This is a genomic window from Paenibacillus albiflavus, from assembly GCF_004344915.1.
Classification (GTDB): domain Bacteria; phylum Bacillota; class Bacilli; order Paenibacillales; family NBRC-103111; genus Paenibacillus_AM; species Paenibacillus_AM albiflavus.
Map to the genome: position 1 here is coordinate 345,173 of NZ_SKFG01000002.1, position 51,751 is coordinate 396,923.

The following is a 51,751-nucleotide window of genomic DNA, read 5'->3' on the forward strand; positions in this document are numbered from 1 at the left end:
TCTGGATCACCAATTTCTGAAGTTGAACAGGTTCGATTACCTTAACTTCTGGGCCATACTTGAATAAGAGTCGTGCTACATAGGGTAATTCATCTATCGGGACGGAACCAGACCATTCATTTGAGATGAGAGAGCCAAATAGCTTATCTGAGCCAGCTAGTCTCATGCCAAATTCTGTGAAGTGAAGCACGACGTTTACACTTTCACGCTCATCTTTAGCATTCAGCCATTCTTTGAGAGTTGGAATAGAAGGATCGCTTTGTTCTGTTATTAAGACTTCTTTCATCCGATCAACTCGGAATAAAGTTACTCGATCGCGATACAACGCGGGCATGTACCACTTACCATTTTCATAATAAATACCGAACGGAAATACTTGAAATGGCTTATCGCCCCCAGAGGAATGATAGATGAAGCTGATCTCTCGTTTATCCATAGCTGCTTCAAGAACAGTAGTTGTGAAAGGTGAAGCTACTTGGTTTGTATGCTGATAGAAGGCAATATGATCCCTCATACGATCAATTGATTCTTTAATATCTGTGGGAAGCTCTGCATAATATTGCTCAGCTAAGTGAGAGCGAATTTGATCGTAGGGGAAATCATGGACTTGTTCTAACCATTTGATCATGAGAAATAAGCCGAACGCCTCCGTTTGTGTTAGTTGCAATGGGGGCAATAATCGATTAGGCAGCACACGATAACCGCCATGTGGTCCAAGCTCGGTATATAGCGGGAATCCGATTTGCTGCAAGTAATCGAGATCGCGTTGGATTGTGCGTATTGAGACATCAAATCTTTCAGCAAGTTCGCGAGCCGTGAATTTCTTGCGCGCATCCAAGACCTGTATAATTGCTAATCTTCGTTCATTTATATGCATCACCTAATTACGTCATAATATGTCATAAATATATTGTATCATCAAATTAGAAGGGAGTGTAAGCAGATGAAAAATAAAGTAGTATTGTACATTGCTATGAGTTTAGACGGTTACATTGCAAGACCTGATGGTTCAGTCGATTGGTTATTCGATGTTGAGGGTGATGGCGGTGACAATGGGTACAGTAAGTTTTATGACACCATAGGTACGGTAGTTATGGGGAGGTTAACATATGATGAGATATTAACCTTATCTGATGAATTTCTATACGCGGGAAAGCCTTGTTATGTGCTGAGTCGTTCTAAGCAAGCAGATCGTCCCCATGTTACATATACAGATGAATCTTTGGATACTTTAATTCCCAAGCTCCAAGAAGCATCATCTGGTGATGTATGGATTGTGGGTGGAGGTCAAGTTGTTCAAGAATGTCTTGCGAAAGGCTTGCTTGAGGACATTATTATTACGATTATCCCAAAAGTGTTAGGTAGTGGAATACCGCTGTTTCCAGAGGGAACAGTTCCAAGTACCTTTAAGCTTCTCCATACTGAAGTTATGGGGCAGATGGTTACGCTGTATTATCAGGGACATGATTGAAATCTAAATTGATATTGTGATATTAGACAAAATTGTAATTATATGCAACATTATCCTACTTATTGCTGTCTATAGAATAGGCAATATAAAAGAGAGGATGAATGTTGATGTTAAAATTTAGACAATCAGTTAATTTGGTGATTATTATGATCCTAATGCTAGCAATTATGCCAGCTGCCGCATTAGGAGCAACTGACGAGGATACAAGCACGGAAGCTCTAACAGCTCCACCTCCAGTTGAATTTAGTGTATTAAGTTTTGATAATTCGAATGTTTATCTTGATTCAGGTACATCGGATATCAAAGATAACAAGAATCAAACAGTTAGTATCACGATTAATACAACAGCCAAATCGTCAGTTGCTTCTATTGGCGCGATCGTGTTTTTGCAGAAGTATACAGGCACTGAATGGATCGATATTGGAGCTGGATCGAGTGTAAGCGGTGAGAATAAAATGTACTTTTCTTCAGATGTATCGAAGAGTGTTACTAAAGGGTATTACTATCGTGCTCGCACAGTGCATTGGGTGAATAACAAAGGAACTTATGAGCAAGGTGAATCTTACTCAAAGAATATTTTAGTTAATTGATGAGAAGAGGGAAATCCAATAGGATCTCCCTCTTATTTGATATTATTGGCGACTTGGATAATTTCTTCTTTGCTTACATTACCTGAAATCGAGATATACAGGTTCATCGTCATGTATTGCAAAGATACATCACCGTTGTTCGATACGTACAAGTAGGCATCAGTGTTATTGATCTGGATTGTTTCTAATGTACCGTCATTTTTGTTGGCTGTCGCCGTAAGAACCTGATTTTCTTCCAGCAGGTCAAACTTAATTAAGAGTCTTTTTGTATCTGACGTATATATGAGCACAGCTTGATTCGCTTGAACCTTGTTAGGATGAAAGAACAAAAGAATTTCTTTAACGTTGAGATCTTTAGGTATATAGTTGACGTTGACTTGTGAGAACAACACTAATGGTCTAGCTTCCTCCCATGACTTGAATGACCGTTCCGTGTTCAGTCCAACGCTGATATCCGTACCGTCTGGAATGCCTTTACTATTCACATTGGGTCCATACATGGGTTCATTCATGGGTTCATTCATGGGTTCATCTGTGGGTGCACTCGTAAGTGCTTTCTTAATTTCCCCATCCGTTGTCCCAAATACGAAGCTGTACATATCCTTTTGAATCGATTCAATTCCATGAAAAAAGGGTGGGAAGGCATTCGTCGCAACATTAGATCCGAAAAGTACAGCGCCTAGAACAAATGAAGCTGCGATATAAGGCAACATTTTTAGCAAATGTGATTTTTTCTTTTGCCGGCGCAGCATGCCCTCAACTCGTTTCCAAGATGCTGTAGGATCAGGCGTTGTTTGATGCTGTATCGTCGCTTGCTCTAAGGCTTGATCGAATAGCTTATCAAAATCTGCATCATTCACTTCGAATCACCCCACACCTTTAGGAATTTTTTCTTAATGGCTTCTCTTGCGCGATGCAGCTTATATTTAACCGTTTGTTCCGTAGTTTCTAAATGGACGGCAATCTCTTTATAAGACAGCTTCTGTTTCCAACGCAATTCCATTAAAGCCCGATACTCAGGCTTAAGCTCGAACAAGCATTTATCGATGACCTCAGTCATCGCTTTTAATTCCACTTCTTTCTCAACTGTAATGGTGTCTGTGGTATAATCAGTGCTTTCATTAATAAAAACACTATCAACATCCACTTCGTTGCGGATTTTTTTATATTTGCGTAAATAATTATATGTGGTGTTCTTCACAACAACTCGAATCCAGGATAGAAACTGATTTTCTGTATCCGCTTTCGGAATATTCCGAATTACTTTAAGAAAAGAATCTTGAATAATGTCCTCAGTTGCAGCATGATCTTTAACCATATAAATGATAGCACCGTATACCATTTTATAAAATTCAGCATATATTTCTCGTTGAAGCTCTGAATGGAGTGCGGTGAAATTACAATCGAGTAATAAGAGTAATTTACTCTGCATTAGTTGTTGAATCTCCTTGAACATAGGTATTGATGGACTAGCTGAAGTAAAATTTTCCATCAGTACGATTATATGCTATTAGATCCCATTTGTCTTACTATTTTCCTAAGTTGTGCGCTTGGTTGTAATAATGACGGATTCAGACAATAATTTTCATGAATCGCATTGAGTTATGCACCCGTTAACGTATATAATGAATCGAGTATAAAGTTTAATAGAAAAGGTGTCATAAATGAGCATATTAAATGTAGAACGATTAAGCCACGGATTTGGTGATCGGGCGATCTTCAAAGACGTTTCCTTCCGCCTGCTGAAAGGCGAACACATTGGACTGATCGGCGCCAACGGCGAAGGTAAGTCTACTTTTATGAATATTATTACAGGTAAGCTGCAGCCGGATGATGGCAAAGTTGAATGGTCCAAGCGGATGCGCGTCGGCTATTTGGATCAGCATGCCGTTCTAAGCAAGGGTATGACAATACGTGATGTTTTGCGCGGAGCATTCCAATACTTGTTCGATATGGAGCAAGAAATGAATGATATGTATGGAAAAATGGGGGATGTAACGCCTGAAGAATTGGAGCAGCTTCTTGAGGATGTTGGGACGATTCAAGATACGCTGACGAATCAGGATTTCTACCTTATTGATGCGAAGATCGAAGAAACCGCTCGCGGTCTTGGTCTTAACGATATCGGTCTAGATAAAGACGTGAATGATCTGAGCGGCGGACAGCGTACCAAGGTCCTGTTAGCGAAGCTTCTGCTTGAGAAGCCAGACATTCTCTTGCTGGATGAGCCGACAAACTATCTGGATGAGCAGCACATTGAGTGGTTGAAGCGTTACTTGCAGGAATATGAGAATGCCTTCATTCTAATTTCTCACGATATTCCGTTCTTGAATAGCGTAATTAACCTGATTTACCATATGGAAAATCAAGAATTAAACCGCTATGTTGGGGACTATGATAAGTTCCAACAAGTTTATGATATGAAGAAGCAGCAGCTTGAATCTGCTTATAAGCGTCAGCAGCAAGAAATTGCTGATTTGAAAGATTTCGTTGCACGTAACAAGGCAAGTGTTGCGACGCGTAACATGGCGATGTCCAGACAGAAGAAGCTCGATAAGATGGATGTTATTGAGCTTGCGAAGGAGAAACCGAAACCACAGTTCAACTTCAAAGATGCGAGAACGTCTGGCAAGCTGATTTTTGAAACGAAGGATCTTGTCATCGGTTATGATGAGCCATTGTCTCGTGCGCTTAACTTACGTATGGAACGCGGGCAAAAAATCGCTTTGGTCGGTGCGAACGGTATAGGTAAAACTACCTTACTTCGTAGTATTCTAGGAGAAATTAAAGCTGTTTCTGGCTCTGTTCAACTAGGTGAGAACTTGGATATCGGTTACTTCGAGCAAGAGATGAAGGATGCTAACTACAATACTTGTATTGAAGAGATCTGGAATGAGTTCCCATCCTTTACGCAATTCGAAGTTCGTGCTGCTCTGGCAAAATGCGGACTAACGACCAAACACATCGAAAGTAAAATTACAGTTCTAAGCGGCGGCGAAAAGGCGAAGGTTCGTCTATGTAAACTCATTAATAATGAGACTAACTTGCTCGTACTCGATGAGCCGACTAACCACTTGGACGTGGATGCGAAGGATGAGTTGAAGCGTGCGCTTAAAGCGTATAAAGGAAGCATTTTGCTCATTTCCCATGAACCTGAATTCTACCGCGATGTTGTAACTGAAACGTGGAACTGCGAATCCTGGACAACTAAAGTGTTTTAAAAGATTTCATAAGCTGCCCTTAATTTATTATATAGGGGCAGCTTTTTTTGTATTATAGAATTTATAACATTCGTGTGATAAATTCTAAGTAATATCTTAAGAAACGCATCCGTCCAAAAAAGACGGCAAAACCGTTTCTTCTTGTGGTAATATTACGGGAATATCATCTATAGAAAGTGAGTGTGACTAATCATGACAGAAATCTCGAATCCACAGATTAAATACCTATCCATTGGGTTACCCCGAGCGGTGGCGTATGATACGGATAAAGAAATGGTTACAGGTATCTGTAAAGATGCAGTGGAAGAAGTACTATTAACCAAAAATGGCTTTGTAGGAGATGGCGTCGCTGATCTCAAGCATCATGGTGGCTTGGATCGTGCCGTATGTATTTATCCTTATGAGCATTATGCCCAGTGGGAACAGGAGTTTGGTGGGCCGTTAGCAGCTGCTACATTTGGTGAGAATGTGACGACAATCAACATGCTTGAACGTGATGTATGTATTGGAGACATCTATCAATTAGGTGACGCTGTTATCCAAGTGACCCAGAGTAGAGTTCCTTGTAGCACGATTAATAAAAGAACGAATCTACCACTAATTATGAAAAGAATGGTAGAGACAGGCTACACAGGTTATTTATGCCGAGTGTTGGAAGAAGGCAAGGTACGCAGTGATTCAAGCATCAAGCTGCTTCAAGCACATCCGAAGCAAGTCTCGATTTTGTTTAGCAATCAGATTTATTTTCACAGTGCAGCCCATGATCTTGAAGGAGCTAACCGTGTTCTTGCTGTTGATGAATTAGCTGACATTTGGCGTGAAGATTTAATGAAACGGTTGAAGCGTATTGTAAGTGAATGAATATGACAAGAGAAGCTCTATTGCGAAATATACATATATTAAGACAAATGCATGTAGAGGGACAGCTTGGTGGAGAGGTTATGCCTGAAGATGTGTTAGTTGGCGTAGTGGCAGAAGAAGAATTGCCAGATGTGCTAACACTTGGGATGGCGCTTAATTATCAAAGAAACTCCTACACCTTATGGGAATCGATTAAACATGCGTATCTAGATACGAATTCCAGATGGGTGTTTAATCCTTCAGCTGTATCAAAAAGTACTTTAGAAGAGTTAAAAGAAGTGTTGCTTAAGTATCGCGTCGCTTTACAGCCGAATCGACATCCGGAGATTTGGCAGAGAGTAGCAGTGGGTATTGCCCAATCCTCATCAAGCGGCTCCGTAATGGGATTCTTATCATCGGAAGCGGTACAATATGACATCGCTGCACTCAAGGAAATCATGCAATTTACTCGAAAAACGGAGTTTCCTTACTTGTCAGGACCTAAAATTTTCAATTACTGGCTGTATGTGATGGAGTCTTATTCAGGTGTAAAATGGAAGTCTCGCGAACTTATCACAATAGCTCCTGATACGCATATTTTGAAAGCTTCTGTAAAGCTAGGACTATGTTCACCAGAGGTACTAGAAGGAACGGCAGATGATCGGCAGATTGTAGCAGAGGCTTGGGAAACCGCCTTAAAGGGCACTGGTTTAGCACCAATTGATATTCATACCCCATTGTGGTTATGGAGTCGTGCAGGTTTTCCTGCATTAGAAGTCCCAACAAAATAATCATAAGTAACAAGCTGAAATGTAAGAAAGAGTGGGCGACTTCAAGCATGAAGACCCTCACTCTATTTAGTATTATAGAATTTATAACATTTGTGTCATAATTCTAAGTAATACCTTAAGAAACGCATCCGTCCTTTAAGACGGTGTAACCGTTTCTTCTTGTGATCAATTACTTCTTATCTTTAATCATATTTATGCTTCCCAAATACGTTGCGAAGAAGTAGCCCGCGTAGATCACGAGGATCGATAGAGCTGTTATGATGGTATCGGTCGAAATATCCATAGATCCGAATTGGAAGATAACCTGATTCGCTGCATTAATCGCTACAATGGAATGTACGATAGCGAGTGCCAATGGCATCAAGAAATAAATTTCGATTTGTGTAAACACGGAACGATGTATCATTTGCTGTTCGACACCGATTTTCTTAAGCAGATGATAGCGCTCAAGATTATCGGTTGATTCAGATAACTGTTGGAGAGCGAGTATGGCTACACTTGTAATCAAGAAAACAATGCCGATATAGATGGCAAGATAAGCGATAACTGTTTTTACGCCTAGGCTCTTATCGAATGCTTCCGCCTTACTCATACTAAAGAAGCTAGGACCAACGAACATCTTGGACATTTCTTGCTGATACATTTGCTCATAGAAATCACTTGATTCTGGATAATTGAGTGATAGCTGCATTTTAACTGGCTCCAGAGTTTGAGCAATGTGATCGGGTACGACAATAGTACCATAATCAGTTCTAAGCGTCGTAGTTTCCAGCGTGTGATCCATAACTTCAGCAGTTACAGCTTTAAGCTCAACTTGCCCGATTGTTAATGTCCCCTTACTGTGCAGAAAGAAGTTCAAAACGGTCTGCATATCTTCAAAGTTTGCATTAATCGCAAATTGATGTTCACTAAGCGTAACGGGTTGCAATCCTTGCATAACCAATAGTTTATTGTAGTCCGATAGACTGATCAATTCAGGTGAACTATTCTCGATTTTTTCAAGTTGATAAGGATTGTTAAACTTCTCCGTTCCGCCAATGATCAGACTGCGATAGGAGATATCGTGCACATGATAGTAATTAACGCTTAAAGATTCCTTCGTAATAGTACTTAAATCAACATTTGCTTTACTTAAAGTTTCTTCCACATTTAACTGCTTCACCTTGTCCGACTTGGTGAAAGTAAGCGTGGCATCAAAAGGGGTTACTGCTTCAACATCCTTCGTCATTACGCTCGACATTCCCATTCCAACTGATAACGTAGTGATCGCCACAAACAGCATTAAGCAGATGATCGTAATCGATATATAGGTCGTGCGGATCTTGCTATTGATTTGTCGAAGAATGAACATGTTTAATTCACGTAGATACAGCTTCTTGTTGCTTTGCGCGATTTTCAGCAGGAAACCGGAGAGTGAGAAGAAGAACAGGAATGTTCCCACTCCGCCTAACAGAACGGATAACTTGAATTCATTGTTGAACGTCATCATGCCGTTATTCAGGATCAGATAATAAGCAGCGCCGAGGCAAGCAACGGAAACTATGAAAATAAAGACAGAAACCCATAGTTTTAGAGATGAAGATGTTTCATTCTTCCTTCTAGCATGAAGGAGATCAATCAATTTGTATTTGGATATGGATACGGAGTTAAAGACTATGACAAATAAGAACATAACGCCAAAATACAAGATTGATTTCAGGAGCGCCTGTAACGAGAATACAAAATGGAACGACTTCATGTTAACGGCGAACATTTTGGCTGTAACAACAGCTAATCCTTGCGAAAGCAGCACACCTAACGATAATCCGACTGCTAACGAAATGATACCGATGGTCAACGTTTCAACGATGAGAATTTTGGATATGCTCTTTTTTTCCATTCCAAGGATCATGTAGATCGCTAATTCTTTCTTCCTTCTCTTAATGAGAAAGTTATTGGCATAAATAATGAGAAATCCCAAGATGATCGATACGAAGAAGGAGAAGTAACCCATTACCATCGTTAACGTATCAAAGATGGAGGCTTGTCCAGCCGTGACATCAAGCATAACCTGTTGGGATTCAATGGAATTGAACACATAGAAGATGCACACCGCAAAAGTTAAGGTTACAAAATATATCGTATAATCCTTCAGGCTACGTTTGACATTGCGCAGAGATAGTTTAGATAACATCGCTATTGTCTCCTCCTAGAAGGGCAACAATTTCAATGATCTGATTAAAGAACTGCTTGCGTGTGTCATTGCCACGGATTAGCTCAGTGAAGATTTTGCCATCTTTGATAAACAAGATCTTCTTACAATAGCTTGCCGTAAAAGCATCATGCGTCACCATCAGAATCGTAGCTTGCATCTCTTGATTCAGCGTCTCCATGCTTTCTAGCAGCATTTTGGCTGATTTGGAATCCAGCGCTCCTGTTGGCTCATCCGCCAGAATTAGCGAAGGATTCGTCACAATGGCCCTAGCACTTGCTACACGTTGTTTTTGACCGCCTGAAATCTGGTAAGGAAACTTGTTCAATACGCTTGTAATCATCAGCTTGTCCGCAACTTCATGTACGCGTTGATGGATTTCACCAGCAGGTATATTCATTATCGTAAGCGCTAGAGCAATGTTCTCATACGCCGTTAACGTATCTAATAAGTTGAAATCTTGGAAAATGAAGCCGAGCTGCTCACGTCTGAATTTGGATAACTTCTTGCTTTTAAGCGAAGTAATGTCTTGGTCGTTAATAAAGATATGACCTGAAGTCACTGTGTCAATCGTGGAGATGCAATTAAGTAAGGTAGTCTTACCGCTTCCTGATGCACCCATAATGCCGATATATTCACCACGCTCAACTTCAAAACTTATGTTATCGATCGCCTTCATCACATTGCCTTTGTTGCCGTAGTATTTCTCAATATTTTGCACTTTTAAGATCGTGTCCATGTATTGTTATCCTCCAGTAATAAGTTCTTGATGTCATCTTAACAAGAGCTAACATACCGAACCATAAGCTATACTTACGTTAACCTTACATTAATGTAAGGTATATAAAATAGAGAAGAGCCGTATGACTACGACTCGAAAAGCATCATTCGATTGACGGGGAAGACGATCGCTACGATTACGCCCTTATTTCCTTTGGATGTAAGCGATAGCTGCAAGCCTAACTTATCGCATAAAGTTCGACATAAATAAAGCCCGATTCCTGTTGATTGTGCATATTTACGACCATTCTGACCTGTAAAGCCTTTATCAAACACCTTCGGAATGTCCTTATCGTCAATGCCAACTCCAAAATCTTCGATGTAAAGCGTAATGGAATTTGCATTTTCCTGTGCATAGAAGCTGATTTTGGCAGGATCCCGCTTGTATTTTATCGAATTAGCAATAATCTGACCGAGGATAAAATCGATCCATTTCGTATCGGTATAGACGTTATAGGATAGTTGCTTTAGCTCCATCGTAAACTTACTTTCGATTAGTGCTTTGGCATTCTTGCGAATGATGCCTTTGACAAGCGTTTCTAAGGAAACTTCCTTGATAATGTAATCCTTCTCAACACTGCTGCTCTTGGAATAGAAGAGAGCTTGTTCGACAAAGTCCTCGATCTTACTCAGTTCCTCACCGATGCTCCGGGTTACGGGACTTGCATTATTCTCGATGATCAGCTTGCTGGACGCAATCGGTGTCTTTACTTCATGCACCCAGGTCTCAATGTATTCCTTATATTCTTCGGAAGAAATTTTATATCGAGCAATTTGATCATTCATTCCTTTATTCGATGTGACTAGCACTTCCTGTAGAATTTCCCCTTCCAGAAAGTTTGGTTCTGGCATGATTGAGGATAGGAGATATTTCTGATCCAATGTATCCAGCTGAGTCATGAGTTTATTGTAGAAGCCACGTTTAGTAACATATTCGATGGTTAGCATAACGATGCTTGCGACAATATAGAGTCCAGCGATGAAAATAACAGCATATCGATCTACTAAAAGTACGGTAAGCAAAAGAGTAGTGAATGCAACGACTGATAGTTGGATAAAGATAGACAAGAGCTTGCTTTTCAAGTAGCTTCTGAGATTCATACCAGATACCCTTGTCCACGTCTTGTGACGAGGTAATCCATAACTCCAATGGACTCGAGCTTGCGTCTGAGACGATTAATATTAACGGTTAAAGTATTATCATCGACAAATTCATCCGATTGCCAAAGATCGTTCATTATCTCGTCGCGAGTAACAATAGAGCCTGTATGTGCCATAAGTAGATGGAGGATTCGCAATTCGTTCTTTGTTAACTCGGCAGTTTGGCTATCATAGCTGACAATGCTCTTGGATAAATCTAGGGTAACCCCTTTGTGGGTTAACGTATTTGTATGGTCATTACTATAAGTTCGTTTTAGAAGCGAATTAATTCTAGCTAGCAGTATTTGCGTATTATAGGGCTTGGTCACAAAATCATCAGCACCTAGATGCATGCTCATAAGCTCATCCATATCACTGTTACGACTTGTCACCATGATAATAGGTACATTCGAGGACAGCCTGATTTCACGACATATATGATAACCATCAAACATCGGCAAGTTAATGTCTAGCAGCACGAGGTCTGGATTTTGAGTTAGAACAATGGAAACTACCTGCTCAAATTCATCAGAGAATGAACAAGTATGACCATATTTGGTCAATAACGTATGCAATTCTGTTCTTATTTTCGAATCGTCTTCAATGATAAATATATTCGCCATTTCATATCACCTAGTTTAATTAACTTTAGCTACATCGATTATCATAAACAACGGATGATAATTATTCAACAAACGATCTAGGAATCCATTTAATCCATAGAGCATAATAAATACCGTTGACATATAATATGTCAATGTTATAATGACATAAAATACGTCAAAGGATGATAAAACATGGAAACAACCATAGGCATACAAACTATGACTATCCTGCAATATTTGGCTCTTATTCATCAAGTGTCATATACCAGCGTATGTAAGGTTGTTGGGCTTAGCCCTCAACAATTTAATGATTGGGTTAAGAAGAGACGTCCTGTTCCGCTGGAGAGGCTACAGGTATTAGCAGATTATTTTAAAGTAGAGGCCAATCTACTGATTGATCACAACTATTATTTACGTGATTTAACACCTGAATCAAAAGTAGATGTACAAATCCTCTATTTGACGCAAAAGCTCAATAGCGGTGAAGAGAGCGATGAGACTGAAGCATATCAAAACAAGTTAGCCAAGCTTCAGGTAGAGAAGTATAAACAAGCGCTTATTACACGATTCACAGCTATTTTGCATATGCCTAACGACGATATTCCGAAGTTATGTGAAGCGTTCCTTCATCAAATTGAGAATGGAAATGAAAATGAACTATGCAGGTTGCTACAAGAAAAGGAGGGGTAAGGATGAGCACTGTCTTTCACCTGAAACGGAATAAAGTCAATTGGATATGCAAGAATCAAGATGTCATCTATGAGGGGGTGCATCTATTTACGAACCATCGCGATCTGCATAAAACAGCACTGGTGATGCCGCCAGGAACGCCAGCTGCATGGGTTTCGAAGTATGGAAGTATCACAATTTCGCAAGTGGCCAAAGATCAACCGAATGGCGGCATGAATGAAGCTGGGCTAGTTGTAGAGCAAACAACGCTTTGGCAATCCGAATATCCAACTGCAGACGAATGGCCTTCACTAAATGAATTGTACTGGATTCAATATTTGCTTGATACTTGCAGCACCGTTGAAGAAGCCTTGCATGCGGCATCAAATGTACGGATTGATCAGAGTACGACCAAGCTCCATTATTTGTTGGCGGATGCTAGCGGCGATTGCGCGATCATCGAATTTATTAATGGACAAATGATCGTCCATCATGATGAACAACTGCCTTTGCCTGTCATGACAAACACGGTTTATTCCAAAGCTAATCAGGATATTCAACTGGGTATAAGACATTGGTTCGACCGTGATGAGTATGAATGTAATTCGATGGATCGTTATCTAATCGTTGCGGATGCATTGCAAGCAGATACGGATGAGGTTCGTGTTGAAGATGCATTCAGAATATTATCAACTGCCAAACGAGAGGATACCGTATATAGTCTGGTCTATGACATCCATGCACGGATCATTTATGCTCGTACCTCTCGGAATCAAGCGATAGTTTCCATAAGTCTATCGAAGTTTGATTATAGTAAACAAGCATCTTCGAAAGCTGCAAATTTGCAAAAGCTTCATGCAGACAAAGGGAGCTGTCAGTTTGAAGCTTATTCAGCAGCGTATAATCGTCAAGCAATCCATGCATTTTTTCGAGATCCAGTCCTAACTTCCATTTTCAAATGGGAGATTACGGATGAAATGATTCAATATCTAGCTCACTACCCGGATACTGCATATTAGAAGTTTGCTGATTATTTTGTGAATTAATAGTAAAATATAGAAAAATATCGCTTGCGGAAAGGGAATGTTCATATGTGCCGTAACATTAAGACTTTGTTTAACTTTGATCCACCAGCCACCGAAGAGGAGATTCAAGCAGCTTCGCTTCAGTTCGTGAGAAAGCTGTCAGGATTTAATGCACCATCGAAGGTGAATGAGGAAGCCTTTCAATTAGCGGTGGAGGAAGTGACGGCTGCTGCTAGTAAACTATTAAGTACCCTTGTAACGAATGCTGAGCCGCGCAATCGTGAGATTGAGGCTGAGAAGGCTCGCGAACGAAATGCTTTGAGATTTGGGACTGCAGAGTAGCTTTTGGCTAATACAGTAAAACACAGTGGCCATTCATTCTGGCACACTGTGTTTTTGTTTGCGAATTTATATGATTTGAAACTTTAAATTAGGGTAAATGATAGCTTGCTGCGCAATATGATCCGCGATGGTTCCCTGATTAAATCCGACAGTGAAAAGTTCCCGATCCAACACGAATGTAAGGCTTGTTCCCGTTTCCTTCGTAACGCCGATGACGTACAAATTAGTTTGAGGAATCCCGTGCTTATAATCTTGCTTATAGATCTTATCATCACGACGAATTTCGACTGATAGCTGTTCGGACATGGCGTTAACGATGGGGAGATTAATGCCTTTTGCCGTACCTCTCGCCATTATAGAAGCACTAGAATTATGTTGTCCAAGCTGGGTAAGAACAGATTGAACAGACGTTATGTTAGAATCAGGCAATGCTGAAGTCGGAATTCCTCTGCCGTTATCTGCTACCGTTATACAGCGATCATTATGCATCATGATATTGATTTCAGTACAATAGCCAGCTTGATATTCTAAGATCGAATTCTCGATTAATGACCAGAGCAAATGATGGGGATCATATTCCTGTTGAGAAGTATTCAAGTAGTCATCAGTATGATTCCGAGCTTCTGCTAACTCCATATAGTCGCTCGTATCGAGCAAGTCTGAGGCAGCAGCAAGCAATAGAAGGAGTGGAAGTGAACGATGGATAGGCAAGGAATACTTGCCACCGCGGTCTTCCTGAACCAAGAGATCGGCACCTAACAATGCTTTTGTATGATGATATAACTGGCCCGTTGTCCCCATATTTAGACGTTCGACAATCTCAGGACCAGTAAGGGGTTCGTGCATCACAGCAGTTAAAATTTCCAATCGTTGTTTATTTCCTAAAGCAGCTAGAACTTTAGCAATCTTGTCGCTATCTTGCCCGAGCACATGCGCAACACTTCTGAGCTGGGGTGACCATTTGATTAGGCTTGTCCCTCGGTATTGGCCAGAATAGTAAATAGCGCCCATATCGTCATTATACTGTGAACGAATTTGATCATTACCTAAGGTATTAGATGCAACTAACGGTTTGCCTGAAGATTGTGCAGGATGCACTAGATGATTGACGAGCTGCTTCAGTTCATTCAATTGTATGGTTATTGCATCTAATTCAGCGCCATAATCTCTCGTATTGCTCATGACTACACCTCTATTTCGATGGTATCGTTATGTAATTACGTAATTGAATAAACTATAGCATGCACCATTCGTGAAGTAAAATGACATATCGTAATCAACAATTTTTGAAACTTTATGACAATTGCCCGCGTCTATATATTAGGATAAAAAAAGGGAGTTGATCGCCATTATATATGCTGCAGCATTTGCGATTTCATTTATGATTGTATATTTATTAATTCCTCCACTTCGAAAATTAGGCTTCCGAATTGATTTTGTGGACAAACCTCGACAAAATGAGGAACGGAAGATTCACCGTGAACCGATTCCACTTACAGCGAGTTACGCCATTTTTATCGGATTCGCAATTGCACTTTTAATTTTTATCAAAGGATTTACTATTGAGACTGGCGCGATCCTGCTCGGATCCATTCTATTATTAAGCATAGGCACGGTAGATGATTGGTATAAGACAAATGGCAAGGACTTTCCAGCTTTACCTAAGTTTATCGTTCAGATCTCAGCAGCAATCCTAGTTTATGCGTCAGGGATTACTTTTAGCGGGTTCTATAATCCACTTAACGGCATATTTGTTGAACTGCCTACCATACTTGAATTTATCCTTACGATTGCGTGGATCTTCGGTGTTACAACAGTGATCAACTTCTCGGATGGAATGGATGGGTTAGCAGGTGGTTTGTCGACGATTTCGGCCGTGACGCTCTTTGTCGTGGCATTAGCAAAGGGGCAGAGTGACTCTGCAATGATGGCTATTATACTCGTAGGGGTTACGTTAGCGTACCTGCGTTACAATAAGCCGCCAGCCAAAATATTCATGGGTGATGCGGGTGCAACCTTCCTAGGTTTTATACTAGCTGTCATTGCACTTGACGGCGCATTCAAGCAAGCAACGGTACTATCGCTGTTTATTCCGATTCTGGCATTAGGCGTGCCAATCTTCGATAATATATGGGTCGTGATTAAACGCATTCTACATAAGAAACCAATCTATCAAGCAGATGCAACTCAAGCGCATTACCGATTATTGCGTACCGGGCTAAGCCCTAAGCAGGTCGTGTTATTCTTATGTTTAATCAGCGGCTGCTTAAGCTTATCTTCGATTATCCTGCTGTTATTGCAGGTTTAATCACGCATGAAGAAGATCAACATACGCCCAGACTAATACCGTCTAGGCGTATTTTTATTTCATTTGTATAACCATCCAATTTATGGAATACTTAATGAGAATACGTAGAAATAGTGTGGAGGGATAAGGTCATGAAAGCATTGGTATTTGACCGTTTTGGCGGTCCAGAGGTACTGGAACTCCGTGAGATTCCTGACCCAATTCTATTAGCCGATTCTGTCATCGTCAGAATGAAGGCTATTGGGCTTAACTTTGCTGATGTGTATCGGCGCAAGGGCAATTATCATTTGGCTGGGCAGCCTCCTTACATACTAGGGTATGAAGGTGCAGGTGTTATCGAGCATATTGGTCCAGACGTGATAGGGCTGAAAGTAGGAGATCGCGTCGCATTCGCCGATGTCCCGTTTGCAAATGCAGAACTTGTCGCTGTATCGACAGATCGGATCATTCCACTTCCTTCAGATATTTCCTTCGATCAGGCTGCTTCATTGCTGCTGCAAGGATTAACTGCGCATTATCTTACCAATGATAGCTACCATGTTCAAGCAGGCGATGAAGTTTTAGTACATGCAGCTGCAGGCGGAGTAGGACAGTTGCTCGTTCAGCTGTGCAAAGCGAAGGGAGCTCGTGTACTCGGTCTAACATCTTCCCCTGGCAAACGGGAAAAAGCACTACAAGTTGGTTGCGATGAAGTGCTGTTATACGACTCTGATTGGCCCGAAATGGTACATCATTGGTCGAAGCAAGGCCAAGGAGTAGATATTGCTTATGACTCGATTGGTTCCACTCTGATGGATAGCTTTTCATCCGTAATGGTTAAGGGAATCGTCGTTTTCTATGGGATGGCAGGTGGAGAGCCACCGCTAATAGATCCACGGATGCTAATGGATACGTCGAAAACACTAACAGGAGGCGATCTGTGGAATCATATTACAACACATCAGGATAGGATAGAGCGTGCTTCTGCATTGTTTGCTGAGATTCGTCAAGGGAATCTGCATTTGGAGATTCCAACTAAATTCTCACTTGCAGAAGGGGCAGATGCCCACAGACTATTAGAGAGCCGCAAGAGTACGGGCAAAATACTTCTGTTGCCGTAATCATTTTAATTTTGCTCTAATTTGCTTTGTTTATAATTTCATGTTATTGTTAGCCTACTAACTATATGGTTCTGAGATTGGAGAAAATCTGTGATTGATGATGAAATTCGGGAGCTTCTGGACAAAATATCCGTACAGATGCGACGAAATTACGCGGATATGCTGCGAGAACTAAATCTTCATGTTGGCCAAGATCAGATGTTATGCCGTTTATGGAGAGAGGATGGAGTGACACAGAATCAATTATGTGAACGATTGAATTGTGAGCCACCCACTATTACCAATATGTTGAGAACACTTGAAAGCTATGGCTTGGTTTACCGGAAGAAAGATGACTCGGATGGCAGAGTTAGCAGAGTTTATCTAACGACCAAAGGCAGGGAACTATACGAACCTGTTGAACTCATTTGGAAAAAGCAACAAGAAAAATTGCTTGAGGGAATTTTACCAGAAGAACGCTTAATGTTAAGAAGACTCATGAAACAAATGGCTGAGAATATCATTTAAGCTCAGCTCTTTATAAATTAATGGTTAGCAAGCTAATTAATTTGGTTGTATTTATTTTATCAAGAAATGAGGGAAGATCATGATTAAAAGCTTAACACGTATAAATGAATTAGCAAAAAAACAACGTGAAGAAGGATTAACAGTTGGAGAAAGGTTTGAACAGTCTTTATTGCGGCAAGAGTATTTAAGTGAAATTCGCGGACAAGTTCTCAACTCGATTGTAGGTCTAACTGTAATCGACACGCTTGGTAACGATGTTACACCTCATAAGGTTCGAAATATAAGAGTAAAAGAAAGCATGAAAAACTCATAAGAAAGAAGCTGGAACTAATGGAAACTCAAAATCAGGATATGAAAAAGTTAGATCAAATCGCCTATTCCATATTGGATTTGGCTCCTATTGTTGAAGGAGGCTCACCAAACGAATCATTTAAGAACACGCTGCAATTAGCACAGTATGCTGAACAATGGGGCTATAAGCGCTATTGGCTTGCTGAACACCATAGCATGCCAGGGATTGCCAGCTCAGCGACATCAGTTGTGATCGGCTATGTAGCTGGAGGAACACATACGATTCGCGTTGGTTCTGGCGGAATTATGCTGCCAAATCATGCTCCGCTCGTTATAGCAGAACAATTCGGCACACTAGAGGCCATGTATCCTGGTCGTATCGATCTCGGATTAGGTCGCGCACCTGGAAGTGATCAGCTGACAGCGGCTGCTCTTCGTCGTGATTCTCGCAGTAATGGAGAAGATTTCCCAGAACAAGTAGACCAGCTTAGAAATTACCTAGATAAAGATTCTAGGCATAATCGTGTAAGAGCTATTCCAGGAGAAGGGCAAGAAATTCCCATCTGGCTGCTTGGTTCCAGTGGTTTCAGTGCAGCTTTAGCTGCTAAGTTAGGTCTACCTTTTTCTTTTGCAAGCCATTTTTCAGCCGAAAATACGCTTCCAGCGCTTAGACTATACCGCGACAATTTCCAGCCTTCTGAAGTATTGGAGAAGCCTTATGTCATGGTTGGCGTGAATGTTTATGCTGCGGATACAACAGAGGCAGCACGCTATATTGCTACTTCACATCAACAGTCCTTTTTAAACTTAATCCGTAATACACCTGCACAATTAGCTCCACCTGTGGATTCGATGGACGGTATTTGGACGGCATATGAGAAAACCATTTTGATGAATCAGATGAAATCCTCAATAATTGGGAACAAAGAAGAAGTGAGTACTCAGCTTCAAGCATTTCTTGATGAAACAAAGGCTGATGAAATCATAATCAATTCAATGGTTTATGAGCAATCGGCTCGGCTACGTTCTTATGAAATTATTGCTGAGGTTACAGGTATGAAGTGAATTCAATCCGCGAAGTTGCAGTAAGACAGAGTTATATTTTATAATTATCTGAAAAGGAGGTTGGTAGGGGATGGCAAATCACTTTGCCAGCATCACAACGACTCATGCAAAGCCTATTGTTGGGGCGATACTTTGCATGGGGCTGGACAATTATCGTTAACCTTGTCGCCCAAGTGAGCATATATCGTTTCTAATAATGGCTTTGCACCTTATTGATTGACTATCCAAAATAAGGGGCTGAGTCGAAATGACGATGACATTTATTAGAAACCATCAGTATAATTTGATAACTAGGCAGGTCGGTCTGCTGCAGCAAGCGTATGACAACGTATCAGACAAGAAAGTGATTAATGGTGTTAAGAATAACATTCATGCAAGAATAATAGCAGCATTTCCAGAGGCAACAGAACTTCAGATCGAACAATTAGATCAGGCCGCAGCATTAAGTTCCAATGATGATTGTCTGCAATATTTAAGTTCTCTAAAGACAAACCTAATTGCATTCGACACGGTAACCGAGAAGCAGATCAAGAAGCTTTTTCCGAAGATCAAGAAGCTTAAAGTTCTAGACTTAGAATCCATTGATTACCGCTATATCACGTATCTCGGCTGGACCGATATTGCTACGAATAGATTATTTATCGTGTATCATCTTAATGGGAAGTTGGTTGGAATCGAAGGAAGATATACTCCACTGACGAAGAAAAGCACATGCTTCTTATGCAATAGGCCGCAAGAAGTTGCGCTCTATTCCGCGATTACCAAGTTCAAGCCAACAAATGCTGCATCAGATTACTACAAAGCCATTGGTAATTATATGTGTGTGGACAGTACGACTTGTAATAAGCACATTACGGATGTCGCCAAGTTGGAGAAATTCATTACAGACGTAGTTGGATAAAAGATAGTTATTAAGAGCTTGCCTATAGGGGCAGGCTCTTTATTTGTGTGACATCGAGATATTATATAATATTATTTCAATATTATCGTTTCGTTAATATTGACTTTCGTTCATTGTTCCTTTAAGATAAATCTATATCAGAAATCACTGAATTGAACGAGGTATCATTATGAACCCAGCAGAGCTTCAAGCAGAGCAAGAGTTTCTCCAGAGCTATGACCCGAATAAATATGAACGTCCAATAGGCGTTACGGCAGATATTGTGATATTCACGATCACCAGTGAAGTGCTAAGCGGCAGTACCAAATGCCTTCCGAAGCGCAGCTTAAGCGTATTACTAATTAAACGTAATGGGCATCCTGAGAAAGGAAAGTGGGCGTTACCAGGCGGGTTCTCATCTGCGGATGAGACATTGCTTGAAACAGCGCAGCGAGAGCTCTATGAAGAAACAGGAGTAGACAATATTTATCTTGAATTGCTTAAGCTCTATGACACACCTGGACGTGATAAGCGTGGCTGGATTCTATCAGCGGCACATGTCGCACTTGTGAATGAACAGTATTTAGCGAACCGCAAGGCTGCGGATGATGCTGATGACGTTCAGCTATTTACGATTGAGGAAGTAGCGAAGCTTGATCTAGCTTTTGATCATAGGCAAATTATTACGGACGCAGTTACTTACATACAGAAGCTAATGCTGCAGACGACAATTGCCAGAGAATTTTTACCAAGTAAATTTACACTTGCAGAGCTTCTTCAGGTTATTCAAACCGTCGTTCCATCTTACCAAATTACGAAAACGAATTTTATTCGCAAAATGCTTCTAACGAAGAAGCAGCCAATCGTCATTCCTGCCCAGAATGAGTTCTCTACCGAGTTCTCTCAGCGACCAGCACAGCTATACCAATTTGCGAATAGTTATGTTCCGCATCTTTCGATCTATGTTGATCCATCACCCAAGACATGATCGAAGTTTTTTCATCCATAACAAAATACATTAATCAATAATATTGTTTAAATAATTTAAAAAGGAGTTGTTCATAATGGCAAAAGCATTAATCGTCATCGACTATACGAATGATTTTGTGGCAGACAACGGTGCACTAACTTGTGGAGAACCAGGGATTGCAATTGAGAATGACATTACCGCTATCACACAGGAGTTTATCACTGCAGGAGACGAAGTTATATTCGCGGTTGATATTCATACGGAAGGTGACAAGTATCATCCGGAGACCAAGTTGTTTCCGCCTCATAATATCGAAGGAACAGAGGGACGTGCATTATTTGGCAAGCTAAGCGAACTCTATGTACAGAACCAGAATCAGCCGCATGTACATTGGATGGACAAAACAAGATACTCGGCTTTTGCAGGCACTAATCTTGATATGATCCTGCGGGAACGTGGGATTACAGAGCTTCATTTGGTTGGTGTGTGTACATCGATCTGTGTTCTTCATACCGCAATGGAAGCTTACAACAAAGGTTATGGCATCATTATTCATCGAAATGCAGTAGCTGATTTTAATCCCGAGGCGGAACGCTGGGCACTCAACCATTTTACAACCGTACTAGGTGCACAGATCATCGACTAAACTACAGGCAGCGAGATATACGATTACAACTAGACAATAGGATAGGATAGGATTGGTGAATGCTATGAATCATGAGAATTTAACGTTGCACACAGATAAGTATCAGATCAATATGATGTATGCGCATTGGAAGAACGGAACTCACAATAAGCGTCGTGTGTTTGAAGTGTTTTATCGGAAGAACCCATTTGGCGGCGGGTATGCAATCCATGCTGGGCTTGAGAGAGTACTTCAATATTTGGATCAGCTTCATTTTGACGAATCTGATTTGGCATTCCTACGTGAACAGGAAGAGAATTATGATGAAGCCTTCCTTGATGAATTGAAGGATTGGAAGTTCAACGGAACGGTTCGTGCTGTTCGAGAAGGGACAATCGTATTTCCCAATGAGCCACTCATTCAGATTGAAGCGCGTATTTTCGAAAATCAGTTGATTGAAACAGCAATTTTGAACTTTACGAACTACCAAACATTAATAGCAACTAAGGCTAACCGAATCAAACAAGTAGCACCGCATGACACCTTGCTGGAATTTGGTACTCGTCGGGCACAAGAAGCATCGGCTGCATTGTGGGGAGCGAGAGCAGCCATTATTGGCGGGTTCCACGCAACAAGCAATATGCTAGCTGGCAAAATGTTCGGAATTCCAACCAAAGGTACTCATGCTCACGCTTTTGTGCAGGATTCAAGTAATGAGCTTGATGCGTTTAAGGCCTATGCTAAGGCATTACCGGATCATGTTACACTGCTCGTAGATACATATGATACACTCAAAAGTGGTGTCCCTAATGCGATTATTGTCGGCAAACTACTCGAAGAACAGGGAAAGACGTTGAAGGGGATTCGTCTGGATAGCGGTGACCTTGCTTATCTATCGAAAGAAGCTCGAAAAATGCTTGATGCAGCAGGATTGAACTATGTCAAAATTGTTGCCTCGAATGATCTCGATGAATATACAATTCACAACTTAAAATCGCAAGGTGCTCGCATCGATATTTGGGGCGTTGGCACGAAGCTGATTACTGCGGAAGATTCGCCTTCGCTTGGTGGTGTCTACAAAGTAGTCGCTAAGCAGGAGAATGGAGAATGGGAGCCAACGATCAAAATTTCGGGCAATCCCGAGAAAGTGTCGACTCCATGCAGAAAGAAATTGTATCGCATCGTTAACCGCCGTACGGGAAGAGCAGAAGCGGATTATTTGACCGATTATGATGAAGTCCTCGATGTGAACAAGACGCTCAAATTATTTGATCCCGTTCATACATATTTACAGAAGGTCGTTACCGATTTTGAAGCCGTTGAGCTTCTTGAGCTTGTGTATGATCAAGGACATAGAGTTCATAAACCACTGACATTAGATGAGATCAAAAACTATAACGAGCAGCAGCAATCGATTTTCTGGGAAGAGTATTTGCGTAATCTAAACCCTGAGAAATATCCAGTTGATATAAGTCAGAAGCTATGGGATACCAGAATGCAGCTTATAGCGAAATATAGCGGAAAGTAAGGAGTGTAGACGATCATGCAACAAGAAATAATTCGTGCTTTGCACGTTCAACCAACAATAGATCCAGCCCAAACTTATCGCTCTATCGTAGATTTCCTCAAACAATACTTAGTAGATACGAGAGCCAAAGGATATGTGCTCGGCATTTCGGGAGGACAAGATTCGACACTCGCAGGCAAAATTACACAAGCTGCCGTATCGGAACTTCGAGCAGAAACGGGATTGGATCTTCAGTTTATCGCAATGAGACTGCCATACGGTGTTCAGATGGATGAGGCGGATTGCGAGGATGCACTAGCTTTTATAGAGCCAGACCAGATGATTGTATGCAACATTAAGCCTGCAGTTGATGCAATGACCGATGAGCTAACGCTTCCGTTAAACAAGTTTCATCACGGGAATGTCAAAGCGAGACAGCGGATGATCGCACAATATGCTATCGCGGGTCAACAAAATATGCTCGTTATCGGTACAGACCATGCCGCTGAAGCTGTAACAGGCTTTTATACAAAATGGGGAGACGGTGCTGCGGATGTAGTACCTTTAACAGGGCTAACGAAGAGACAAGGAAAATCCATTCTCCAATATCTGAACTGCCCCGAACATCTTTATACGAAAGCTCCAACTGCAGATCTTGAAGATGATAAACCTGGATTGCCCGATGAGGTTGCTCTTGGTTTAACCTATGACCAGATCGATGATTACTTGGAGGGTAAAGTCGTAGATCAAGAAGTGGCGGAGAGGATTCAAGGATTCTATACACGTTCGGCTCATAAGCGCAAAATGCCTAGCACAAGATTTGATTCATAATAGGAGGAGACCATGCTTACGATCATCAAAGGACCGTATTTGCAATGGCCAACGATAAACTCCATCACGATTATGTGGGAGACGGATATTCCGTCTTCCTCTAAAGTGGAGATCTATCTGGCAGAAAGAATTCATAGTGGCTATCAAGGGAATTATAAGAAGCCGGAATATATTGTCACGGCAGTATGCGACGAAAGTTTTAGGAATATTCATTCAATTACAATTGAGCATTTACTGCCAGGTACGACTTATTTTTATAAAATCTACTCCGAAAATGACAAATCAGAGGTTGAGGCTGGTCCGTATCCATTGAAGACAGCAGTTGGCCGAGGGGTTCCGTTCTCATTCACAGTTACAAGTGAAACAGGGGGATACAGTGGATTTGATCAAACAAATGGTCAATTGAATGTTGATCTATTTGCTCAAATGCAGCGCTACCGTCCTGACTTTACGCTTTTTGTTGGTGATGTGGTGAATGATGGGAAGGAGTATGCGGACTGGGACAAGTATTTTTTTGGTCCAGGACGTGACTTTATGCGTACGACACCGTTCTATAGCTGTCTAGGCAATCATGAAAATTATGCTTCTTGGTATTATGAGTTTATGGGATTTGCTCCGCCTAAAAATTATTATTCTTTCGATTATGGTGATGTACATTTCACTTGCCTGGATAGTACCGATTTTGTGAAAAAGGATAGCTATCCTTTCAGCCAAGACGAGCTTCGTCCGGGTAATCCGCAATATGATTTTTTGATACGAGATCTCCAAGCCGCTACTGCCAAGTGGAAAATTGTCTATTTTCACTATCCGCCTTATGTGTCTGGAGGCTATCAAGTTGAAGTTCTGCGTCAACTATGTCCTATTTTGGAAGAATACGAGGTTGATCTAGTCTTCAATTCGCATACGATCGTATATGAACGCAGTCACCCGATCAGAGCAGGTGAGATCGATTTTGACAAAGGCATTGTCTACATCGTCAGTGGCGGAGCAGGCGCAATGCCCGATTGGCTGCTTCCGAAGCGAGATTGGCATACGTCGCAATCGCTAGCTGTCCCGCATTTTGTCCAAGTAGTTGTAACGTTAGAGCAATTGGAAGTAAGGGCGATTGATTTGGAAGGCAGACTATTCGATACGATGCAGATTAGGAAGAATGCAGATGGTGTGAAAATGATCTTATAAGATAGAACTGTTACTAGAGATTACTAATAATTGAGAGGAAGATACCAATGATTAAAGCGGTTTTCTTCGATTTATTTGAGACTTTGATTACAGAGTTCCAAGATGGTGTAAGGATCGCTAATCACAATAGCTTCTCATCAGATCGATTAGGTATTTCAGCAGATGATTTCAATAAGGCATGGTTAGAGAGAACGGAAAAAAGGATGATTGGTAATTATGCTGACTATCCTTCTGTTCTTAGAGAGATATTGGAACAACATGGACTACAGTTAGACGATGAACTGCTTAAGATCTTTCATCTTGAACGAATTGTGGCAAAAGCTGTGCCTTTTGAACAGATCGATCCTGAAATTATTAACATGCTTAATAAATTACGATGGAACAACATTCGCTTATGTCTCATTAGTAATTGTGCAGTAGAAGAGGTAATGTCATGGAAGAGTAGTCAACTTGAACCGTATTTTGATGAATTTATATTTTCGTATGAAGTTGGAATCGCTAAGCCTAACCCTAATATTTACCAACTTGCATGTGATCGAATGCAAGTACAGCCAAGTGAAGTTATTTTCATTGGGGATGGTGGTTCATCGGAGTTAGAAGGAGCACGTGCTGTGGGTATGCAAGCTTTGCATGCTGTCTGGTTCTTGCCTGAACATCGAAAGAATCAATTGAATGAGTTCGCTAAATTATATAAAATTGAAGACCTTATTTATTTCATTCAAAAAGAAAATAAAGTGAGTATATAAATCTATCTAAGTGAGTTTCAAGCATCGTGCAATCAGCAAATAAAACCAATTCATGTAACAAGGGATTGGTTTTTGTGTAAAATCAAGAAAAGGGGTGTGTTGGATTTGAAAAAGAATGGATTAATAACTGCATTTGCTATTGTGCTATTCGTTGGAATCGGTATTTATCTTTTTGCTAAGTCAATTGGATTTTTTGATTCAAATCTATCTCCAATTGCACAATCGGATATTCCACAAGTTCTGCATCTATCAGAACAGCCTGTTATACCGAATAGTCTTGATATTATAACAGTCGAAAAATATGATGATAAGTTCCTTTTTCCATCTGTTAGAATTAAATACAAGGATGGCATAGTTTTGAATTTATATACAAGCTCTATTGCATACAAGGATATGGACATAGAAAATATTCTAATCGAAGGACACGAAATAGAGTGGTATAGAAGCAATGATAAGCATGCTTATGTGACTAAATTTAACCGCCTCACTTATGCCTTTGATTTCCTGCCAAATATGAAGGATCAAGTTGAAAACTATATCAGATCTTTAAAGTGATCACATGCTAGATAGGATTACATAGAAAAACATTCGCTCATGTCTCATTAGGAATTGTGCGCAATGCATGTCTGTTAGTTTCGATATTTTTCCACAAATTTCAACAAAAAAAGACTTGTCTATATGATGTGTATAAAATACTATTAAGCATTATCGATAAGAAGAATGATTCTAATATATATCTACTAATATGTGGGTGGGATTAAATGTTACCAGTTGGACGACAACAACAAATACTAATCTGATTAGAACAAGAAGAGATGTTGCACGTTAGGAGAAAATCAGACATGAAAAAAGGGAATTACAATCGTTTATGGCGGTGGCATTTTTATGCTGCATTGTTTATTGCACCGCTACTCATCACGTTAACGCTAAGCGGCATCGGCTTTTTATTTTATACAGATGTAGAAAACAATGTTTATGATCATTTATTATTTGGAAAAAGCGAATCTATCGTACAATTATCGATTGACGAAGGCATAGGGAAGGCAGTCGAGCAATATAAAGACTATTCTGTCTCGAAGGTTATTATATTAGATGATCCGTATAATGCACGTTTAACAATGACCAATCAAGATGGTGACCAATTGTATGCATTTTTAGATGACCATAATGAATTAGTTGGTAGTCAAAATGCGAAATATACATTTGCCAATGTTATGAGAAATACACATAGTTCGCTCTTTGTCGGTGGAACTGTTGTCAATTATTTAGTTGAGTTAGCTGCATGTTGGGCAATCTTCTTATTGTTTACTGGTATATACATGACGTTCAAGGGAAGGGCACTGAAGAAGAGACAGAATCCAACAAAGCGACAGTCCAGCAAGAAGTGGCATGCATTAGTTGGAACCATTATTACGATTCCAATGATTATCATTATTTTTACAGGTTTACCTTGGTCTGCTTTCATGGGTGATTTTATTTACTCAGCATCTCAAAAGTATCCATCTATTGGGACTCCAATGATAGCGCAGCAGCCGCCTACTTCGGATATGAGCGAGATTCCTTGGGCCACTCGTAAAAATGAGGCACCCAAATCAAGCGAGCCTCATGCGCATCATGATGGGATGGCTCATATGGAAATGTCTGATAACAGCAATCGGATTAGTGTCCAACAATTGATGACAGAAGTTGGGAATGCGAATATATCCAAGCCGTATACCATCATTTATCCAATGAGTGAAGATGGCGTTTACACAGTATCAAAAAGTAGTAATACGGGTGTAACTGGCCTAGATGTTAGTCCGTATGAAGAAGTAACATCCTATTTTGATCAATATAGCGGTAAATTAATTTCTAAGGTAGGGTTTGAGGATTACGGCATCTTAGCAAAATGGTTTACATGGGGTATTCCATTACATGAAGGTCATTTATTTGGCTGGCCAAATAAATTAATTAACTTAGCTCTTTGCCTTTCTTTCCTATTCGTCATTTTTTGGGGATTTAAAACGTGGTTGTCTCGTAAAAAAGAAGGTAAGTTCTCAGCTCCTCCAACAGTTTCGAGTGGTTTATCGATTGGTTTCATTGTTTTCATGGTGATATTGGGAGTAGTTATGCCGCTATTTGGGATTTCCTTAATCGCAGTAGCAATTATTGAAGGCATTATTTATTTCATCCAAAAAGGAAAAAAAGTGGGCATATAAAAATCGATCTAAGTGAGATTCATACAACGGATATTTAGTAAATAAACCAATTCATGCAACATGGGATTGGTTTTTTGCGTTATATCAAGAAAAGGAGCGTGTGTAATCTGAAAAGGTATGTATTAATAGCTGCACTTGCCATTGTGCTATTCGTTGGAATCGGTATATATTTTTTAGCTAAGTTGTATGGATTTTTTGATTCACCTCTATCTCCAATTGCACAATCAGATATTCCACAAGTTCTGCATTTATCAGAATTGCCTGTTATACCAAATAGTCTAGACATTGTTACAGTTGAAAAATATGATGATGGATTTACTTCTCCATTTGTTAAAATTCAGTATAAGGATGGTATTGCTCTGAAAATGACTTCAAAATCAGGTACATATAAAGATATGGAATTAGAAAATATTCAAATCGATGGGCATTACATAGAGTGGTATAGAAGCAATGACAAGCAAGTTTATTCAACAAAATTTAACCACATTAATTATTCCTTTGAGTTCGCTCCAAACTTGAACGATCAAGTTATAGATTATTTGAAATCATTAAAGTGAGGATTCGGAAATGAAATATAATAAGCAGTTAACAACGACATTGTGCATTTTATGTAGCTTCCTATTAATTAGTGCATGCTCTTCATCAAGTAATGAAAGCTTCGCATTTCAGGCTATGATTAGATGGGACGGGAAGATCTATGTGGGAACAGATGAGAAGATTACGAATGTCGAAAGAAAGATTGGGTCGATAATGTATTATTCATCTGATGAAAATAAGTCTGACAAGGAACGCAGCTCGAACTTTTATAAAAAAGGAACATCCATTTATCAAATTAATTCCATTGATGTTGAACAAGCTCTTGCTGTAGAAGTAGAGTCAGGTGTCTATGTTAAAGCGATTCCAGTTGAGTAATACTTATTGAACAAGCCTCCCACTTTATTTAAATAGACAGTAACATCACTTAGTTCTGGGTGGTGTTATTTTTTTCTATATTTACTAGAATGAATACTTCAGACTATAATGAATTCACATAATATATTTATTACTACAAGGGGATGCCTAAAATCAGGTCACAGACAATTCGAACATTAATTGGTGGAATCCTATCATTATTTATTGCGATGGGGATCGGTAGATTTGCGTATACCGTGGTTCTGCCATTCATGCAAGAGGCATACCAATTCTCTGATGCAACTGCCGGTTATTTAGCAACAAGTAATTATCTGGGTTATTTTGTAGGAGCCATCGTTGCGGCCAAACTAAACATGGAGAAAAAGCGAATCTTATACTTGCGTATTGTTCTGCTGCTCAGCATTGGAACAACTGCCTTGATGGGGTTAACGGGAGTTTTTTCGATTTGGTATTTTCTGCGGTTTATATCTGGTGCGCTGAGTGCATTTGTATTTGTTTTAGCTTCAAGTATTGTTCTAGATCAATTAGCAAGAGAAGGTAAGTCGCATCTTTCTGGCATCTTGTATGCGGGAGTTGGGCTTGGCATTATGATAAGCAGCATCATTGTTGCTCCACTACATCAATTAACATCTTCGGATGGCACATGGATTGGTTTAGCCTTGCTGGCATTCATTCTGATGATCTTTGTATGGTTCTTCATTCGACCTAGTCGATCTAGCTTTCGAGCAGAAGTACAATCAACACCCGTGATACATAACTTGCCAACTCCGCCCAAAAAGTGGATTCCATGGTTAGCAATCGCTTATTCGCTAGAGGGATTGGGCTATATCGTAACGGGCACGTTCATCGTTCTCATTGCACAAACCTCGAGTTCTTTTCATGGAGATGCTACGATGGTGTGGATGATTGTCGGTATTGTTGCAGCACCTTCATGTATCATTTGGTCTAAGATTGCGCAAAAGCTCGGTTACGTGAAATCCTTAATCGTTTCGATGGTAGTTCAAGCTATTGGAATTCTACTGCCTGCTATTGCAGAAAGTTCAGTATTCATATATGCAAGTGCAATTTTATTCGGATTTACATTCATGGGAATTACGACAGTTACGACAACGCTTATCAGACAGATGGTTCCCATGAATAGCAGTCGAATCATTGGCTTCTTCACTACGGGATATGCCTTTGGTCAAATGCTTGGCCCATCATTAGCAGGGATTCTTGCAAATCTTACAAGCAGTTATAGACTCGCACTTATTGGAGCAGCGGTAGTTGTTTTCATAGGAGGGCTGTGCTTAATCAGCGGGCTTAAATATGAAAGTAAATATAAAACAAATAACATCAGTTGGGGGAATTGAACATGTTAATGCCAACACATATTGTTGCAGTCGGTGGAATCGTAGAGAATGAACAAGGTGAGATTCTGTTAGTGAAAACTCCGCTTCGCGGCTGGGAATTTCCGGGTGGACAAGTGGAGGTAGGAGAGAATCTAATTGATGCATTACGTAGAGAGATTCTAGAGGAAAGTGGCATTGACACCACAGTTTCGCATATGATTGGCGTCTATTCCAACACAAGCAGTTACAAGTGGTTTGACGGTATAACCGATGTTCCAACTAAGCTAATTATCGATTTTGTCTGCAAGTATGCAGGCGGTGAGTTAATCACCTCTGAGGAAACAACTGCTACAGGTTGGGTCCCGAAGGATCAAGTGTTAGAATTAATCGCTGCACCAGCCATTCGAACTCGCTTTCAGGCGTATTTGGATTATAAGGGGCAAGTGAATTACATGGAATATGTCACCAAGCCGCAGTTTGAAGTGAAACTGAATCAGCAGATTTCGGAATAAAAAGATGAGTGAACAGAGCAAGTATAGGAGGCAAACATCTATGAAAATGTATATAGTGGACTCTTTTACGAACAAAGCTTTTAAAGGGAATCCAGCTGCAGTATGCATTCTTGAATCAGAACAAACTGATCAATGGATGCAGCATGTGGCATGTGAAATGAATTTGTCAGAAACAGCTTTTTTACTCAAAAATGGAAATGAATACGCTTTAAAATGGTTTACGCCAACTGGTGAAGAGGATTTATGCGGTCATGCGACACTAGCGACTGCACATATTCTTTGGGAAGAACAATTGTGTAATGATCATGAACTCAGATTCAATACACGCAGTGGATTATTGACTGCTATCCGTAATCAAGATTGGATTGAAATGAACTTTCCAATAGAACTAGAGCAGGAAGTTACCCCGCCGACTGAGCTGATTGAGGGGTTAGGAACTGCGTATCGATATGTCGGTAAGAACAGAATGGATTACATCATCGAAGTTGCTGATGAAACTACGTTATGTAATCTTCAGCCGAATTTTACGTTGTGGAAGTCCGTTCCATCAAGAGGTATTATTGTAACGAGCAAGTCGGATCGATCAGATGTTGATTTTGTCTCTAGATGCTTCTATCCAGCAAATGGCGCAGATGAAGATCCAGTTACTGGATCTGCGCATTGCTGTCTTGGCCCTTATTGGCAGGCGAAGCTGCATAAAGAAGATTTGGTCGCTCTTCAATTATCAAGCAGAGAAGGCTTGCTTAAATTAAGAATTGAAGAGGGACGGATAATCATCCAAGGTCAAGCAGTTACAACGCTAAAAGGGGAGTTATTGGCATAATGATTGTTTACCTAGATTCTCTTGACCAAATAACTGAAGATCAGCTCGATTCAGGGTTCTTTGATGGGTGGCCTAATCCGCCTTCTGTCAGAAATTTTTATAAAATACTTGAGAATTCTAGTTATATTCAATTAGCATTAGATGTTGAGTCGAATAAAGTGATTGGTTTTATTAACGCTCTATCTGATCAAGTCTTAGCTGCATATATCCCGCTTCTAGAAGTTATTCCAGCGTACAAGAATCAAGGCATTGGTACTATTCTTGTAGAGCGTATGCTAGAGAAGTTGCAAGATTATTATATGATCGATTTGCTATGTGACGAGGAGCTTCAAGCTTATTACACCAAGAGAGGTTTGATCAAAGCCTCGGGTATGATGAAGCGGAATTACCAGAATCAATCGGGAATACAAGTGTAAAAATCATAACGACCTGGGTTAGAATCATGTTCTGTGCCCAGGTCCTTTTATCTTTAAGAAAGAAATATTAATGACATTAATAATTTAAAAGTGGTGATAAGCATTTTTACAGATATAACATATTTGAGAAATGGGAATGAGAAGCAGCAGCAGGTTTATCAACTGCTTACCCAAATGCACCTATTCGAAAATTTAGCTAGCTATAAACCCGTGCTATGTGGAACGATACCGATCGCTATTGATAATGAGAACTCGGATTTGGATATTATTATGGAAGTTTATGATTTTGCTGCGTTCAAGAGCAGAATGAACGAATTATTTGGCAGTTATGATGAGTTTAAATTACAGGAGAAGCTAATCCGTTCGACACCGACGATAAAAGTTAATTTTAACTATGGCGGCTTCATGTTTGAATTATTCGGACAACCAAAGGCAGTCGCCCATCAGAATGCCTATAGACATATGATAATCGAGCATCATTTATTAAACTTATATCCCGACATTAGAGAAGAAATCATTCGCTTAAAAAAGGCAGGAATGAAAACGGAGCCAGCATTTGCCCAAGTCCTGGGACTAAACGGTGATCCCTATGAGGAATTACTAAAGCTGAAAATAGATAAGGTTCAACAGAACTAGGAGGCGATCCCATGGAAGTATCGATATATAAAGCTGCTTTACACGAGAAACCAATTATCGAGAATCTGATGCAGTTCTATGTATACGACTTTACGGAGTATACGAATCTAGCGATTCGTGAGAATGGATCATATCCGATGTTACCTGAACTGCCTACATATTGGGAAGACACTGAACATAAGCATCCCTACATCATTAAAGCTGATCAAGAAGTAGCTGGATTTATTCTGGTTAAGCAAATAGAATCTGAAGCGAGATGCTATAACTATTTGGCTCATTTTTTTATCCTTCGTAAATTTAGAAGATCTGGAATTGGGCAGCAAGCTGCCAAACTAGTCATTCATGCTCACGATGGTGAATGGGAGATGTATCAACTTGAGAATAACATCCCAGCCCAAAAGTTCTGGGATAAGGTGTTAAATGAATTGACTGATGATAAGATATTGGTGAAGCATGACAACGGTAGAAGGTATCAAACTTTTAGCGTTCATAAGAGTAGTTCAATTTAACAATATCATTTGTTGGAGGTAATCATGGGATTCCTAATTAATTGTAGAACTTGTGGTAAGCAAGTATCATCGACAGCAAAGATGTGTCCTCACTGTGGCGAACGATCTCCAGAGCCTTATATAGATAAATTCAAATATTCATTGATAGCCTTACTTGTTATTGCGATCATAATTATATTTATATTTTTTCTATTTGGATGGATTTGATTATTGAATATATAATCGGAGGAACTTTATGAGGTACATTCAACTCATTTTAATGTTATTTTTCCTATCAGGTTATTGGGATGGGTCAACCATAAAGACAGATCCCCCAAATTCAATAACAGCCTCTGGACCAATGACGATTTCAAGAAACAGTTTGTTTCCTATAATCAATAAAGAATATTATCTAAATGTTCGGATGATAGAAGGGAGCTACTCAGAAGATTGGTCACCAGGGCCGTTAATGGGTCGTACTTGGAAAGGGAAATTTCAAATAATTGTAACAGATGAATATGAGAAAATAATTAGCACTCTAAATTTGAATGAATTTTTCCAAGATGAGCTAATATTTAATTCTACGTTTGACATTGAATTCGACGATTACAACGGTGATGGAAATATAGACTTTACAATAGGACAGTATGGAACAAGCAATGGTAATTTCTATAAATTGTTCACGCTAACACAGGAAAACCAAATTCAAGAACTCAAAATACATGATTACAATGATTTGTTCATTAGTGGTGGAACGAGCAGGTATTCTACCAAATTAGAGAAAATTAATAAAACCACATTCAAGAAATCTTTTTATAACAATGCAACCGGCAAGAATGTAGAGGATACTTTCGAATGGAATGGCACTGAATTCGTTAGAACTTCACAAGTGGAAAAATAGCGAAGAAACGGAATTTTATTATATGATCAAAGCTGAAAAGCAGCAGTGGTAGCGTGCGGAGGAGTATATGAAAACATACATCTATATGATTAGACATGGTGAATCACCTAAAGATGGAGACAATGAGAGAACACGTGGTTTAACTGATAAAGGAATGTCTGGCGCCCATTTAGTTACAGATATTTTAAAGAATGAGGAAATCGATACTTTCATTTCGAGTCCATATAGCAGAGCGATTGTGACAATAGAAGGATTAGCACAGTCTATGGGTAAAGAGATTATGATTTATGAAGAGCTTAAAGAGATCGTGTTTTTAAATGATGATAAAATTCTACCTGAACATGAATTGTATCCAACCGTAACAAAGATGTTCAATGACCGCCATTATTCGTTGCCTGAAGGAGAATCTATAGTTGATTGTCAGGCACGTGCTATTAATGTGTTTAAACAAATCCTGTCTATTTATAAGGGACAGAAGATCGCCATTGGAACTCATGGGGCTATTATGACGTTAATAATGGGCTACTTTGATAGTCAGTATGATTTGGAGTTTCTGTTAAAGACTTCAAAGCCTGATATCTATAGAATGGAATTCGATGGTGAGCAGTTGATAGAAGTGAAGAGGTTCTGGAAAAATGATTGTTAATCGCTGTGTTAGAGAAACAAAAAAGGAGTTTTAAAGAGATCCATCATTTCCGCGTGAAGCCCGCTGCGTAAATCGGTTTTCGGTTGATAGTCGAGAAGCCTTTGTGCCTTGGAAATATCCGCCCATGTGTGGCGTGGTTCACCAGAGGCTTTGCTCATAAATTTCCTGTCTATTTTTTTTGCAAAAAGCTCCTCAAGAATGGCAATGCAATCAAGTACGGATGCACGTTCTTTGCCTCCAATATTGATCGTTTCGCCAATGATGTTCTCCGCATAGACTGCAGCTGCGACAGCCTCCACACAGTCTGCCACGTACGTAAAGTCCCGTGTTTGAAGTCCATCGCCATGAATCGGAATCGGCTTACCTTGCCTGATATGGCTGATAAACCTATGAAACGCCATATCAGGGCGCTGTCTCGGTCCGTAAACGGTAAAGAAGCGCATAATAACGATCGGGAGTCCAGCATGGCGCGCATACACGTTGCATAGCTGTTCGCCTGTTAGCTTACTTACCCCATAGGGGGATAACGGCTCAGTGGTAGCAATTTCGTTTACTTGATCCGTTTTCTCGCCATACACGGAAGATGTAGATGCATAAACGAATTTGGTGACGGGGTGCTTGCTACAGTCTTCTAGCAGACGTTGGGTGGCTTCAATGTTATGGGTGATGTATAGTTTGAAATCTGCCCCCCAGCTCGAGCGTACACCCGGCATGCCAGCCAAGTGGTAGACGATATCAACACCAGGAAGAACCTCATCCCAAGGAACCTGCAGTAAATCTTGATTGATGAAAGTAAATCGGTCTTGCGGGAGTAAGAAACGTAGATTATATTCCCTTACTTTAACGGGGGTTGGAGACTGCTGAACAAACGCATCTAAGCCAATGACTTCGTGCCTGGGATCTTGAAGAAGCTTTTCACAAAGATGAGATCCGATAAAGCCAGCAGCCCCTGTAACGAGTATTTTCATTCATAGAGCCTCCATTCCAGTAAAGGTTTATCTATTTCCAATGCCAAAATAATAATAGCCTAGGTCTTTCATTTCCTTACCATTTAGCATATTTCTTCCATCAAAAATAAAAAAATCGTTCAAGCTGGCCCGTAATTTCGCCCAATCCGCTCCGATATAATCCTTCCATTCCGAACAGAGGATGATGGCGTCACATTGCTGCAGCGTCATTTCAATGGTATCGAATTGTTGAACTTTTTTAGACAGAAGAGCTGCTGGGAGTTTAGCTACTGGATCATGTACTCTGAGATTTGCTTGCTTCGTTCGCAATTGTTGAATAATGGATATGGACGGAGCTTCTCTTAAATCATCCGTATCTGGTTTGAAGGAAATGCCAAGAATGGCAACGGTCTTATGGTTAAATCCTCCCAACTTCTGCTCCCATATGTTCAAAAAGTGCGTGGACTGCGTGTCATTAATGTCAATGACCTTTTCGAGGATTCGAAGTTCAATCTTCTGCTCTTTCGCAGTGAATAAGAGTGCCTTACTGTCTTTCGGAAAGCAAGAACCGCCGTATCCTATCCCAGCTCTTAAGAAATGGGGGCCAATCCGGTGATCCATGCCCATTGCCGTAGTGACGTCAGAAACATTGATCTCCAATGTTTCACATAGTCTTGATAATTCATTTACATAGGAAATTTTCGCAGCCAGGAAAGCGTTCGATGCATATTTAATCATTTCTGCTGTTTTGGGCGTGGTTTTGAAAATAGGTGCTGTCAGTTTGGCATATAAGGATGCAATTACATTTGCAGCTTGCTCATTGTCGCTTCCTATAATAATGCGATCTGGATTCAGTGAATCATAAAGCGCGCTGCCTTCACGTAGGAACTCAGGGTTGGAGACAACATCGAAAGGATAGGGATGATTCTGTGATTCTTTGATCCAGTCGACCATTTTACGGTTCGTTTCTATAGGAACTGTGCTTTTCACAGTAATGATTTTATAGTCATTCATGTAAGTTCCGATACTTTTGGCTGCTCCGCGTATGGCTTGAAGATCAGCGCTTCCGTCTTTATCAGAGGGGGTACCGACACATAGGAAGATGACTGAGTTATCACGTATTGCTGTTGCGAGTGATGTAGTAAAGCGTATTTGTTGGGAGGCCAAATGCTTCACTAATAAGAGGTCCAACCCTGGTTCATAGAATGACAACTTACCCTCAGACAATTCCTGTATTTTCATCGTATCCGTATCTAACCCTGTCACGTTCCATCCTAATTCGGCGAATACTAATCCAGTCGTAACACCGACATAACCCATTCCCACGATTAAAATGTTCATTTTTGGTTGCCTCCGTCATTTTGTATGAACATCGACTGCGGATTAATAATCGAGTTTGCCATCGGATAGTGGTGAGGATTCAGAATGCCATAGTAAATAAGGAGTTTATTTGCCACAGGAAGCAAACCTTTAGGTTTTATATTGGAAAATGGCTGAAGTCTAGTACCTTTGCCTGCACAGAGAATTAATCCTTTCATTGAGCATTTACCTCCTTGTCTAGCTGAAGACATTATTAATTTATGATGATAATTATGAAATGGAAGGGCGATTAACAGGGTATATACGCTGATATGTAGTTACTTGTTGAGATTCACGCTGATCAGGACAATCATAATCCGCGAATCTACTCTATCAAAAGCCTAAGCAGAGGGTACGAAAAATCATAGTATACATGGAGACAAATATGCTTCTAAACTTAGAATGAGAGGAATGGTTGTTTTGCAAAATTTAGACAAATTGATCGACTATTTAAAGAGTAATGAAAATGTTGAAAAGATTTCGTTGGAGTATTTAAACGGAGACAAAGACAAAGTTGATTTAGCCGACATCAAAGATATCATGACAGACATTGATTGGGATCAAGTTGATGAAGTTGAGGTAGAGTTGCCAGACGGATCAAAATTGGAGTTTGGTGAAGTGAAAGAAGAGGAAGAGGAAGAAGAAGAAGAGTCAGAAGAGGAAGAGGAAGAGGAAGAAGAAGAAGAGTCAGAAGAAGAAGACTCAGAAGAAGAGTCAGAAGAAGAGTCAGAAAAAGATAACGATGACGAAGAAAAAACCGAAGAAAAAACTGAGGAAGTATAAGCAGAAGTAGACAACATGCGATCGCTATGCAAAGAAGCTGTCCAGAGAGATATATCTACTTCTGGACAGCCTTTTTGCAAATAATGAATAAGTTTCGCTATTTTTGTTCCCAGACAGAAAGTATTTCTTGGGCAACACGGTTCCATGTGAAATTTCTTTCTGCCAGTCTGCGACCGTTAAGACCCATCTGACGTGCATGACCTAGGTCAGATAGCATCGTATTCAGCTTTTGTGCGTATTCCTTCGGGTCTTCCGGGTTATTAATGAGCAAGCCGTTATTGTTCATGACAATTTCCGGATTACCGCCTCTTGCTGTTGTGAGGAAAGGAAGGCCAGCTGCCATAGCTTCGTAGTGTACTCTAGCTAAAGGTTCCTGCCAGATGGACGTACACACAAATACATCTGCTGCACAGAACCAACGGTGAACGTCCTGCGCCTTGACATAGCCGGTTGTAATGACCGGTAATGGTGATCTTTCGGCAAGCGCTCTAAAATAAGCGACATAATCACTTACTGTGTTATCGCTATACTTAGAGCCACCTACAACGACAAGGACAGCATCCGAATGGATTAAGTCCGACAATGCACGGACTAAAACATGAGGTCCTTTGTTGCGAGTCAGCCGCCCAACGAACAATATGACCTTTTTGGAATTGAGGTTGTATTCCGCTCTGAGGCTCTCACGGACTCTGCGTGCACTTTCTGACTCCATCCACGAAGCAAAGGAATCTAAATCAACACCGGAGTAAATCGGTTTGATTTTACCTGCTGCATGAGGATAGAACTCACAGATGGTATTTCCAATATAATTACTGATGGTAATAATACGCTCTGTTTGCTCAATCACCGCATTTCCTTCGCTATGCGCAATCTTCGACGGATTGAACATATCGTTATGCATACTCAAAATAATGCGAGATGTCGGCGCAACATTTCGAATAGGAAGGACCAACAAAGGGCGATTGAAAATATGAATAATATCGTAGTATTCGGAATTACTTTCTAGGAAATGGAGGACTCCCACAGCGTATTCTTCAAGTAAATTATCTGATTTAAAGCGCACATAACGAATACCATCTACAACTTCATCGTTTGGTAAAGCAGGATCCGCGCTTCCAAGAATAGTAATTCTGTTATGTTTACTTAATAGCGGGGCTACACCGTCAATATAGGTTTGGATGGCTCCACCCCGAATGTTGGGAACAGGCAGCTTTTCTGTACAAATCATCAGAATGTTCACAAGTAACAGCTTCCTTTCACAGTGAATATGCCTATTTTCAACAACGGAGGTGACACTTTCTTAGATCGTTGTGCTAGTTGCGTATTTTTTCGAATAGGCTTCGCTACACGATTATTAGGTTTCTTAAACCCTAGCCTTTTCTTCATTCGTTTCTTCTTTGGATGGTGTAATGGCTTAACTTTTCTCTTAGCACACCATATTCTGATGACAAAGATAATTTCGGCACATGATCCACGTTTCCAATTCGTTGGTTTCTTTTGTGTTTTTCGTTTTATATAGCGAATTTTTTTAATAATTTTGGTTTTCTGGGTTGCGCGCCGTTTAGGTACTCGTAGTGTAAATTTCTTTCTTCTGTCTGTTGGAAGTTGGATCAGGGCAGGTCCAAAATTTTCTGGCATAGGCAATTGGAAAGCAGGCACTAGCGGTACTGTTGGCGCAGACTCAGCCGTATCTGATAAAACAGGCTCTATCGGTATCGTAAGCGCAGACTCAGCCGTATCTGAAAAAACAGGCTCTATCGGTATCGTAGGCGTAGACTCAACCGTATCTGAATAAACAGACTCTATCGGTATCGTAGGTGCAGACTCAGCCGTATCTGATAAAACAGGCTCTAGTATAGAGGGAACCGAAATAATGTCATCTTTTACTGGGGCATCGGAATAATTAGGAGTCTGTAAATCACCTGGAAGAACAGCAGCTTGGCGCTCGATAATCGAAGGTTGGAATGTTTCCGCCGAGTAGTCACCTGCTGGGTAATTCATCTTATCCTTCTCAAGTTCAGATAAAGCCTCCCATTTGCTCGTTTCTGTTTTCAGTACTCTTTGAAGATTCTCTGCTAGCTCAGTCTCAAGGAACAATTGAGGATTGAACACAATTTCTTTGACATGCTTGTAGAATTCGTTTGGAAAAGCCATATCAATCCACAAGATTTCAAAAGTTTCTTGATCAATAGGATTGGCTTGATGGTAAGCATCAATCATGCCACGGATCCAGGTCAAGTCCCAGACTCCCATATCATCCATCGTGCTTGTAATCAACTTGCGTAAGTCACGAATCGGCAGATCGTAGGCAACGCCGTCTAAATCGATGACCCAGATGCCGCCTGGTCCCATCTGTCCGTTCGACCAACCAAAATCCTGATGGACAAGTCCCCAATGGGCTTCACCTTTGGCAATCATACGTTGGTAAGGGGAGTTTTGGAAGCGTTGATACATGTCGTTAGCCTGTCGCTTGAATTCCTCGATGACATCGAGTAAGCTTGCGCTTGCTGCTGTTTCAGGGTAAGCAAGGGCGAGATCCTGGAACCAGCCAATTTTGGCAATTATTTTTTCATAATATTTGCCCCAGCCATAGAGGCGCGAGGATTTCTCTGATCCGCGAGGTGGAATATAGCCTTTGGAGTTTTTGTGGAATTCCCCTAAGCCAAAACACAACTGTGAAGCTCCTTCCAGATCGATTTTCGATACCGGTACAAGGGGGTCGATCCAGTCTGTAACGATCCAAAGCTTTCCACCAGCTTCCACATACAGATTGCCTTCCTTCGTAGGAATGAAAGACGGAACACGGTAACCTAACTTGGACATGTATTCTTGAGCTCCTACACTGAAAAGACTTCTTCTGGGCCGCCTGTGCAAACATTTAAGACTGAGATTGCCCTTGCTTGTGCCGATTTTCCAAATAGCACCACCTTTGTCAGGCTTGGAGGTAATCAAGAGCATCTCATTGACCTGCATGTCATAATGGGTCATGACCTCTCGTGCCAGCATCTCTAACTCAGGAGGAACATACTGTTCAGCAACGATTCCTGGGGATAAGATGACATCCTGCCAAGGAACGATTTGATAATTATCCACCATCATCACTCCATAACTTATTTTAAAGTGAATTGTACGATTTAAGCTCTTATAGATCACATAAACCAGATTTGGATTATATATCTCTATGCATATGTCTTTTGTTGAAAGGTTGAAATGGACATGAGTGGAACTTTACTGAAAAACGATTAGTCTTTCGTACATCTTTTTAATTGTCATCTTGCTCCGATATAAAACTAGAAGATACAAAAATTCTATGAATTAACTTCTTGATATTTTGTCTAGGATGATAGGCAGTTTGCAGTTAGAATAAAAAGTGGACAAGCCTGATATCTATAGAATGGAATTTGACGTTGAACAGTTGATAGAAGTGAAGAGATTGTGGGAATATCAAGTTATGTGAGGTAAGCGAGTTTAGGAGGTGATCTAGTGTTGGAATTAGACTCAAATAACCATTCAGTGTTCTGATTTCATTATCATCTTATTCTAGTCGTAAAGTATCGTAGAAAAGTAATAGGTGATGAAATATCTAATAGGCTAAAAGAGATATTCGAGTATATTCAGCCCAATTTCAATATCACGCTGCAAGAATGGAATCATGACAAGGAATATCCGTGAACAACTGTGGAAGGAATATTTTTGGTCGTGAAGCTATTGTCTTATAACTACTGGTGGAGCGCCTATTGATGTATTGAAACCCAAGGTCAGAAATGAGGTGGAGACGTGCTAAGAGCTTACAAATACCGTATCTATCCAAACCATGAGCAACAGCAATATCTTGCGAAAGTATTCGGCTCTGTTCGCTTCATCTACAATAAGATGCTTGCCGATAAGATCGAACACTACAAGCAGACGGAAACGATGCTGAGTAATACACCTGCTCAATATAAGAAAGAATTCCTGTGGCTTAAAGAAGTTGATAGCCTTGCCTTGGCAAACGCACAACTTAACCTAGACAAAGCCTATAAGAATTTTTTTCGTGATAAGAGCGTAGGTTTCCCTAAATTCAAAAGCAAAAAGTTGAACAACCATCGTTTCACAACGAACAATCAAAATGGAACAGTGTCCATTGAAGAAGGATATATAAAAATTCCCAAGCTAAAGACAAGAATCAGAATCAAACTGCACCGGCAATTCACGGGGTTAATCAAATCATGCACCATATCCAAAACACCATCTGGAAAATACTTTGCTTCTGTACTGGTTGAAACAGATATAGCACCGTTGGAGAAAACAGAAAACAAGATTGGCGTTGATCTTGGACTGAAAAACTTTGCGATAACTTCAAATGGTGAAGTGATCGCAAATCCTAAACATCTTCATAAATCTGAAAAACGATTAGCCAAGTTGCAAAAGGCTTTGTCGAGAAAGAAGAAAGGTAGCAATAACCGATCTAAAGCAAAGTTGAAAGTAGCCAAGCTGCATGAAAAAATATCTAATCAGCGTAAAGACTTCTTGCACAAAACGTCAACCAAAATGATAAACGATAACCAAGTTATCGCTATGGAAGACTTGAGTGTAAAGAATATGATACAAAATCACAAATTAGCTAAAGCCATATCGGAAGTATCTTGGAGCATGTTTCGTTCGATGCTTGAATATAAGAGCAATTGGTATGGACGCGATCTGATTATCGCACCTAAGAATTACGCTAGCAGTCAACTATGCTCATGTTGCGGTTACAAAAACGTAGAAGTGAAAAACCTTGTTGTTCGTGAATGGACATGTCCTGAATGTGGTACACAACACGACAGAGATATAAATGCTGCTGCTAACCTTCTGAAATTAGCAATGTAATTTGTACTTATCGGGCTAGGAACTAGCCTATAAGCTTGGGTAAACTTGGAGCAGTAGCTCTATTGACCAAGAAGCACACACCTCTTAGGTGGTGTGTAGTTCACATGGATTGACATTAATGAACTGGGTGGAATGAATATATATCCTAGAACATTAAAGAGTTTAATACATAACATTAAAACGGATAATGAAATCAAACATTTGATAAACGATGACATAGAATGATTTTTTATATGTATCTTAGTGATCAGGATCCTCATTTCTTATCTTAAGGATTGAAAGGATTGAAGACCTATTTTGAAGAGAATATTTGATATATTAATTATTATAATGATTCTAGTAATGCTATATTTTGGTATTTTATATTTTTTAATGCACCAGTTGAACCCATAGATATAGGCTCTTTACAAATCAATTGGTCAACAGCGGGATTAATTCTATTAATTCTGTCATTTATACGTCTTCGTCTTAAATGATATGCAAATTTGCACCGTAGCCATTTCAATAACAGAGAATTTTAAACAGGAAAACACATTTTGCGAGGCTAATGAGATCATAAAGGAGTAGGATATGTCTATGAGTATAGAGGTTAGATTTGGAAGATTGGAAGATTTAGAAGATGTTATTAATGGTGATCAATCGGTTGCCGATCATATTCTTAAATGGAAACTTGAAAATCAAGAAATAATACTTGCTGAAGAAAATAAAGAATTAGTTGGATATTTAAGATTGGAATATTTATGGTCTAAGTACCCATATATAGGATTGATTATTGTAAATCCAGAATATAGAGGGCGAGGAATTGGTAAAAGAATGTTGGAGTACTCGCAAGACTATTTAACTAGCAAGGGACTGAAATCATTATATAGTTCATCACAGGTTAATGAATCAGAGCCTCAGAAGTGGCACAGAAAAATGGGATTTGAAGAATGTGGAATACTGAATGGGATCAATTCTGGAAATATCGGTGAACTCTTTTATGTAAAGAAAATATAAGGAATTGAAGTGGTCACGTAGACTGTATTTATTTACCGGTAGTCGATCAGGAAGAAACAATTAAATGGTATCAAGAGAAACTTGGATTCCATTGGAATGGATTTTATTTTGAACTTGGTTTTGGACCAGACATCATGCTGGTAACTGTCAACGATAAAGAAGATGTAAAGCTAACATATCGAACAGATCATTGGGAAGACAAGGATTTCGATATGTATATTCTTACATACAAATCAAGCAATATCGAAAAAACATATGAAACATTAAGAAACAAAGAGGCGTATGCGTTTCTGAGATTAAGATGTATGATGGAACAGAAACTGCTTCAGATTCTATGATCTGAATGGGCATAGATTCGATGTATGGTCTGGATGGCTTTAAAGGAGAGCAAAATGACAAAATATAATGTTGGAATTTTGGTTTACGACTTCATGGATCTTTTGGATTTTGCAGGTCCATGCGAAGTGCTATCTTTAGCTGCATTTTCAAATTTACAACAAAGCATCATGCTGTACAAAAGATCTCTGCCCAAAAATAAGCCTTTTCAAGTTAAAACGGTATCAGAAACAGGTAATTTAATAAAAACCCATACAGGAACATTGATTCAACCAGATTATAATTTAGATAATGCCCCACGATTTGATATTTTGATCATTCCAGGAGGACCATTACGAGCTATTAATAAAATGAAAAAGAATAAAAAAGTAATCGATTATATCGTAAAATCGCAAAACATAGAAATGATATGTTCTGTTTGCTCTGGATCACTTATTCTAGCCGAAACCGGTCTTTTGAATAGTAAAACTGCTACGTCTCACAATTTGGCTTTATCATTACTTAATAACAAATCCAGAGGCATTCAAGTCGTTAAGGATAAAAAAGTAGTTAAGGATGGAAATATCATTACATCAGGAGGCATCTCTTCAGGTGTGAATATGGCGTTGTATCTTATTGAAAAACTTGTAAATAAAGAAATAGCACAAAGAACAGCTAAAATTCTGGAGTTTAGTGGGTACTCTGAAAGTGAGATAATGGATATTATGGAGAAAGATAATTTTTTAGCAGCTCAACAGGATGGCGTCATCAAATAACACGGCATATACGTAGAATATCGAAGATGTATTCAGAAATATAAACACTTTATTTCCTGAGTAGGGGGATACAGATGATAAAACGTTCATTAAAAGAAATTAAAAAAATGGCGAATGGTTTTGGATTAGATCAAACTTATAATTCATTAAGTATCTCTGGTGTTTCAATCGATACAAGAACCCTTTGTAATGGAAATTTGTTTATACCGATTATTAGGATAGATAATGGACACAAATATGTGGAGGATGCAATTAACAAGGGGGCAGTTGCTTCACTTTGGCAAAAAGATCAACCAAATCCACCAAAGGGAATCCCTATTATTTATGTTAATAACACGCTGGAGGCATTGCAAAATCTGGCTAAGGCATATAGAAATCAGTTAAACATCAAGGTTATTGGAGTAACAGGCAGTAATGGGAAAACAACCACCAAAGATATGATATACTCCATAGCAGCAACTACATATAAAACACAGAAGACCATTGGTAATTATAATGGGGAGTATGGATTACCATTAACTCTGCTTGAACTTGAAGAGGATACACAAGTTGCAGTTTTGGAAATGGGAATGAGTAATTTAGGTGAAATCAAGCTGCTATCAGAAATTGCGCGGCCAGATATTGCAATTATTACGATGATTGGTGTTTCTCATATTGCAACTTTAGGATCAAAAGAGGCTATTGCGAAAGCCAAACTAGAAATAATAGCAGGACTCCATCAATCAGGAACATTAATATATTATGGTGATGAACCATTATTAAGCAAAGGAGTATCAGGAGAACCAAAGACATTCCGTATTATTAAATTTGGTGAATCCTCAGTTAACGATTATTATCCTATTAAACAATATGTATCTAATGATGGTATCCATTTTACATCGAATGATAGCCAAGACTATCTTATTCCGATGTTCGGAACACATAATATACTAAATGCGCTTGCTTCTATTGCTGCAGGAAATGAATTGAAAATTGCTTCAAAAGATATTAAAAACGGGCTTCAAAATTTAACGGTAACAGAAATGAGAATGCAACAAATAAAGACCAAATTAGGGTGCACAATCATTAATGATGCATGGAATGCTAGTCCTGTTTCTATGAAAGCTGCAATACAAACGATTACTGAACTAACAGGATACAAGAGAAAGATTCTAATACTTGGAGATATGCTTGAGCTTGGCGCTAATGAAATTGTATATCACCAAGAAATTGGAAATGAAATAAATCATGATGAAATTAATTATGTTTTTACAATTGGGAACTTAAGCGAACACATTTCGAATCAATTATATAGCAAATTCACATCTAGCCATGTAAAACACTTTCAGGATAAACAAGAACTGATTAACCACATTAATAATATTATTGAAGAAAATGATTTGATCCTAATTAAAGGTTCAAGAGGAATAAAATTAGAGGAAATTGTTGAGAAACTTATCTAAAAAAGAATTTGGATGTGATAACAATGAATTTATATAGTCATGGAAGTATTGCTGTAAGATCACTAACAGTAGACGATGCCGGGCTGCTGTTAAAATGGTTAAGCGATAAAGACGTATTAGAATACTATGGAGGTCGTGACCAACCTTATAACTTTGAAAAGGTAGAGAAGCACTTTTATGAACGGGCTAGAGATATTACTCAGTGTATTATTGAGTTTGAAGGTCATGCAATCGGTTACATACAATTTTATTTAATCAGCGAAGAAGAAAGACAAGAATATGGATATGGAGATTTTAACGGTAATATACATGGAATGGATCAGTTTATAGGAGAAGTTGAATATTGGAATAAGGGAATTGGAACAGATCTAGTAAAATCAATGGTTAACTACTTATTAACTCATGAAAAAGCAGAAAAGATTGTGATGGATCCCCAGGCTTGGAATGAAAGAGCATTACGTGTGTATGAGAAGTGCGGATTCGTAAAGAAGAAATACTTAAAAGAACATGAATGGCATGAAGGACAATATAGAGATTGCTGGATTATTGAATATGAAGGAAAGCACAACAAATAAACCAAATGAATGAGGGGCCGATCACTAATGAATGTAGCATGTATCCGTTACGAACAATTCAGTGAAAAAGATTATAATCTCGCAAAAGAGTTATTAACCAGAGACGTTGAGGCGGGAGAAGACATCCTTCGGGTGCTTGCTGAAGAACCCGAATTGTTTATTACCGCATACATTGAGGATAAACTTGTCGCACTTGCCCAAGTGAACGAGCCTGTACCGCAATCTTATTTAACTGTGTTTGTCGCTCCTCAATTTCGCAGGCAAGGAATTGGTTCTGCCATGGTAAAGTATGCAGAAAACAAACTGCGTACGGTTGGAACCCAAAAAGTTAGGAGCTCCTTTCGTGCCGCTCAACAATCGTCTCTAGCTTTTGCGCGCAAGCTAGGTTATGACCCATATTTTGCATCGGCTTATATGCAGCTATCCGGTGATCCCTTTCCATTGGAGGAACTTCCAGTTAGGCAATATACAGACGAAGACTATCTTGCCAGTCAGTCGATGTATGCCGTAGCTTTTCACGAGATGCGAGTTCGAACTGGGTGCTTTCCTGATTCTGTGATCGCCCAGCCTAGTGAAAAAGAACGAATAGCATGGAAAGAAGATGCGGAAACCCGTTTTGTCTACGAAATAAATGGGGAGATCGTTGCTTATAGTCACCTTTGTGGTAATGAAATCAGCAGTATTTCCGTCCGAACAGACTTTCAAGGACAAGGGATTGGGAAAAAGTTCGTTATGTACTTATGCAACGAAATCTATCAACAAGGCAATGAAACGGTCAACCTTTGGTGTGTCGTCGGGAATTCTGCCAGAAATCTTTATGAGAGCCTTGGCTTTAAGGAAAAGTATATGATGGAGTTTGTGCGGAAAACGCTGTAATCTCAGTTATATAAACATGTTTCATTGGCGAGGTTTGTCAACTAGTGATAGGAAGGAAGTGCAATAAAATGAATCACTTTCAATCAATTGCAAATATTATTGAACAGCATAATGAAACACTACCTTTTTCAGGAGCAATTTTAGTCCAAAGTGATGGAAAGACCTTTGAGCAAGTATATGGATATGCAAACCGTTCCGAACGAATCCATATTAGTTCTTATACCAAATTTGGAATAGCATCAGGCTGCAAAATTTTTACTTCAGTTGCGATATGTCAGCTTGTTCAAAATGGGTCATTGTCTTTTGATACATATTTAAAAGATTGTTTAGATATCTCTTTTCCTAATTTCGATTCTGGAATTACAATTCATCATTTATTAACCCATAGTTCGGGAGTACCGGATTATTTTGATGAGGAGTACATGGATGATTTTGAAGACCTATGGCGGACCCTACCTATGTATTCCATACAATCACCCAAAGATTTTCTTCCTTTGTTTCAGAATGGCCACATGAAATTTTCCCCTGGAGATAAATTTTCATACAACAATGCAGGATATATTCTACTAGGATTAGTTGTGGAGCAGGTAACTGGGGTCGATTTTACTGAATATGTTGAGAAAAATATATTTCAGCCATGTGGGATGTTAGATTCAGGTTATTTTCGAATGGATCAACTACCTGAGCGAACTGCTATCGGGTATATAGATAATGAGGATACAACTTGGAAGACGAATATTTATTCAGTTCCTATCAAAGGTGGACCTGATGGGGGAGCTTTTACGACCGTTCATGATTTAGGCAGGTTTTGGGATGCATTGTTTAATCATCAATTGTTGTCTGAAAAGTATACTAATATTTTGTTGACTCCACATATTAAGGATAACGATCATAGGTACTATGGTTACGGTGTTTGGATTTTAATGCTTGATAACACCATTTTTAAATTCTATGTAATGGGCAGTGACCCAGGTGTGATTATGCAATCTTCCGTGTATCCCCAAAGCAATATACATGCACATATTATCGGCAATATTAATAAGGGTGCTGGAATGATAGCAAGTAAAATTGATGAAGTCATCTATAAACATCAGAAAGAAGGGTAGCATTGATTACTATAAAGCGCATTACTTATGCCGATCTTCCAGATTTATGTCAGCTCTATAATGAACTTATTGGTAGAGACACCAACTACTCGAAATTAGAAGGTGTATTTAAATCAATACAGTACAATGATAATTACATAATCCTCGGAGCATTCAATGGTGAAGATCTAGTAGGTTCTCTTATGGGAATCATTTGCCATGATCTAGTAGGAGAATGTAAACCTTTTATGGTAATCGAGAATGTAATTGTCTCTCCACATGTCCGTAGACAAGGAGTTGGAGCAAAACTAATGCAAGAGATTGAAATGATCGCTAGGGAAAGAGACTGCTATTACATGATTTTTGTATCTGGTGAGCAGAGAAAAGAAGCACATGTTTTTTATGAGAAATTAGGATTCAAGGAGGAAAAGGTTGAAGGATATCGAAAGCACTTTTATTAAGGAATGGGACTTCCGCTAGTTTATCCAGCCAACACCCACAAGATGGTGATGGCTTTTTTTGATTTATGCAATTATAATAGTTTAATGCAAAGGGTGGGCGAGGGGACATAAAAGAAGGAAGGTTCAGCATGAATGAGTGAACAAGTCAATCGGCTAAAGGAAAGCGGATTGCGGTTCAACGTTAAGAGAGAGTTACTAGCAGGTATTATTTCCTTTTTTACAATTGTATATATTATAGCCGTTAATTCATCCATTTTAGAGGATGCAGGCATTCCTCTTGAGGCAGGCATTATTGCGACTGCTTTGGCTTCGTTTGTCGGCTGTTTGCTAATGGGTTTATGGGCGAAAACGCCGATTATCGTTGTTCCAGGAATGGGAATTAACGCTTTATTTACGTATACAGTCGTTCAATCTATGGGACTTACCTGGCAAGAAGCATTAGGCGCCGTATTTGTATCGGGCGTATTGTTCGTAGTAATTGCTTTTACACCACTTGCACAGACGATTTCGCGTGCGATCCCAGATTCGCTAAAGGAAGCAACAACGATCGGAATTGGTTTATTTCTAGCATTTATTGGGATGCAAAAAGGTGGAATTGTAGTTGCAAGCGAAAAAACGTTCGTAGCGCTTGGTGATTTTGCGTCAACGAGCACTCTATTAACCTTATTAACGTTGCTCATCGCATTGATTTTGTTTATTCGGAATGTGCCTGGCAACTTTTTGATCACAATAGCCGTTGGTACATTACTCGCCATAGGATTCGGTCAAGTTAGTTTGAGCGAAACATCAGGAAGTCATGCTTCGCTGCAATCCTACCTCGAAGTATTCGGTGCTTTGTCGTTCGGTAACATAACTTCGGTTGCGTTTTGGATTGCTTCATTTACGTTGACACTCGTTATTGTGTTCGAAAATATCGGTTTGATTCATGGTCATCTGAATATGGTAGGTAAGCCTGATAAATTTAACCGTTCTTTACAGGCTAATGCAATATCTGTCGTAACGACGAGTATTTTCGGTACTAGTCCTACAGTAGCCACAGTGGAGAGTGCTGCAGGCATTACTGCAGGTGGTAGAGGTGGACTTACAGCCATAACAACGGGTATTTTATTTTTGATCTCGATATTTTGCATTCCGATTATTAAGCTGATTCCAGATAGCGCGGTTTCCCCAATACTAATTATTGTTGGTGGATTAATGATCGCTGGGATTCAACGAATCAATTTCTCTGATGCTTCAGAAGGAATTCCTGCCTTTCTAATCGTAGCTTCGATCCCTCTTACGTACAGTATTGTCGATGGAATGGGATTCGGATTTATCGCTTATGTTGTTATGAAATTGGCCCAAGGAAAAACCAAAGAAGTTTCATTTCCGCTATATTTAATTGCAGGTTTATTTCTTGTTAATTTTGTCTTTCATGTTATAAATTAATATACTAATTAGTTACAAGCCGATCAGCTAATTGATCGGTTTTTTTATGTTCAAAGCTATTGATCGTAGATTTGCTCAATCTGCACTCAGACTGTAAATGTCTATATTGATCCGTAAGAAATGCAAAATGGATACAAAAAACTGCCGTACGGGTACATCCTTAGGTAAGCAAATTAAATTAACTAGAGATTAATCTTATATGCAGTTGTGGTAAAATGTAACATAATGCATATTGCGGAGGAAGTTCATAGATCAATTCAATAATTACGTATAATATTCGAAATTAGGATGTTATGCGAAGTTCGTAGAAAAGTAGTTATAGGAAATTCTTGCAAAAAATTAAACAAAGATTACAAGAAAGGGCTGGATATCTTGAAGACACTTGAAAACCGGATATATTTTTTGGACAATTTGAAGGTTGCACTAATCATGCTTGTGGTTGCCCATCATGCAGGTCAACCGTACGGAGGCTCCGAAGGATGGTGGTATTTTAAAACTGTTGATTCACCGGGATTAGGTTCTTTCTTCGCTGTAAATGCCGCATTTTTTATGAGTCTTTTCTTTATGATTTCGGCTTATTTTATGCCAGCTACGTTTAATAAAAAAGGTGCTAGCAAGTTTCTTAAAGAACGTTTTCAACGACTTGGCATACCACTTCTTATCGGCTTCTTCATCATCATTCCACTACTAATGTATACCTATTACATTAATTTTAGAGGATATCCATCCATTTCTTACTGGGAATATTATATTTCGATCTATTTTGGAATAGGTGATCAACCTGTAGGTTGGACAGGCCCTTCATGGCCTGATATGAATTTCGGTTATTTGTGGTTTATTGAGCATCTTTTGGTATATGCTCTACTCTATGCTATTTTCCGAATGATAATCAAAAAAACTTTAACAACAGAAACCAAGAATAAGTTTCCTGGACATGTTGCTATATTACTCTTTACGCTCTTTGTTGCCGTTGTTACTTTTGTAATTCGAATTTGGTATCCTATCGACCACTGGGTAGGCTTTCTTGGAATAATACAAACTGAATTTGCGCATGTGCCGCAGTATGCCAGTTTTTTTATCCTTGGGCTTTTAGCTGCGAGAAGAGGATGGATGGGGAATATACCCAAATCCCTTGGGCTTAGTTGGCTTGCTATTGGTGTTATCCTTGTTTTAATAATGTATTCTGGCAAACTGAGTTTTTTTCAAAAAGGCGGATTTACTTGGGGAAGCCTAGCCTATTCCGTCTTTGAAACATTTCTGTGTGCAGCGTTATGTATCGGAATAATTTATTTATTTTATGTGAAATTCAACAAAGCAAGT

At 39.6% G+C, this 51,751-nt stretch carries 56 protein-coding genes and 2 pseudogenes (1 of these 58 only partly in view); 45 read left to right on the forward strand and 13 right to left on the reverse strand.

The genetic code is table 11. The annotated features are described in order from the left end of the window. Nucleotides 1-877, reverse strand: the 5' portion of a protein-coding gene (locus tag E0485_RS04770; protein WP_328591259.1) for a helix-turn-helix transcriptional regulator. Its footprint begins 35 nt before the window's first position; the window shows 877 of its 912 coding nt (coding positions 1-877); it begins with the start codon at nt 875-877; its stop codon lies beyond the left edge, outside the window. Between the two features lie 66 nt (nt 878-943). Between E0485_RS04770 and E0485_RS04775 the strand changes: the two genes are divergently transcribed. Both E0485_RS04775 and E0485_RS04780 read left to right on the forward strand, forming a co-directional pair. After that, nucleotides 944-1,471 (forward strand): dihydrofolate reductase family protein, encoded by a 528-nt coding sequence (locus E0485_RS04775; protein WP_132416814.1) that lies wholly within the window; start codon nt 944-946, stop codon nt 1,469-1,471. Nucleotides 1,472-1,578: 107 nt separating this feature from the next. Then, entirely contained in the window at nt 1,579-2,061 is a 483-nt protein-coding gene (locus E0485_RS04780) for a hypothetical protein (RefSeq protein ID WP_132416815.1), read from the forward strand. Between the two features lie 32 nt (nt 2,062-2,093). Here the strand turns inward: E0485_RS04780 and E0485_RS04785 are convergent, their stop codons facing one another. Together E0485_RS04785 and E0485_RS04790 are read right to left on the reverse strand one after the other, a co-directional pair. After that, entirely contained in the window at nt 2,094-2,921 is an 828-nt protein-coding gene (locus E0485_RS04785; RefSeq protein ID WP_132416816.1) for a DUF4367 domain-containing protein, read from the reverse strand. Further along, nucleotides 2,918-3,493: an RNA polymerase sigma factor gene (locus tag E0485_RS04790; protein WP_132416817.1), complete on the reverse strand. Its 576-nt coding sequence runs from the start codon at nt 3,491-3,493 to the stop codon at nt 2,918-2,920. The genes E0485_RS04785 and E0485_RS04790 overlap by 4 nt, the downstream gene beginning before the upstream one ends. 232 nt (nt 3,494-3,725) lie before the next feature. Here E0485_RS04790 and E0485_RS04795 point away from each other — a divergent pair, with 232 nt between their 5' ends. From E0485_RS04795 to E0485_RS04805, 3 genes are all read left to right on the forward strand, one after another. Further along, a complete protein-coding gene (locus E0485_RS04795) occupies nt 3,726-5,282 on the forward strand; it encodes an ABC-F family ATP-binding cassette domain-containing protein (protein ID WP_132416818.1) in 1,557 nt (518 codons plus the stop codon). 192 nt (nt 5,283-5,474) lie between these two features. Continuing rightward, nucleotides 5,475-6,143 (forward strand): MOSC domain-containing protein, encoded by a 669-nt coding sequence (locus tag E0485_RS04800; RefSeq protein ID WP_132416819.1) that lies wholly within the window; start codon nt 5,475-5,477, stop codon nt 6,141-6,143. 2 nt (nt 6,144-6,145) lie between these two features. Then, nucleotides 6,146-6,913: a hypothetical protein gene (locus E0485_RS04805; RefSeq protein ID WP_132416820.1), complete on the forward strand. Its 768-nt coding sequence runs from the start codon at nt 6,146-6,148 to the stop codon at nt 6,911-6,913. A gap of 169 nt (nt 6,914-7,082) precedes the next feature. On the opposite strand, the gene E0485_RS04810 is transcribed toward E0485_RS04805, so the two are convergent. The 4 genes from E0485_RS04810 to E0485_RS04825 form a co-directional block, all read right to left on the reverse strand. Then, the gene (locus E0485_RS04810; RefSeq protein WP_132416821.1) at nt 7,083-9,086 is read right to left on the reverse strand and encodes an ABC transporter permease; all 2,004 of its coding nucleotides are present in this window, start codon (nt 9,084-9,086) and stop codon (nt 7,083-7,085) included. After that, nucleotides 9,076-9,843 carry an ABC transporter ATP-binding protein gene (locus tag E0485_RS04815; protein ID WP_132416822.1) on the reverse strand — a complete coding sequence of 256 codons (768 nt, stop codon included), beginning with the start codon at nt 9,841-9,843 and terminating at the stop codon, nt 9,076-9,078. The genes E0485_RS04810 and E0485_RS04815 overlap by 11 nt, the downstream gene beginning before the upstream one ends. Nucleotides 9,844-9,971: 128 nt before the next feature. Further along, nucleotides 9,972-10,985 (reverse strand): sensor histidine kinase, encoded by a 1,014-nt coding sequence (locus E0485_RS04820; protein ID WP_132416823.1) that lies wholly within the window; start codon nt 10,983-10,985, stop codon nt 9,972-9,974. Further along, nucleotides 10,982-11,647, reverse strand: a complete 666-nt coding sequence (locus E0485_RS04825) for a response regulator transcription factor (RefSeq protein ID WP_132416824.1) — start codon at nt 11,645-11,647, stop codon at nt 10,982-10,984. Before E0485_RS04825 ends, E0485_RS04820 begins: the two co-directional genes overlap by 4 nt. A 174-nt stretch (nt 11,648-11,821) precedes the next feature. On the opposite strand from E0485_RS04825, the gene E0485_RS04830 reads away from it, so the two are divergent. The 3 genes from E0485_RS04830 (at nt 11,822) to E0485_RS04840 (ending at nt 13,665) form a co-directional block, all read left to right on the forward strand. Then, nucleotides 11,822-12,319, forward strand: a complete 498-nt coding sequence (locus E0485_RS04830; protein ID WP_132416825.1) for a helix-turn-helix domain-containing protein — start codon at nt 11,822-11,824, stop codon at nt 12,317-12,319. Between the two features lie 2 nt (nt 12,320-12,321). Beyond that, complete coding sequence (locus E0485_RS04835; RefSeq protein WP_165921073.1) at nt 12,322-13,317, forward strand: linear amide C-N hydrolase; 996 nt, start codon at nt 12,322-12,324, stop codon at nt 13,315-13,317. 72 nt (nt 13,318-13,389) lie between these two features. Continuing rightward, nucleotides 13,390-13,665, forward strand: coding sequence for a DUF2277 domain-containing protein (locus E0485_RS04840; protein ID WP_132416827.1), 276 nt, complete (start codon nt 13,390-13,392; stop codon nt 13,663-13,665). Between the two features lie 66 nt (nt 13,666-13,731). Here the strand turns inward: E0485_RS04840 and E0485_RS04845 are convergent, their stop codons facing one another. Further along, a complete protein-coding gene (locus tag E0485_RS04845) occupies nt 13,732-14,847 on the reverse strand; it encodes an ATP-binding protein (protein WP_132416828.1) in 1,116 nt (371 codons plus the stop codon). 157 nt (nt 14,848-15,004) lie between these two features. On the opposite strand from E0485_RS04845, the gene E0485_RS04850 reads away from it, so the two are divergent. The 24 genes from E0485_RS04850 to E0485_RS04970 all read left to right on the forward strand — a co-directional run bounded on the left by E0485_RS04850 (nt 15,005) and on the right by E0485_RS04970 (nt 34,537). Next, nucleotides 15,005-15,973: an MraY family glycosyltransferase gene (locus tag E0485_RS04850; RefSeq protein ID WP_132416829.1), complete on the forward strand. Its 969-nt coding sequence runs from the start codon at nt 15,005-15,007 to the stop codon at nt 15,971-15,973. A 131-nt stretch (nt 15,974-16,104) separates the two neighbouring features. Next, nucleotides 16,105-17,073, forward strand: a complete 969-nt coding sequence (locus tag E0485_RS04855) for a quinone oxidoreductase family protein (RefSeq protein WP_132416830.1) — start codon at nt 16,105-16,107, stop codon at nt 17,071-17,073. Nucleotides 17,074-17,163: 90 nt separating this feature from the next. Beyond that, nucleotides 17,164-17,580, forward strand: a complete 417-nt coding sequence (locus E0485_RS04860; RefSeq protein WP_235857411.1) for a MarR family winged helix-turn-helix transcriptional regulator — start codon at nt 17,164-17,166, stop codon at nt 17,578-17,580. Between the two features lie 79 nt (nt 17,581-17,659). Beyond that, entirely contained in the window at nt 17,660-17,893 is a 234-nt protein-coding gene (locus E0485_RS04865) for a DUF896 domain-containing protein (protein WP_132416831.1), read from the forward strand. Nucleotides 17,894-17,910: 17 nt separating this feature from the next. Then, nucleotides 17,911-18,936, forward strand: a complete 1,026-nt coding sequence (locus tag E0485_RS04870; protein WP_235857412.1) for an LLM class flavin-dependent oxidoreductase — start codon at nt 17,911-17,913, stop codon at nt 18,934-18,936. Between the two features lie 247 nt (nt 18,937-19,183). Continuing rightward, a complete protein-coding gene (locus E0485_RS04875) occupies nt 19,184-19,837 on the forward strand; it encodes a FusB/FusC family EF-G-binding protein (protein ID WP_132416832.1) in 654 nt (217 codons plus the stop codon). 169 nt (nt 19,838-20,006) lie between these two features. Then, nucleotides 20,007-20,804: an NUDIX domain-containing protein gene (locus tag E0485_RS04880; protein ID WP_132416833.1), complete on the forward strand. Its 798-nt coding sequence runs from the start codon at nt 20,007-20,009 to the stop codon at nt 20,802-20,804. Between the two features lie 76 nt (nt 20,805-20,880). Then, entirely contained in the window at nt 20,881-21,432 is a 552-nt protein-coding gene (locus E0485_RS04885) for a cysteine hydrolase family protein (RefSeq protein WP_132416834.1), read from the forward strand. 64 nt (nt 21,433-21,496) lie between these two features. Beyond that, entirely contained in the window at nt 21,497-22,939 is a 1,443-nt protein-coding gene (locus E0485_RS04890; RefSeq protein WP_132416835.1) for a nicotinate phosphoribosyltransferase, read from the forward strand. Between the two features lie 15 nt (nt 22,940-22,954). Beyond that, nucleotides 22,955-23,749 carry an ammonia-dependent NAD(+) synthetase gene (gene nadE, locus E0485_RS04895; protein ID WP_132416836.1) on the forward strand — a complete coding sequence of 265 codons (795 nt, stop codon included), beginning with the start codon at nt 22,955-22,957 and terminating at the stop codon, nt 23,747-23,749. 12 nt (nt 23,750-23,761) lie between these two features. Continuing rightward, nucleotides 23,762-24,928 (forward strand): purple acid phosphatase family protein, encoded by a 1,167-nt coding sequence (locus tag E0485_RS04900; RefSeq protein WP_132416837.1) that lies wholly within the window; start codon nt 23,762-23,764, stop codon nt 24,926-24,928. A gap of 47 nt (nt 24,929-24,975) precedes the next feature. Then, nucleotides 24,976-25,674 carry an HAD family hydrolase gene (locus E0485_RS04905; protein ID WP_132416838.1) on the forward strand — a complete coding sequence of 233 codons (699 nt, stop codon included), beginning with the start codon at nt 24,976-24,978 and terminating at the stop codon, nt 25,672-25,674. A gap of 105 nt (nt 25,675-25,779) precedes the next feature. Continuing rightward, nucleotides 25,780-26,229, forward strand: coding sequence for a hypothetical protein (locus E0485_RS04910; RefSeq protein ID WP_132416839.1), 450 nt, complete (start codon nt 25,780-25,782; stop codon nt 26,227-26,229). A 287-nt stretch (nt 26,230-26,516) separates the two neighbouring features. Further along, nucleotides 26,517-27,872, forward strand: a complete 1,356-nt coding sequence (locus E0485_RS04915) for a PepSY-associated TM helix domain-containing protein (protein ID WP_132416840.1) — start codon at nt 26,517-26,519, stop codon at nt 27,870-27,872. Nucleotides 27,873-27,970: 98 nt separating this feature from the next. Continuing rightward, a complete protein-coding gene (locus E0485_RS04920; RefSeq protein WP_132416841.1) occupies nt 27,971-28,429 on the forward strand; it encodes a hypothetical protein in 459 nt (152 codons plus the stop codon). Between the two features lie 10 nt (nt 28,430-28,439). Next, a complete protein-coding gene (locus tag E0485_RS04925; RefSeq protein WP_132416842.1) occupies nt 28,440-28,784 on the forward strand; it encodes a hypothetical protein in 345 nt (114 codons plus the stop codon). 143 nt (nt 28,785-28,927) lie between these two features. Further along, complete coding sequence (locus E0485_RS04930; protein WP_328591255.1) at nt 28,928-30,136, forward strand: YbfB/YjiJ family MFS transporter; 1,209 nt, start codon at nt 28,928-28,930, stop codon at nt 30,134-30,136. Nucleotides 30,137-30,138: 2 nt separating this feature from the next. Continuing rightward, on the forward strand, nt 30,139-30,627 hold the full coding sequence (locus E0485_RS04935; RefSeq protein WP_132416843.1) for an NUDIX hydrolase: 489 nt from the start codon (nt 30,139-30,141) through the stop codon (nt 30,625-30,627). A 40-nt stretch (nt 30,628-30,667) separates the two neighbouring features. Beyond that, nucleotides 30,668-31,450, forward strand: coding sequence for a PhzF family phenazine biosynthesis protein (locus E0485_RS04940; protein WP_132416844.1), 783 nt, complete (start codon nt 30,668-30,670; stop codon nt 31,448-31,450). Then, a complete protein-coding gene (locus E0485_RS04945) occupies nt 31,450-31,866 on the forward strand; it encodes a GNAT family N-acetyltransferase (protein WP_328591256.1) in 417 nt (138 codons plus the stop codon). The genes E0485_RS04940 and E0485_RS04945 overlap by 1 nt, the downstream gene beginning before the upstream one ends. 102 nt (nt 31,867-31,968) lie before the next feature. After that, nucleotides 31,969-32,502: a DUF4269 domain-containing protein gene (locus tag E0485_RS04950; RefSeq protein ID WP_132416900.1), complete on the forward strand. Its 534-nt coding sequence runs from the start codon at nt 31,969-31,971 to the stop codon at nt 32,500-32,502. Nucleotides 32,503-32,513: 11 nt separating this feature from the next. Next, on the forward strand, nt 32,514-33,011 hold the full coding sequence (locus tag E0485_RS04955; protein ID WP_132416845.1) for a GNAT family N-acetyltransferase: 498 nt from the start codon (nt 32,514-32,516) through the stop codon (nt 33,009-33,011). A 235-nt stretch (nt 33,012-33,246) separates the two neighbouring features. Beyond that, nucleotides 33,247-33,891, forward strand: a complete 645-nt coding sequence (locus tag E0485_RS04965) for a hypothetical protein (RefSeq protein ID WP_132416847.1) — start codon at nt 33,247-33,249, stop codon at nt 33,889-33,891. 67 nt (nt 33,892-33,958) lie between these two features. After that, entirely contained in the window at nt 33,959-34,537 is a 579-nt protein-coding gene (locus E0485_RS04970) for a histidine phosphatase family protein (protein ID WP_132416848.1), read from the forward strand. A gap of 8 nt (nt 34,538-34,545) precedes the next feature. Here E0485_RS04970 and E0485_RS04975 read toward each other — a convergent pair whose 3' ends face one another. The 3 genes and pseudogenes from E0485_RS04975 to E0485_RS25775 form a co-directional block, all read right to left on the reverse strand. After that, nucleotides 34,546-35,505, reverse strand: a complete 960-nt coding sequence (locus tag E0485_RS04975; RefSeq protein ID WP_132416849.1) for an NAD-dependent epimerase/dehydratase family protein — start codon at nt 35,503-35,505, stop codon at nt 34,546-34,548. A 27-nt stretch (nt 35,506-35,532) separates the two neighbouring features. After that, the gene (locus tag E0485_RS04980) at nt 35,533-36,825 is read right to left on the reverse strand and encodes a UDP-glucose dehydrogenase family protein (protein ID WP_132416850.1); all 1,293 of its coding nucleotides are present in this window, start codon (nt 36,823-36,825) and stop codon (nt 35,533-35,535) included. A gap of 77 nt (nt 36,826-36,902) precedes the next feature. After that, a pseudogene (locus E0485_RS25775) lies at nt 36,903-37,022 on the reverse strand (sugar phosphate nucleotidyltransferase); the annotation flags it as partial. A 241-nt stretch (nt 37,023-37,263) separates the two neighbouring features. On the opposite strand from E0485_RS25775, the gene E0485_RS25000 reads away from it, so the two are divergent. Then, a complete protein-coding gene (locus tag E0485_RS25000; protein WP_165921074.1) occupies nt 37,264-37,626 on the forward strand; it encodes a hypothetical protein in 363 nt (120 codons plus the stop codon). A gap of 97 nt (nt 37,627-37,723) precedes the next feature. Here E0485_RS25000 and E0485_RS04995 read toward each other — a convergent pair whose 3' ends face one another. Beyond that, a complete protein-coding gene (locus E0485_RS04995; RefSeq protein WP_132416852.1) occupies nt 37,724-38,866 on the reverse strand; it encodes a glycosyltransferase family 4 protein in 1,143 nt (380 codons plus the stop codon). Beyond that, a complete protein-coding gene (locus E0485_RS05000) occupies nt 38,863-40,719 on the reverse strand; it encodes a CotS family spore coat protein (protein WP_132416853.1) in 1,857 nt (618 codons plus the stop codon). The genes E0485_RS04995 and E0485_RS05000 overlap by 4 nt, the downstream gene beginning before the upstream one ends. A gap of 444 nt (nt 40,720-41,163) precedes the next feature. Here E0485_RS05000 and E0485_RS05005 point away from each other — a divergent pair. From E0485_RS05005 to E0485_RS05055, 12 genes and pseudogenes are all read left to right on the forward strand, one after another. After that, nucleotides 41,164-41,410 (forward strand): annotated as a pseudogene (locus tag E0485_RS05005) (transposase). Beyond that, nucleotides 41,404-42,477 (forward strand): IS200/IS605 family element RNA-guided endonuclease TnpB, encoded by a 1,074-nt coding sequence (gene tnpB, locus E0485_RS05010; protein ID WP_132416854.1) that lies wholly within the window; start codon nt 41,404-41,406, stop codon nt 42,475-42,477. Before E0485_RS05005 ends, tnpB begins: the two are co-directional and overlap by 7 nt. Nucleotides 42,478-43,053: 576 nt before the next feature. Beyond that, nucleotides 43,054-43,473 carry a GNAT family N-acetyltransferase gene (locus E0485_RS05015; protein ID WP_207910928.1) on the forward strand — a complete coding sequence of 140 codons (420 nt, stop codon included), beginning with the start codon at nt 43,054-43,056 and terminating at the stop codon, nt 43,471-43,473. 26 nt (nt 43,474-43,499) lie between these two features. Beyond that, entirely contained in the window at nt 43,500-43,811 is a 312-nt protein-coding gene (locus tag E0485_RS25845) for a VOC family protein (protein WP_407944829.1), read from the forward strand. A 54-nt stretch (nt 43,812-43,865) separates the two neighbouring features. Next, the gene (locus E0485_RS05020) at nt 43,866-44,564 is read left to right on the forward strand and encodes a DJ-1/PfpI family protein (RefSeq protein ID WP_165921075.1); all 699 of its coding nucleotides are present in this window, start codon (nt 43,866-43,868) and stop codon (nt 44,562-44,564) included. Nucleotides 44,565-44,638: 74 nt separating this feature from the next. After that, on the forward strand, nt 44,639-46,006 hold the full coding sequence (locus tag E0485_RS05025; protein ID WP_132416857.1) for a UDP-N-acetylmuramoyl-tripeptide--D-alanyl-D-alanine ligase: 1,368 nt from the start codon (nt 44,639-44,641) through the stop codon (nt 46,004-46,006). A 23-nt stretch (nt 46,007-46,029) separates the two neighbouring features. Next, complete coding sequence (locus tag E0485_RS05030; protein WP_132416858.1) at nt 46,030-46,581, forward strand: GNAT family N-acetyltransferase; 552 nt, start codon at nt 46,030-46,032, stop codon at nt 46,579-46,581. 27 nt (nt 46,582-46,608) lie between these two features. Beyond that, nucleotides 46,609-47,457, forward strand: coding sequence for a GNAT family N-acetyltransferase (locus tag E0485_RS05035; protein WP_132416859.1), 849 nt, complete (start codon nt 46,609-46,611; stop codon nt 47,455-47,457). Between the two features lie 68 nt (nt 47,458-47,525). Further along, nucleotides 47,526-48,563 carry a serine hydrolase domain-containing protein gene (locus E0485_RS05040; protein ID WP_132416860.1) on the forward strand — a complete coding sequence of 346 codons (1,038 nt, stop codon included), beginning with the start codon at nt 47,526-47,528 and terminating at the stop codon, nt 48,561-48,563. 2 nt (nt 48,564-48,565) lie between these two features. Continuing rightward, nucleotides 48,566-49,003, forward strand: a complete 438-nt coding sequence (locus E0485_RS05045) for a GNAT family N-acetyltransferase (protein ID WP_132416861.1) — start codon at nt 48,566-48,568, stop codon at nt 49,001-49,003. 132 nt (nt 49,004-49,135) lie between these two features. After that, the gene (locus tag E0485_RS05050; protein WP_132416862.1) at nt 49,136-50,431 is read left to right on the forward strand and encodes an NCS2 family permease; all 1,296 of its coding nucleotides are present in this window, start codon (nt 49,136-49,138) and stop codon (nt 50,429-50,431) included. 288 nt (nt 50,432-50,719) lie between these two features. After that, on the forward strand, nt 50,720-51,751 hold a 1,032-nt coding region (locus E0485_RS05055), incomplete at its 3' end, for an acyltransferase family protein (protein WP_132416863.1).

Excerpts from the sequence above, each read along its gene's own strand:
- E0485_RS04775 (WP_132416814.1), top strand. The coding sequence starts at position 944 with ATGAAAAATAAAGTAGTATTGTACATTGCTATGAGTTTAGACGGTTAC.
- E0485_RS04780 (WP_132416815.1), top strand. The coding sequence starts at position 1,579 with ATGTTAAAATTTAGACAATCAGTTAATTTGGTGATTATTATGATCCTA.
- E0485_RS04790 (WP_132416817.1), bottom strand. The coding sequence starts at position 3,493 with ATGCAGAGTAAATTACTCTTATTACTCGATTGTAATTTCACCGCACTC.
- E0485_RS04795 (WP_132416818.1), top strand. The coding sequence starts at position 3,726 with ATGAGCATATTAAATGTAGAACGATTAAGCCACGGATTTGGTGATCGG.
- E0485_RS04800 (WP_132416819.1), top strand. The coding sequence starts at position 5,475 with ATGACAGAAATCTCGAATCCACAGATTAAATACCTATCCATTGGGTTA.
- E0485_RS04805 (WP_132416820.1), top strand. The coding sequence starts at position 6,146 with ATGACAAGAGAAGCTCTATTGCGAAATATACATATATTAAGACAAATG.
- E0485_RS04810 (WP_132416821.1), bottom strand. The coding sequence starts at position 9,086 with ATGTTATCTAAACTATCTCTGCGCAATGTCAAACGTAGCCTGAAGGAT.
- E0485_RS04815 (WP_132416822.1), bottom strand. The coding sequence starts at position 9,843 with ATGGACACGATCTTAAAAGTGCAAAATATTGAGAAATACTACGGCAAC.
- E0485_RS04820 (WP_132416823.1), bottom strand. The coding sequence starts at position 10,985 with ATGAATCTCAGAAGCTACTTGAAAAGCAAGCTCTTGTCTATCTTTATC.
- E0485_RS04825 (WP_132416824.1), bottom strand. The coding sequence starts at position 11,647 with ATGGCGAATATATTTATCATTGAAGACGATTCGAAAATAAGAACAGAA.
- E0485_RS04830 (WP_132416825.1), top strand. The coding sequence starts at position 11,822 with ATGGAAACAACCATAGGCATACAAACTATGACTATCCTGCAATATTTG.
- E0485_RS04835 (WP_165921073.1), top strand. The coding sequence starts at position 12,322 with ATGAGCACTGTCTTTCACCTGAAACGGAATAAAGTCAATTGGATATGC.
- E0485_RS04840 (WP_132416827.1), top strand. The coding sequence starts at position 13,390 with ATGTGCCGTAACATTAAGACTTTGTTTAACTTTGATCCACCAGCCACC.
- E0485_RS04845 (WP_132416828.1), bottom strand. The coding sequence starts at position 14,847 with ATGAGCAATACGAGAGATTATGGCGCTGAATTAGATGCAATAACCATA.
- E0485_RS04855 (WP_132416830.1), top strand. The coding sequence starts at position 16,105 with ATGAAAGCATTGGTATTTGACCGTTTTGGCGGTCCAGAGGTACTGGAA.
- E0485_RS04865 (WP_132416831.1), top strand. The coding sequence starts at position 17,660 with ATGATTAAAAGCTTAACACGTATAAATGAATTAGCAAAAAAACAACGT.
- E0485_RS04870 (WP_235857412.1), top strand. The coding sequence starts at position 17,911 with ATGGAAACTCAAAATCAGGATATGAAAAAGTTAGATCAAATCGCCTAT.
- E0485_RS04875 (WP_132416832.1), top strand. The coding sequence starts at position 19,184 with ATGACGATGACATTTATTAGAAACCATCAGTATAATTTGATAACTAGG.
- E0485_RS04880 (WP_132416833.1), top strand. The coding sequence starts at position 20,007 with ATGAACCCAGCAGAGCTTCAAGCAGAGCAAGAGTTTCTCCAGAGCTAT.
- E0485_RS04885 (WP_132416834.1), top strand. The coding sequence starts at position 20,881 with ATGGCAAAAGCATTAATCGTCATCGACTATACGAATGATTTTGTGGCA.
- E0485_RS04890 (WP_132416835.1), top strand. The coding sequence starts at position 21,497 with ATGAATCATGAGAATTTAACGTTGCACACAGATAAGTATCAGATCAAT.
- nadE (WP_132416836.1), top strand. The coding sequence starts at position 22,955 with ATGCAACAAGAAATAATTCGTGCTTTGCACGTTCAACCAACAATAGAT.
- E0485_RS04900 (WP_132416837.1), top strand. The coding sequence starts at position 23,762 with ATGCTTACGATCATCAAAGGACCGTATTTGCAATGGCCAACGATAAAC.
- E0485_RS04905 (WP_132416838.1), top strand. The coding sequence starts at position 24,976 with ATGATTAAAGCGGTTTTCTTCGATTTATTTGAGACTTTGATTACAGAG.
- E0485_RS04915 (WP_132416840.1), top strand. The coding sequence starts at position 26,517 with ATGAAAAAAGGGAATTACAATCGTTTATGGCGGTGGCATTTTTATGCT.
- E0485_RS04925 (WP_132416842.1), top strand. The coding sequence starts at position 28,440 with ATGAAATATAATAAGCAGTTAACAACGACATTGTGCATTTTATGTAGC.
- E0485_RS04930 (WP_328591255.1), top strand. The coding sequence starts at position 28,928 with ATGCCTAAAATCAGGTCACAGACAATTCGAACATTAATTGGTGGAATC.
- E0485_RS04935 (WP_132416843.1), top strand. The coding sequence starts at position 30,139 with ATGTTAATGCCAACACATATTGTTGCAGTCGGTGGAATCGTAGAGAAT.
- E0485_RS04940 (WP_132416844.1), top strand. The coding sequence starts at position 30,668 with ATGAAAATGTATATAGTGGACTCTTTTACGAACAAAGCTTTTAAAGGG.
- E0485_RS04945 (WP_328591256.1), top strand. The coding sequence starts at position 31,450 with ATGATTGTTTACCTAGATTCTCTTGACCAAATAACTGAAGATCAGCTC.
- E0485_RS04955 (WP_132416845.1), top strand. The coding sequence starts at position 32,514 with ATGGAAGTATCGATATATAAAGCTGCTTTACACGAGAAACCAATTATC.
- E0485_RS04965 (WP_132416847.1), top strand. The coding sequence starts at position 33,247 with ATGAGGTACATTCAACTCATTTTAATGTTATTTTTCCTATCAGGTTAT.
- E0485_RS04970 (WP_132416848.1), top strand. The coding sequence starts at position 33,959 with ATGAAAACATACATCTATATGATTAGACATGGTGAATCACCTAAAGAT.
- E0485_RS04975 (WP_132416849.1), bottom strand. The coding sequence starts at position 35,505 with ATGAAAATACTCGTTACAGGGGCTGCTGGCTTTATCGGATCTCATCTT.
- E0485_RS04980 (WP_132416850.1), bottom strand. The coding sequence starts at position 36,825 with ATGAACATTTTAATCGTGGGAATGGGTTATGTCGGTGTTACGACTGGA.
- E0485_RS05015 (WP_207910928.1), top strand. The coding sequence starts at position 43,054 with ATGAGTATAGAGGTTAGATTTGGAAGATTGGAAGATTTAGAAGATGTT.
- E0485_RS05020 (WP_165921075.1), top strand. The coding sequence starts at position 43,866 with ATGACAAAATATAATGTTGGAATTTTGGTTTACGACTTCATGGATCTT.
- E0485_RS05025 (WP_132416857.1), top strand. The coding sequence starts at position 44,639 with ATGATAAAACGTTCATTAAAAGAAATTAAAAAAATGGCGAATGGTTTT.
- E0485_RS05030 (WP_132416858.1), top strand. The coding sequence starts at position 46,030 with ATGAATTTATATAGTCATGGAAGTATTGCTGTAAGATCACTAACAGTA.
- E0485_RS05035 (WP_132416859.1), top strand. The coding sequence starts at position 46,609 with ATGAATGTAGCATGTATCCGTTACGAACAATTCAGTGAAAAAGATTAT.
- E0485_RS05040 (WP_132416860.1), top strand. The coding sequence starts at position 47,526 with ATGAATCACTTTCAATCAATTGCAAATATTATTGAACAGCATAATGAA.
- E0485_RS05050 (WP_132416862.1), top strand. The coding sequence starts at position 49,136 with ATGAGTGAACAAGTCAATCGGCTAAAGGAAAGCGGATTGCGGTTCAAC.